This window comes from Stenotrophomonas sp. 78350_Sma (assembly GCF_056482105.1).
Genome location: NZ_CM151182.1, coordinates 3,625,167 through 3,682,837 on the forward strand (window position 1 = coordinate 3,625,167; position 57,671 = coordinate 3,682,837).

The 57,671-nt window shown below is 66.5% G+C and carries 48 protein-coding genes and 1 tRNA gene (2 of these 49 cut by a window edge); 22 read left to right on the forward strand and 27 right to left on the reverse strand.

Annotation, left to right across the window (positions count from 1 at the left end; all coding sequences use genetic code 11):
- Positions 1-98, forward strand: the final stretch of a protein-coding gene (gene ampR, locus ACZK4H_RS16835) for a LysR family transcriptional regulator AmpR (RefSeq protein WP_099552816.1). 769 nt of this gene lie to the left of the window's left edge; only the last 98 of its 867 coding nucleotides appear in the window; the start codon falls outside the window, past its left edge; its stop codon occupies positions 96-98.
- 78 nt (positions 99-176) lie between these two features.
- Here the strand turns inward: ampR and ACZK4H_RS16840 are convergent, their stop codons facing one another.
- Positions 177-2,042 (reverse strand): ABC-F family ATP-binding cassette domain-containing protein, encoded by a 1,866-nt coding sequence (locus tag ACZK4H_RS16840; RefSeq protein ID WP_099552817.1) that lies wholly within the window; start codon positions 2,040-2,042, stop codon positions 177-179.
- Positions 2,043-2,377: 335 nt separating this feature from the next.
- On the opposite strand from ACZK4H_RS16840, the gene ACZK4H_RS16845 reads away from it, so the two are divergent.
- Together ACZK4H_RS16845 and ybaL are read left to right on the forward strand one after the other, a co-directional pair.
- Positions 2,378-4,765 carry a TonB-dependent receptor plug domain-containing protein gene (locus ACZK4H_RS16845; protein WP_478472994.1) on the forward strand — a complete coding sequence of 796 codons (2,388 nt, stop codon included), beginning with the start codon at positions 2,378-2,380 and terminating at the stop codon, positions 4,763-4,765.
- A gap of 238 nt (positions 4,766-5,003) precedes the next feature.
- A complete protein-coding gene (ybaL, locus tag ACZK4H_RS16850; RefSeq protein ID WP_099551291.1) occupies positions 5,004-6,701 on the forward strand; it encodes a YbaL family putative K(+) efflux transporter in 1,698 nt (565 codons plus the stop codon).
- Positions 6,702-7,037: 336 nt separating this feature from the next.
- On the opposite strand, the gene ACZK4H_RS16855 is transcribed toward ybaL, so the two are convergent.
- Positions 7,038-8,324 (reverse strand): O-acetylhomoserine aminocarboxypropyltransferase/cysteine synthase family protein, encoded by a 1,287-nt coding sequence (locus ACZK4H_RS16855; protein ID WP_099551290.1) that lies wholly within the window; start codon positions 8,322-8,324, stop codon positions 7,038-7,040.
- 182 nt (positions 8,325-8,506) lie between these two features.
- Here ACZK4H_RS16855 and ACZK4H_RS16860 point away from each other — a divergent pair, with 182 nt between their 5' ends.
- The 3 genes from ACZK4H_RS16860 (at position 8,507) to ACZK4H_RS16870 (ending at position 11,471) form a co-directional block, all read left to right on the forward strand.
- Positions 8,507-9,244, forward strand: coding sequence for a winged helix-turn-helix domain-containing protein (locus ACZK4H_RS16860; protein WP_099551289.1), 738 nt, complete (start codon positions 8,507-8,509; stop codon positions 9,242-9,244).
- Positions 9,241-10,530, forward strand: coding sequence for an ATP-binding protein (locus ACZK4H_RS16865; RefSeq protein ID WP_099551288.1), 1,290 nt, complete (start codon positions 9,241-9,243; stop codon positions 10,528-10,530). The genes ACZK4H_RS16860 and ACZK4H_RS16865 overlap by 4 nt, the downstream gene beginning before the upstream one ends.
- 140 nt (positions 10,531-10,670) lie before the next feature.
- Positions 10,671-11,471, forward strand: coding sequence for a MipA/OmpV family protein (locus ACZK4H_RS16870; protein ID WP_099551287.1), 801 nt, complete (start codon positions 10,671-10,673; stop codon positions 11,469-11,471).
- 71 nt (positions 11,472-11,542) lie between these two features.
- Here the strand turns inward: ACZK4H_RS16870 and clpB are convergent, their stop codons facing one another.
- On the reverse strand, positions 11,543-14,128 hold the full coding sequence (gene clpB, locus ACZK4H_RS16875; protein WP_099551286.1) for an ATP-dependent chaperone ClpB: 2,586 nt from the start codon (positions 14,126-14,128) through the stop codon (positions 11,543-11,545).
- Positions 14,129-14,309: 181 nt separating this feature from the next.
- Positions 14,310-15,131, reverse strand: coding sequence for a DUF3014 domain-containing protein (locus ACZK4H_RS16880; RefSeq protein ID WP_099551285.1), 822 nt, complete (start codon positions 15,129-15,131; stop codon positions 14,310-14,312).
- Between the two features lie 169 nt (positions 15,132-15,300).
- Here ACZK4H_RS16880 and ACZK4H_RS16885 point away from each other — a divergent pair, with 169 nt between their 5' ends.
- On the forward strand, positions 15,301-16,011 hold the full coding sequence (locus ACZK4H_RS16885) for a glutathione S-transferase (protein ID WP_099551284.1): 711 nt from the start codon (positions 15,301-15,303) through the stop codon (positions 16,009-16,011).
- A gap of 79 nt (positions 16,012-16,090) precedes the next feature.
- On the opposite strand, the gene ACZK4H_RS16890 is transcribed toward ACZK4H_RS16885, so the two are convergent.
- The 4 genes from ACZK4H_RS16890 to ACZK4H_RS16905 all read right to left on the reverse strand — a co-directional run bounded on the left by ACZK4H_RS16890 (position 16,091) and on the right by ACZK4H_RS16905 (position 21,617).
- Positions 16,091-17,695 (reverse strand): SulP family inorganic anion transporter, encoded by a 1,605-nt coding sequence (locus tag ACZK4H_RS16890; protein WP_099551283.1) that lies wholly within the window; start codon positions 17,693-17,695, stop codon positions 16,091-16,093.
- A 698-nt stretch (positions 17,696-18,393) separates the two neighbouring features.
- Complete coding sequence (locus ACZK4H_RS16895) at positions 18,394-20,112, reverse strand: thiamine pyrophosphate-dependent enzyme (RefSeq protein WP_099553709.1); 1,719 nt, start codon at positions 20,110-20,112, stop codon at positions 18,394-18,396.
- Between the two features lie 128 nt (positions 20,113-20,240).
- Positions 20,241-21,098 carry an SH3 domain-containing protein gene (locus tag ACZK4H_RS16900; protein ID WP_099553803.1) on the reverse strand — a complete coding sequence of 286 codons (858 nt, stop codon included), beginning with the start codon at positions 21,096-21,098 and terminating at the stop codon, positions 20,241-20,243.
- A gap of 36 nt (positions 21,099-21,134) precedes the next feature.
- A complete protein-coding gene (locus ACZK4H_RS16905; protein ID WP_099553711.1) occupies positions 21,135-21,617 on the reverse strand; it encodes a DUF3574 domain-containing protein in 483 nt (160 codons plus the stop codon).
- 214 nt (positions 21,618-21,831) lie between these two features.
- Here ACZK4H_RS16905 and ACZK4H_RS16910 point away from each other — a divergent pair, with 214 nt between their 5' ends.
- The 4 genes from ACZK4H_RS16910 (at position 21,832) to otsA (ending at position 28,384) form a co-directional block, all read left to right on the forward strand.
- Positions 21,832-24,267, forward strand: a complete 2,436-nt coding sequence (locus ACZK4H_RS16910; RefSeq protein ID WP_099553712.1) for a TonB-dependent receptor plug domain-containing protein — start codon at positions 21,832-21,834, stop codon at positions 24,265-24,267.
- Between the two features lie 175 nt (positions 24,268-24,442).
- Positions 24,443-25,201 (forward strand): trehalose-phosphatase, encoded by a 759-nt coding sequence (gene otsB / locus ACZK4H_RS16915; RefSeq protein ID WP_099553714.1) that lies wholly within the window; start codon positions 24,443-24,445, stop codon positions 25,199-25,201.
- 40 nt (positions 25,202-25,241) lie between these two features.
- Positions 25,242-27,023: a glycoside hydrolase family 15 protein gene (locus tag ACZK4H_RS16920; RefSeq protein ID WP_099553805.1), complete on the forward strand. Its 1,782-nt coding sequence runs from the start codon at positions 25,242-25,244 to the stop codon at positions 27,021-27,023.
- Complete coding sequence (gene otsA / locus ACZK4H_RS16925) at positions 27,020-28,384, forward strand: alpha,alpha-trehalose-phosphate synthase (UDP-forming) (protein WP_099553716.1); 1,365 nt, start codon at positions 27,020-27,022, stop codon at positions 28,382-28,384. Before ACZK4H_RS16920 ends, otsA begins: the two co-directional genes overlap by 4 nt.
- A gap of 71 nt (positions 28,385-28,455) precedes the next feature.
- Here the strand turns inward: otsA and ACZK4H_RS16930 are convergent, their stop codons facing one another.
- The 4 genes from ACZK4H_RS16930 to rluD are packed head-to-tail and all read right to left on the reverse strand — an operon-like array spanning position 28,456 to position 31,154.
- Positions 28,456-28,893 carry a thiol-disulfide oxidoreductase DCC family protein gene (locus ACZK4H_RS16930; RefSeq protein WP_099553718.1) on the reverse strand — a complete coding sequence of 146 codons (438 nt, stop codon included), beginning with the start codon at positions 28,891-28,893 and terminating at the stop codon, positions 28,456-28,458.
- Positions 28,868-29,374, reverse strand: coding sequence for a DUF4166 domain-containing protein (locus ACZK4H_RS16935; protein WP_099553720.1), 507 nt, complete (start codon positions 29,372-29,374; stop codon positions 28,868-28,870). Before ACZK4H_RS16935 ends, ACZK4H_RS16930 begins: the two co-directional genes overlap by 26 nt.
- Positions 29,375-29,394: 20 nt before the next feature.
- On the reverse strand, positions 29,395-30,165 hold the full coding sequence (pgeF, locus tag ACZK4H_RS16940; RefSeq protein ID WP_099553722.1) for a peptidoglycan editing factor PgeF: 771 nt from the start codon (positions 30,163-30,165) through the stop codon (positions 29,395-29,397).
- The gene (rluD, locus tag ACZK4H_RS16945; RefSeq protein WP_019660164.1) at positions 30,165-31,154 is read right to left on the reverse strand and encodes a 23S rRNA pseudouridine(1911/1915/1917) synthase RluD; all 990 of its coding nucleotides are present in this window, start codon (positions 31,152-31,154) and stop codon (positions 30,165-30,167) included. Before rluD ends, pgeF begins: the two co-directional genes overlap by 1 nt.
- 113 nt (positions 31,155-31,267) lie before the next feature.
- Here rluD and ACZK4H_RS16950 point away from each other — a divergent pair, with 113 nt between their 5' ends.
- Together ACZK4H_RS16950 and ACZK4H_RS16955 are read left to right on the forward strand one after the other, a co-directional pair.
- On the forward strand, positions 31,268-32,155 hold the full coding sequence (locus ACZK4H_RS16950) for an outer membrane protein assembly factor BamD (RefSeq protein WP_024956778.1): 888 nt from the start codon (positions 31,268-31,270) through the stop codon (positions 32,153-32,155).
- Between the two features lie 195 nt (positions 32,156-32,350).
- A complete protein-coding gene (locus ACZK4H_RS16955) occupies positions 32,351-33,541 on the forward strand; it encodes a lipase family protein (RefSeq protein WP_099553725.1) in 1,191 nt (396 codons plus the stop codon).
- Between the two features lie 73 nt (positions 33,542-33,614).
- On the opposite strand, the gene ACZK4H_RS16960 is transcribed toward ACZK4H_RS16955, so the two are convergent.
- The 3 genes from ACZK4H_RS16960 to sucC form a co-directional block, all read right to left on the reverse strand.
- Positions 33,615-35,249, reverse strand: a complete 1,635-nt coding sequence (locus ACZK4H_RS16960; RefSeq protein WP_099553727.1) for an NAD+ synthase — start codon at positions 35,247-35,249, stop codon at positions 33,615-33,617.
- A 180-nt stretch (positions 35,250-35,429) separates the two neighbouring features.
- Complete coding sequence (sucD, locus tag ACZK4H_RS16965; protein WP_005410793.1) at positions 35,430-36,305, reverse strand: succinate--CoA ligase subunit alpha; 876 nt, start codon at positions 36,303-36,305, stop codon at positions 35,430-35,432.
- Positions 36,306-36,326: 21 nt separating this feature from the next.
- The gene (gene sucC, locus ACZK4H_RS16970) at positions 36,327-37,496 is read right to left on the reverse strand and encodes an ADP-forming succinate--CoA ligase subunit beta (RefSeq protein WP_004154430.1); all 1,170 of its coding nucleotides are present in this window, start codon (positions 37,494-37,496) and stop codon (positions 36,327-36,329) included.
- A 357-nt stretch (positions 37,497-37,853) separates the two neighbouring features.
- On the opposite strand from sucC, the gene ACZK4H_RS16975 reads away from it, so the two are divergent.
- Entirely contained in the window at positions 37,854-39,467 is a 1,614-nt protein-coding gene (locus tag ACZK4H_RS16975; protein ID WP_099553729.1) for a sensor histidine kinase, read from the forward strand.
- A 60-nt stretch (positions 39,468-39,527) separates the two neighbouring features.
- Positions 39,528-40,901, forward strand: a complete 1,374-nt coding sequence (locus ACZK4H_RS16980) for a sigma-54-dependent transcriptional regulator (protein ID WP_005410795.1) — start codon at positions 39,528-39,530, stop codon at positions 40,899-40,901.
- Positions 40,902-41,127: 226 nt separating this feature from the next.
- Here the strand turns inward: ACZK4H_RS16980 and pilB are convergent, their stop codons facing one another.
- The 3 genes from pilB to ACZK4H_RS16995 all read right to left on the reverse strand — a co-directional run bounded on the left by pilB (position 41,128) and on the right by ACZK4H_RS16995 (position 44,073).
- Positions 41,128-42,861: a type IV-A pilus assembly ATPase PilB gene (gene pilB / locus ACZK4H_RS16985; RefSeq protein WP_099553731.1), complete on the reverse strand. Its 1,734-nt coding sequence runs from the start codon at positions 42,859-42,861 to the stop codon at positions 41,128-41,130.
- Between the two features lie 222 nt (positions 42,862-43,083).
- Positions 43,084-43,515 (reverse strand): pilin, encoded by a 432-nt coding sequence (locus ACZK4H_RS16990; RefSeq protein WP_275086457.1) that lies wholly within the window; start codon positions 43,513-43,515, stop codon positions 43,084-43,086.
- Positions 43,516-43,641: 126 nt separating this feature from the next.
- Positions 43,642-44,073, reverse strand: a complete 432-nt coding sequence (locus ACZK4H_RS16995) for a pilin (protein WP_099553735.1) — start codon at positions 44,071-44,073, stop codon at positions 43,642-43,644.
- A 352-nt stretch (positions 44,074-44,425) separates the two neighbouring features.
- Between ACZK4H_RS16995 and ACZK4H_RS17000 the strand changes: the two genes are divergently transcribed.
- Genes ACZK4H_RS17000 through coaE form a run of 3 tightly spaced genes read left to right on the forward strand, consistent with a single transcriptional unit; the run spans position 44,426 to position 47,179 of the window.
- Complete coding sequence (locus ACZK4H_RS17000) at positions 44,426-45,685, forward strand: type II secretion system F family protein (RefSeq protein ID WP_099553737.1); 1,260 nt, start codon at positions 44,426-44,428, stop codon at positions 45,683-45,685.
- Positions 45,686-45,692: 7 nt separating this feature from the next.
- Entirely contained in the window at positions 45,693-46,556 is an 864-nt protein-coding gene (locus tag ACZK4H_RS17005; RefSeq protein WP_005410800.1) for a prepilin peptidase, read from the forward strand.
- A gap of 11 nt (positions 46,557-46,567) precedes the next feature.
- Positions 46,568-47,179, forward strand: a complete 612-nt coding sequence (gene coaE, locus ACZK4H_RS17010) for a dephospho-CoA kinase (RefSeq protein WP_099553739.1) — start codon at positions 46,568-46,570, stop codon at positions 47,177-47,179.
- Positions 47,180-47,272: 93 nt separating this feature from the next.
- Here the strand turns inward: coaE and ACZK4H_RS17015 are convergent, their stop codons facing one another.
- From ACZK4H_RS17015 to rimK, 5 genes are all read right to left on the reverse strand, one after another.
- On the reverse strand, positions 47,273-48,640 hold the full coding sequence (locus ACZK4H_RS17015; protein ID WP_099553741.1) for a sensor histidine kinase: 1,368 nt from the start codon (positions 48,638-48,640) through the stop codon (positions 47,273-47,275).
- Entirely contained in the window at positions 48,603-49,280 is a 678-nt protein-coding gene (locus tag ACZK4H_RS17020; RefSeq protein ID WP_005410804.1) for a response regulator transcription factor, read from the reverse strand. Before ACZK4H_RS17020 ends, ACZK4H_RS17015 begins: the two co-directional genes overlap by 38 nt.
- A gap of 8 nt (positions 49,281-49,288) precedes the next feature.
- Entirely contained in the window at positions 49,289-49,759 is a 471-nt protein-coding gene (locus tag ACZK4H_RS17025) for a hypothetical protein (protein WP_099553743.1), read from the reverse strand.
- Positions 49,760-49,848: 89 nt separating this feature from the next.
- On the reverse strand, positions 49,849-50,325 hold the full coding sequence (locus ACZK4H_RS17030; protein WP_099553745.1) for a hypothetical protein: 477 nt from the start codon (positions 50,323-50,325) through the stop codon (positions 49,849-49,851).
- Positions 50,326-50,571: 246 nt separating this feature from the next.
- Positions 50,572-51,450: a 30S ribosomal protein S6--L-glutamate ligase gene (gene rimK, locus ACZK4H_RS17035; RefSeq protein ID WP_005410807.1), complete on the reverse strand. Its 879-nt coding sequence runs from the start codon at positions 51,448-51,450 to the stop codon at positions 50,572-50,574.
- A 164-nt stretch (positions 51,451-51,614) separates the two neighbouring features.
- On the opposite strand from rimK, the gene ACZK4H_RS17040 reads away from it, so the two are divergent.
- The gene (locus ACZK4H_RS17040) at positions 51,615-51,980 is read left to right on the forward strand and encodes a hypothetical protein (RefSeq protein WP_239503799.1); all 366 of its coding nucleotides are present in this window, start codon (positions 51,615-51,617) and stop codon (positions 51,978-51,980) included.
- 79 nt (positions 51,981-52,059) lie between these two features.
- A complete protein-coding gene (locus tag ACZK4H_RS17045; protein ID WP_099553749.1) occupies positions 52,060-52,497 on the forward strand; it encodes an acyl-CoA thioesterase in 438 nt (145 codons plus the stop codon).
- On the opposite strand, the gene ACZK4H_RS17050 is transcribed toward ACZK4H_RS17045, so the two are convergent.
- From ACZK4H_RS17050 to ACZK4H_RS17065, 4 genes are all read right to left on the reverse strand, one after another.
- Positions 52,498-53,694 (reverse strand): hypothetical protein, encoded by a 1,197-nt coding sequence (locus ACZK4H_RS17050; RefSeq protein ID WP_239503798.1) that lies wholly within the window; start codon positions 53,692-53,694, stop codon positions 52,498-52,500.
- Between the two features lie 32 nt (positions 53,695-53,726).
- Positions 53,727-54,131 carry a DUF805 domain-containing protein gene (locus ACZK4H_RS17055; RefSeq protein ID WP_099553753.1) on the reverse strand — a complete coding sequence of 135 codons (405 nt, stop codon included), beginning with the start codon at positions 54,129-54,131 and terminating at the stop codon, positions 53,727-53,729.
- A 311-nt stretch (positions 54,132-54,442) separates the two neighbouring features.
- A tRNA-Gly gene (locus ACZK4H_RS17060) sits at positions 54,443-54,516 on the reverse strand.
- 114 nt (positions 54,517-54,630) lie between these two features.
- Positions 54,631-56,466 (reverse strand): autotransporter outer membrane beta-barrel domain-containing protein, encoded by a 1,836-nt coding sequence (locus ACZK4H_RS17065; RefSeq protein WP_099553755.1) that lies wholly within the window; start codon positions 56,464-56,466, stop codon positions 54,631-54,633.
- A gap of 207 nt (positions 56,467-56,673) precedes the next feature.
- Here ACZK4H_RS17065 and thiS point away from each other — a divergent pair, with 207 nt between their 5' ends.
- Complete coding sequence (gene thiS / locus ACZK4H_RS17070) at positions 56,674-56,874, forward strand: sulfur carrier protein ThiS (RefSeq protein ID WP_008265079.1); 201 nt, start codon at positions 56,674-56,676, stop codon at positions 56,872-56,874.
- A 116-nt stretch (positions 56,875-56,990) separates the two neighbouring features.
- Positions 56,991-57,671, forward strand: the 5' portion of a protein-coding gene (locus ACZK4H_RS17075; RefSeq protein WP_005410813.1) for a thiazole synthase. Its footprint extends 114 nt past the window's final position; the window shows 681 of its 795 coding nt (coding positions 1-681); it begins with the start codon at positions 56,991-56,993; the stop codon falls past the right edge of the window.

Here is a 57,671-nt window from a genome sequence, read left to right on the forward strand (position 1 = left end):
TGGAGCTGGGGCGCTACTGGCTGACACGGCTACGCTCGCGCGCCGAGCGTGAACCGGCGAAGCGGTTCCGCGAATGGCTGCAGGCGCAGGGCGCGTAACAAAAAAAGGGGACGGAGGGGATTAAGTCGTTTATGGCACAAACGACTTAATCCCCTCCGTCCCCTTTTTTTGCGTGATCAGGACTCCAGCAGTTCCATCCACGCCGCTTCGGCCTTCTCCAGCTGCGCGGCAGCGGTTTCGCGGTCACGGCCGATCACCGCCATGCGGGTGGCGTCGGCGTAGTTGGCCGGGTCGGCCAGCTGGCGGTCCAGTTCGGCCAGTGCGCCTTCCAGCTCGGCCACCTTGGCTTCGGCGGCGGCCAGCTTGTGCGGGTTCACCGGCTTCTTCTGCACCACCTGCGCCACCGGCGCGGTCTTGACCACCACCGGCTCTTCCACCTGTTCCATGCGCGCCTTGGTGCCCTGCGCCTGCGGGCGGGTGCGCAGCCACGCGGCGTAGGCATCCAGGTCGCCGTCGAACGGCTCGACCACGCCATCGGCCACACGCCAGTAGGTATCACAGACCAGGCCGATCAGATGGCGGTCATGCGAGACCATCACGATCGCGCCCTCGAAGGTGGACAGTGCTTCGGCCAGCGCTTCGCGCATTTCCAGGTCAAGGTGGTTGGTCGGTTCGTCCAGCAGCAGCACGTTCGGCTGCTGCCAGGCGATCAGTGCCAGCGCCAGGCGCGCGCGCTCGCCACCGGAGAAGCCATCGACCGGCTCGAACGCGCGGTCACCCGGGAAATTCCACTTGCCGAGGAAGTCGCGGAACGACTGGTTCGGCGCATCCGGGGCGATCTCGCGGAAGTGTTCCATCGGCGACTGGCCTTCGTGAAGCGACTCCACCGTGTGCTGGGCGAAGTAGCCGATCTTCAGGTCCGGGTGCGCCATGCGCTCGCCGGCGATCGGCGCCAGCTCGCCCACCAGGGTCTTCACCAAGGTGGTCTTACCGGCACCGTTCGGGCCGAGCAGGCCGATACGCTGGCCCGCTTCCAGGCCGAAGCCGACGTTGTGCAGGATCACCGCGTCCTTGCCGTAGCCAGCCTCGACGTGATTCAGGCGGATCAGCGAGAACGGCAGCTTGGCCGGCGGCGCGAACTCAACGCGGAACTCGCGCTCGGCGCGCACCGCTTCAGTTCCCGTCAGCTTGGCCAGCCGCTTCATGCGGCTCTGCGCCTGCGCAGCCTTGCTGGCCAGCGCCTTGAAGCGGTCGATGAAGCTCTGCAGGTGGGCGCGCTCGGCCTGCTCCTTCTCGTGCGCGATCTGCTGCTGGCGCAGCTGCTCGGCGCGCTGGCGCTCGAAATCGGTGTAACCGCCCGGATAGAGCTTGGCGCCGCCACCATGCAGGTGCAGGGTGTGGGTGGCCACGTTGTCCAGGAACTCGCGGTCATGCGAGATCAACAGCAGGGTGCCCGGGTACTTCAGCAGCCACTGTTCCAGCCAGTACACGGCGTCCAGATCGAGGTGGTTGGTCGGTTCGTCGAGCAGCAGCAGGTCGCTGGGCATCATCAGCGCACGCGCCAGGTTCAGGCGCACGCGCCAGCCACCGGAGAAGGAGGACACCGCGCGGTGGTGGGTATCGGCGGGGAAGCCGAGGCCGTGCAGCAGCTTGCCGGCGCGCGCTTCGGCGTCGTAGGCATTGAGCTCGGCCATCTTCGTGTGCGCTTCGGCCACCGCCTCCCAGTCTTCGCGGGCGGTCGCGTCGGCCTCGGCGGCCAGCACCGCGGCCACTTCGATGTCACCGCCGAGCACGAAGCTCAGTGCCGGGTCCGGCAGCGACGGGGTTTCCTGGGCAACGCTGGCGATGCGCACCTTGCCGGGCAGATCGACATCGCCCTTGTCCGCCTCCAGCTCGCCCTTCACCGCCGCGAACAGGCTGGACTTGCCAGCACCATTGCGGCCGACCACACCCACCCGGTAACCGGCGTGCAGGGTCAGGTCGACATTGGACAACAGCAGCCGCTCGCCGCGGCGCAAGGCGAAATTACGAAGGGAGATCATCGGGGGAAGGGTCCATATAACCGAATGGAATGTGCTGGTGAGCACTGTTCCTGCGACGCAATTCTAGCGTTAACGAATACTTGACGCGCCCCGGGATGCGCGGCGGCAGGCAAACTCTCTCCCTCGTCGGCCCCGCGCAGCCCCCGGGCCCCACCTCCCGCCGCTGCCCCTGCCGCTAAATGGTTGCTACTGCAACGTTTTTTCCTGTTGCAACCATTTGACAGGCACTGAATATCCCGTTAATTCCTGCTTTGCGCACCGCAACAACCGCCGTCCGCCTCACGTCCGTGATGTCGATTCCGGTGCCGCCCCCCGCCAACCGGAGCCCCATCCCGATGACCCGCAAGACCAGCCTGATCGCCGCCGCCGTCGCTGTCGCACTCGGTGGCTCTCCGTTCGTTGCCGCTGCCCAGCAGGCCGGTACCGCCGCCAACACCCTGGACACGGTGATCGTCACCGGCACCCGCGTGGCCGACCGCACGGTCGCCGAATCGCAGTCGCCGATCGCCATCATCACCCCCGAAGCCCTGCAGTCCACCGGCACCAGCGAACTGGCCACGGCGCTGTCGCGCGCCCTGCCCTCGCTGAACTTCCCGCGCCCGGCCCTGACCGACGGCACCAGCGGCGTGCGCCCGGCACAGCTGCGCGGCCTGTCGCCGGACCAGGTGCTGGTGCTGGTCAACGGCAAGCGCCGCCATACCTCGGCGATGATCAACGTCAACGGCAGCATCGGCCGTGGCTCGTCGGCGGTGGACATCAACGCCATCCCGATCGCCGCCATCGAGCGCGTGGAAGTGCTGCGCGACGGCGCGTCGGCGCAATACGGCTCGGATGCCATCGCCGGCGTCATCAACATCGTGCTCAAGGGCAGCGGCAGTGGTGGCAGCCTGGCGGTGGACTACGGCCAGTACTCGGCCGGTGACGGCAACAAGTACCAGCTTTCCGGCGATACCGGCGTCGAGTTCGGCAACGGCCGCGGCCGCGTGCACGTGGCTGGCCAGATCAGCCAGCAGGATGAGAGCAACCGCGCCGGTCCCTACCGTGGCACCACGCCGAACACCGGCAACTACCCCAGCGTCGGCCAGACCACCTTCATCGTCGGCGACCCGCGTGTGGACGCTACCGCCGCTTCGGTCAACGCCAGCTTCGACTTCAGCGACCACGTGACCGGCTACGCCAGCGCGCTGCTGAGCAACCGCGACATCACCTCGTTCGCGTTCTACCGCTCGCGCAACCATCTGAACCAGACCGCGCTGCTGGCGCAGACCTACCCCGATGGCTTCGTGCCGGAGATCAACCAGTACTCCAAGGACCGCTCGCTGGTGGCCGGGGTCAAGGGCAACACCGACAACGGCTGGACCTGGGACCTGAGCCTGAACCACGGCGAGAACACCCTGGACTTCCACACCCGCAACAGCATCAACTACAGCCTGGGTGCGACCAGCCCGCGCTCGTTCTACGACGGCACACTGAAGTACCAGCAGGACATCTTCAACGCTGACCTGACCAAGTCGCTGGACTGGGGCCTGGCCTACCCGGTCACGCTGTCCTTCGGCGGTGAGTACCGCAAGGAGAAGTGGGACCAGAAGCCGGGCGAGCTGAACTCGTACACCGGCAGCGGCGCACAGGGCTTCGGCGGCTTCACCCCGACCAATGAGGTGCATGCCGACCGCCACAACTACGCCGTCTACGCCGGCCTGGAAGCGGATCTGACCGAGAAATTCTCGGCCGGCATCACCGGCCGCTACGAGGACTACTCGGACTTCGGCGACCGCTTCTCCGGCAAGCTGTCGGCGCGCTATGCGTTCACCGACAAGGTCGCGCTGCGGGCAACCGCCTCCAGCGGCTTCCGTGCGCCGTCGCTGGCGCAGCAGGGCTACCAGGCCGTCACCAGCCAGTTCACCAACGGCGTGTTCGTTGAACGCGGCACCTTCCCGACTACCAGCGCAGCCGCACAGGCGCTGGGCGCTTCGCCGCTGAAGGCCGAGACGTCCACTTCCTACAGCCTGGGCCTGGTGCTGCAGCCGGTGGATCGCCTGTACATCACCGTCGATGCCTACCAGATCGACATCGACAACCGCATCGCGCTGTCGTCCAGCATCACCACCAACGCCGCCAGCGGCGCGCTGCTGTCCAGCCTCGGCCTGCCGCAGGTGACCGCGTTCTCGTACTTCACCAACGGCCTGGATACGCGCACCCGCGGCGTTGACTTCGTGTCCAGCTACACCGTGCCGTTCACGGCCAGCAGCCTGGAACTGACCGCGGCCTACAGCTACAACGACACCGAAGTGCGCCGCGTCGGTGGCACCCCGGCGGTGTTCGGCACGCTGGGCCTGACCCAGTCGCTGATCGGCCGCGACGAGATCGGGCGCATCGAGGACAGCTACCCGCGCGACAAGGCGATCCTGAGCGGCACCTGGCGTTCGGATCATTGGGAACTGGGGCTGGCGGCAACCCGTTACGGCAAGTTCACCGTGCGCAACTCGGCCACCGCGCTGCGTGACCAGACCTACGGCGATGCCTGGGTGGTGGATGCCTCGGCCAGCTACAAGCCGAGCAGCAACTGGACCCTGACCGTGGGCGCCGACAATCTGCTGGACAAGTACCCGGACCGCACCGAAGACCTGCAGAACTCCACGTTCGGCATGCTGCCGTACAGCAACTACTCGCCGTTCGGCTTCAACGGCGCGTATGTGTACGGGCGGGTCAAGTACACCTGGTAAGCGGTATCGGTAGCGCCGGGCCATGCCCGGCGCAGCTCTGGTAGTGCCGGCCGCTGGCCGGCAACCCCTCGCCGCATCTGGAGGAGAGCCCCTTCTTGTTGAAGCGGCGCGCCGAAGGCGGGGGTAGAGGAGAAATGCGTGGGCAAACCCGCCGGCCACGACACGTGGCCGGCGGGTTTGCCGTATCTGGCCTCATCGGTGAAAATCGGGACATCCCCCCGATTGCCTGCGAGTGCCGATGCACCATGACACCGACCTGATCAACATCGTGGCCGTTGGCCTGGGGCTCGCCTTCATCTTCGGCGCGCTGGCCAACAAGCTGCGCTTGTCTCCCCTGGTCGGTTACCTGGTTGCTGGCATCTGCGTCGGCCCGTTCACCCCCGGCTTCGTCGCCGACCAGGCGCTGGCCAACCAGCTGGCCGAGCTGGGCGTGATGCTGCTGATGTTCGGCGTCGGCCTGCACTTCTCATTGAAGGACCTGATGGCGGTCAAGGCCATCGCCATCCCCGGTGCCATCGGCCAGATCGCGGTGGCCACCCTGCTCGGCTGGGGCGTGGCCTCGCTGATGGGCTGGCCCGCCTTGCACGGGGTCATCTTCGGTTTCTCGCTGGCCACGGCCAGTACCGTGGTGCTGCTGCGGGCGATGGAGGAACGCCGCCTGCTGGAGACGATGCGCGGCAAGATCGCGGTTGGCTGGCTGATCGTCGAAGACCTGGCCTGTGTGCTGGCGCTGGTGATGATGCCGGTGATGGCCGGCGTGTTCGGCCCCGACGCGGCCAAGGAATCGCACTCGCTGGGCAGCGTGCTGGCCGACATCGGCTGGACCTTCGTGCAGCTGGGCCTGTTCGTGGCGGTGATGCTGGTGGTCGGCCGCCGGGTCATCCCGTGGATCCTGGAGCGTATCGCCGGCACCGGTTCGCGCGAACTGTTCACCCTCTCGGTGCTGGCGATCGCGCTGGGCGTGGCGTTCGGCTCGGCCATGTTGTTCGGCGTCTCGTTCGCGCTGGGCGCGTTCTTCGCCGGCATGCTGCTCAACGAATCGGAGCTGAGCCACAAGGCCGCGCATGATTCGCTGCCGCTGCGTGATGCGTTCGCAGTGCTGTTCTTCGTCTCGGTCGGCATGCTGTTCGACCCCAACATCCTCGTCCAGCATCCCTGGCAGGTGCTGGCCACCGTGCTGATCATCATGTTCGGCAAGTCGGCCGCTGCGTTCTTCATCGTCCGTGCGTTCGGCCACCCGACCAGCACCGCATTGACCATCTCGGCCAGCCTGGCGCAGATCGGCGAGTTCGCCTTCATCATCGCCGGCCTCGGCGTGGCGCTGCAGATCCTGCCGAAGGAAGGCCAGTCACTGGTGCTGGCCGGTGCGCTGGTGTCGATCATGCTCAACCCACTGGTGTTCGGCCTGCTCGATCGTTGGCAGGCCAAGCAGGAACAGCAGCCGCAACCGGCGGAGCCGGAAGAGGCCATCGGTCCCTCGCGCGACCTGCGTGACCACGCCATCGTGATCGGCTATGGCCGGGTCGGCAGTGAGCTGGCGCAGGTGCTGCGTGATCGCGGCGTGCCGGTGCTGGTGATCGATGACAACAAGGAACACGTCGAACAGGCGCATGCCAAGGGCCTGGCGGCGATCCGCGGCAGCGCCGCCGCCGACCGGGTGCTGGCCGAGGCCCATCCGGAACGCGCCAAGATCGCGGTGCTGGCGATTCCGCAGCCGCTGGAAGCCGGTGAGGCGCTGGCAAAGCTGCGCGCCATCAACCCGGACCTGACCCTGCTGGCACGTGCGCACAGCGATGCGGAAGTGAAGCATCTGCTGGAACACGGCGCCGATGGCACGGTGATGGCCGAACGTGAGCTGGCGTATTCGCTGGCGGAGATGATCATGTCGACGCCGCCGTACCGGGGGTTGGGGCAGAACAGCATTCCGGTGGTGTGAGGGGTGTGCGGGCGGCAGGGCTTGCAGCCCTGCACCTGCAGAATCAACGTCAACGTCAACGTCCGAAGCTGGCTGTCCGTGGGATGGCGAGGTGGCGTCCTGCTCTGGTAGGTGTCGACCTTGGTCGACACAGTAGATCCACGCCATGCGTGGATGATGTTCGATGACGTTCATCCACGCATGGCGTGGATCTACTACAAAAAAATCCCCGGTCGACCCGCATCGACCGGGGATCTGGATCGCCACGTTGCCACGCCTTGGAGAGGCAGTTCCACCGTAGCGCATCGCGGCGCCGGTGGTGATCGCCTGTGGCGATGACGACCAAGCGTGTGGCTATCAGGCGCCGGCCAGGGCCTGTTCCAGGTCCGCGCGCAGGTCGCCGATGTGCTCGATGCCGATCGACAGCCGCACGGTGTCTTCGCTGACGCCGGCCCGGGCCAGTTCAGCTGCGTCCAGCTGGCGATGGGTGGTGGACGCCGGATGGGTGGCCAGCGATTTGGCGTCACCCAGGTTCACCAGCCGGGTGAACAGCTTCAACGCATCGAGGAAGCGTGCGCCGGCTTCGCGGCCGCCTGGCAGGCCGAAGGTCAGCACGCCCGAGCCGTGGCCACCGAGGTAGCGCTGGGCGGCAGCATGCTCCGGGTCGTCGGCCAGTCCGGCGTAGCGCACCCATGCCACCTTGTCGTGCGCCTTCAGGTACTGCGCGACGGCCAGTGCATTGGCGTTGATGCGCTCCATGCGCAGGGCCAGGGTCTCGATGCCCTGCAGGATCAGGAAGGCGTTGAACGGCGACAACGCGGCGCCGGTATTGCGCAGCGGCACCACCCGCGCGCGGCCGATGTAGGCCGCCGGTCCCAGTGCGTCGGTATAGACCACGCCGTGGTAGCTGGGATCGGGCTGGTTGAGGCGCGCGAAACGTTTGGGCTGCGCCGCCCAGTCGAAGCGGCCGGAATCGATGATCGCGCCACCAAGACTGGTGCCGTGGCCGCCCAGGTACTTGGTCAGCGAATGCACCACGATGTCGGCGCCGTGCTCGAACGGGCGCAGCAGGAAGGGTGTGGCCACGGTGTTGTCCACGATCAGCGGCACGCCAGCGGCATGTGCGACCTCGGCAATCGCAGCGATGTCGGTGACGTTGCCGCGCGGGTTGCCGATCGATTCGACGAACACGGCCTTGGTGCGCTCGTCGATCAGGTCGGCGAAGGCGGACGGATCGGCGGGATCGGCGAAGCGCGCCTGGATGCCGTACTGCGGCAGCGTGTGCGCCAGCAGGTTGAGGCTGCCGCCATACAGCGCGCTGGAGGCAACGATGTTGTCGCCAGCCTCGGCGATGGTCTGGATGGCATAGGTGATCGCGGCCTGCCCCGAGGCCAGCGCGAGCGCGCCGATGCCACCTTCCAGGGCGGCCAGGCGCTGCTCCAGCACGTCGGTGGTGGGGTTCATGATGCGCGTGTAGATGTTGCCCGGCACCTTCAGGTCGAACAGATCGGCGCCATGCTGGGTGTCATCGAAGGCGTATGCCACCGTCTGGTAGATCGGCACCGCCACCGCGCGGGTGGTCGGATCGGGACGGTAGCCGCCGTGCACGGCCAGGGTTTCCAGTTGCCACTGCGGGTCGCTCATTGCACCAGGCTCCATCCGGGGAAACCGCCACCATAGGCCAGCCGGGGCCGGCCGCTGAAAGCCGCTGGCGATGACGCCAGTACCGCCGGTTATCAGGTTGGCCGCGATTCAGGCAGCCGTCATGGGCCGTTGCTAGGCTTCGCCGCCGGGCGCTCCTGCCCGGGCACGGAAGCCCAACGCGTATGCAGCCATCCCCTTGGACACCCACCGCCAGCGGCACACCGACCCAGGTCCTGCTGGTGGAAGACGACCGTCGCCTGGCCGAGCTGGTCAGCGATTACCTCCACGAACATGGCTTCGCCGTGCAGCACGTCGCGCGTGGCGACCTCGCCGGTGCGGCCTGCCGCCAGCACGCGCCGGAACTGGTGGTGCTGGACCTGATGCTGCCCGGCCTCGGCGGCATCGACGTGTGCCGGCAGATCCGCAGCTTCTCCGATGTACCGATCCTGATGCTGACCGCCTGCGAGGACGACATCGAACAGGTGCTGGGCCTTGAATCGGGCGCCGACGATTACGTGCACAAGCCGATCGAACCGCGACTGCTGCTGGCCCGCCTGCGCGCCCTGCTGCGGCGCCGGCACGGCAGCAGCAACACCGGCACGCCCTGCCGGCTGATGCATGGTGAACTGCTGATCGACCGCATGCAGCGTGAGGTGCACCTGCACGCGCAGCCGGTGGAACTGGGCACCACCGAATTCGAGATCCTGTGGCTGCTGGCCAGCCAGCCGGGGCAGATCCTGTCGCGCGACCAGATCCTGCAGGCGGTGCGCGGCATCGGCTTCGACGGCCTGGACCGCAGCGTCGATGTCAGCATCGGCAAGCTGCGCCGCAAGCTCGGCGACGATGCGCGCGAACCGCGGCGGATCAAGACCGTGTGGGGCCGTGGCTACCAGTTCAACCCGTCGGCCTGGACGGCATGAAGCGGCTGTTCCTGTGGTTGTGGTTCGTTACCGGTGCCTGCTTCCTGATCTCGGTGTTCTTCTTCAACCGCATCCTGGACGGCATCTACACGCCCATGCAGGATCGCGTCTTCGTCCAGCAGGTGCGCGGACAGGTATACGCCCTGCGCAGTGGCCTGGCCGGCCTGGACACCGGGCAGCAGCGTGAGCGCCTGCAGCACTGGCAGCCCCACTACGGCATCGCCCTGACCCTGCTCGACAGTCCTCCCACGCTCGACCCGCAGGAACAGGCGGCCGTGCAGGCCGATGGCTTCATCACGCGCGACCAGTACCAGCAGGTCCTGCTGCCGATCGAGGGCCTCGACGGCCGTTGGCTGCATCTGCGCCTGCCTGGCGCGGTGCAGATGACGACGTACATGACCATCGCCGTCTATCTCAGCATCCTGTTGCTGGTGGGCGCCAGCCTGTATGCCTGGGTGCGCCTGCTCTGGCGCGACCTCGAAGCATTGCGCCTGCACGCCGACCGCATCGGTGCCGGTGATCTGCAGGCGCGCGCACAGGTCTCGCCACGCTCGCAGATCCGGGTCATCGTCGACCATTCCAACCGCATGGCCGCACGCGTGGCCGAACTGGTGCAGCGCCAACGTGACCTGACCCATGCGATCTCGCATGAACTGCGCACGCCGATCGCGCGCGTGGCCTTCGGCCTGGACCTGATGCAGGACAGCGACGATCGCGAACGCCGTGCACGGCTGGCGCAGGGCCTGCACGGCGACCTGGCCGAACTCAACCGGCTGGTCAGCGAACTGCTGGCCTATGAACGCCTGGAGCATCCCAGCGAAGGCGAGCCGATGCAGCGCATCGAAGCCAACGATTGGCTGCAGGCCTGCCTGGCCGATGTGCGCCGTGATGCCGAACGTGCCGGCGTAGTCCTGCGCGTCCAGCCCAGTGCGTTGCCACGGGTGGATGCCGAGCCGCGCCTGCTGCAACTGGCACTGAGCAATCTGGTGGGCAATGCGCTGCGCCACGCGCGTTCGCAGGTGGAAGTCTCGCTGGTGGGTGTCGGCGGCCGCGCCTGCCTGCGCGTGGATGACGACGGCCCCGGCATCGCCGAAGCCGATCGCGAGAAGGTGATGCGCCCGTTCACCCGCCTGGACGACAGCCGCAGCCGCGACACCGGCGGCTTCGGACTGGGCCTGGCCATCGTCAGCCGCATCGCCGCCCGCCACAATGGCGAACTGCGCATCAGCTGCGCCACGCTGGGCGGCGCGCGCCTGGAAATGCACTGGCCGCTGGCTGCCAGCTGAACGCCCAAGGGCGCCATTACAGTTGATTACAACTCCCGCACAACTGCGGAGGGATCGGTCGCCGGCATATCGCCACGCTGGCAACCCTGCAGCACTCGCCGGATGCGCGTGCTGCTTTCCTCCCATTGTCGAGAGATTCCATGTCCCAGCTTCGCCGTACTCCGTCCCTGCTCTGCCTGGCCCTGCTGCCGCTGTTTGCCGCGCCGATCGCCCACGCCAAGGATGACCACTGGACCTTCGAAGTCGCCGCTGGTGCCGGTGCGACCCCACGCTACAGCGGCAGCAAGGAGTACCAGGCGTCGCCCATGCTGTCCTTCGATGCCATGTCACCCGGTGGCTGGTTCCTGGGCACCAGTGGCATCGGCTGGGGCATGGGCATCGGCCAACATACGCACGTGCGCGCCTACATCGGTGCCAGCGGCAGCCGCCGCGACAAGGACTCGGCCCTCGGTGGCTCGGACTTCCTGCGCGGCATGGGTGATATCCGTACCCGTCCCCTGGTCGGCCTCTCCGTTGGTTATACGCTGGGCGAGGCCGTGCTGAGCGGTTCCTGGCAGTTCACCCGCAAGGACGAGGACAAGGCCGAGAACGGCCTGTCCACCCAGCAGATCCACCTGAACCTGAGCATGCCGCTGTTCGACCTGGCCGGCGGCGTGGTCAGCGGCAGTGTTTCCACCGACTACGGCAACCGCGGTTACATGCAGACCTGGTACGGCGTCAGTCCGGAACAGGCGGCGCGCACCGGCTTTGCCCAGCACAAGCCGAAGGCCGGCCTGGTCAGCGCCGGTCTCGGCCTGAAGTGGAGCCACCGCGTGGGCCGCAACGGCAACTGGTATATCTCGGCCGAAGGCACCCGTCTGCTCGGCGATGCGGCCGACAGCCCGATCGTGCAGAAACCCAACCAGTTCGGGTTGATGAGCGGGTACACGCACCGCTTCTGAGAAGTCGCCGGGCATGGCCCGGCGCTGACGGAGGAAACGGGGCGCTGCGGTCAGGCAGCGCCCGGTGTGACTCACGCCTTGGCGAATACCAGATGGCCGCCGTCGTTGCCGACTTCGATGGTGTCGCCGTTGACGAAGGCGCCGGACAGGATCTTCTGCGCCAGCGGATTTTCCAGCTGTGCCTGGATCGCACGCTTCAACGGACGCGCGCCATACACCGGATCGAAACCGACATTGCCAAGCAGGTCGAACGCTGCATCGGACACCAGCAGCTTCAAGCCACGTTCGGCCAGGCGCTTTTCCAGGCCGCGCATCTGGATGCGCGCGATCTGCTTGATCTGCTGCTTGTCCAGCGGATGGAACACCACGATGTCGTCCAGGCGGTTGATGAACTCCGGGCGGAAGTGCGCCTGCACCACGCCCATCACCGCCGCCTTCATCTGCGTGTAGGCCTCCGGGCTGTCGTCGGCGCTCATGTCCTGGATCTGGTGCGAGCCCAGGTTCGAGGTCATCACGATGACGGTGTTGCGGAAGTCCACGGTACGGCCCTGGCCATCGGTCAGGCGGCCATCGTCCAGCACCTGCAGCAAAATGTTGAACACATCCGGATGCGCCTTCTCTACCTCGTCGAGCAGGATCAGCGAATACGGGCGACGACGCACCGCCTCGGTCAGGTAGCCACCTTCCTCGTAGCCAACGTAGCCCGGGGGCGCACCGATCAGGCGGGCGACGCTGTGCTTCTCCATGAACTCGCTCATGTCGATGCGGATCATCGCGTCGGCACTGTCGAACAGGAATTCGGCCAGCGACTTGCACAGCTCGGTCTTGCCCACGCCGGTCGGGCCGAGGAACAGGAACGAGCCGGCCGGACGGTTCGGATCAGACAGGCCCGCACGCGAACGACGCACGGCATCGGAGACGACCTTGATCGCTTCCTCCTGGCCGACCACGCGGTTGTGCAGCACCTCTTCCATGCGCAGCAGCTTGTCGCGCTCGCCTTCGAGCATCTTGTTGACCGGAATGCCGGTCCAGCGCGAGACGACCTCGGCGATTTCCTCATCGGTCACGCGGTCCTGCACCAGCTTGAAGTCCTTGTGCTCGGCTTCCTGGGCAGCGGCCAGCTGCTTTTCCAGCTGCGGCAGCAGGCCGTACTGGATCTCGCTCATGCGCGCGAAATCCTGGCGGCGCTGCGCGGCTTCCAGTTCCAGCTTGGCCTGCTCGACCTGCTCCTTGATCTTCGTCGCGCCCTGCAGCGCGGCCTTCTCCGACTTCCAGATTTCATTGAGGTCGGAGAACTCGCGCTCCAGCGCATCGATGTCGTTCTCCAGGTCGGCCAGGCGCTGCCGCGAGGCTTCGTCCTTTTCCTTCTTCAGCATCTCGCGCTGGATCTTCAGCTGGATCACCCGACGCTCCAGGCGATCCAGTTCCTCCGGCTTGGAGTCGATCTCCATGCGCAGGCGCGAGGCCGCCTCGTCCATCAGGTCGATGGCCTTGTCCGGCAGCTGGCGGTCGGTGATGTAGCGGTTGGACAGCGTGGCCGCCGCCACGATGGCCGGGTCGGTGATCTCGACCCCGTGGTGCACCGCGTACTTTTCCTTCAGCCCGCGCAGGATCGCGATGGTGTCCTCCACCGACGGTTCGCCCACGAACACCTTCTGGAAGCGGCGCTCCAGCGCAGCATCCTTTTCGATGTACTTGCGGTACTCATCCAGCGTGGTGGCGCCCACGCAATGCAGCTCGCCACGTGCCAGCGCCGGCTTGAGCATGTTGCCGGCGTCCATCGCGCCGTCGGCCTTGCCTGCACCGACCATGGTGTGCAGCTCGTCGATGAACAGGATGATCTGCCCTTCGCTCTTGGCCAGGTCGTTGAGCACGCCCTTCAGGCGCTCCTCGAATTCACCGCGGAACTTGGCGCCGGCAATCAGCGCGCCCATGTCCAGCGACAGCACGCGCTTGCCACGCAGGCCCTCGGGCACTTCGTCGTTGATGATGCGCTGGGCCAACCCTTCCACGATCGCGGTCTTGCCCACGCCGGGTTCGCCGATCAGCACCGGGTTGTTCTTGGTCCGGCGCTGCAGCACCTGGATGGTGCGGCGGATTTCCTCGTCACGTCCGATCACCGGGTCGAGCTTGCCGCTCTCGGCACGCGCGGTCAGGTCGATGGTGTACTTCTCCAGCGCCTGCCGCTGTTCTTCAGCGTTTTCCGACTGCACGTTCTCGCCACCGCGCAGCTTGTCGATGGCGGCCTGCAGGCGGCTCTTGTCGGCACCGGCGGCGCGCAGCGCCATGCCCAGTGTGCCGCTGTCTTCCAGCGCGGCCAGCACGAACCACTCGCTGGCAATGAAGGCATCGCCGTTCTGCTGGGCCAGCTTGTCAGTGTGATTGAGCAGGCGGCCGAGGTCGTTGCCCATCGAAACGTTGCCGGCCTGGCCGGACACCTTCGGCAGTGCATCCAGCGCCTCGGTCAGGCGCTCGCGCAGCACCGGCACGTTCACACCCGCCTGGGCCAGCAGCGGGCGCGTGCTGCCGCCCTGTTGGTCCAGCAGCGCGCTGAACAGGTGAACCGGTTCGATGATGCTGTTGTCGCGGCCCACGGCCAGCGACTGTGCGTCTGCCAGCGCCTGCTGGAAACGCGAGGTGAGCTTGTCCATCCGCATTGCGAATCCTCATCGGTCATCAGGGCCGGCCCGCGCCGGCGATGCTGGAAAGATGCGGTTGCCCCACCCCGTTTCAAGGGTGGCTGCGACTGCTCCCCGAGGCCAGTCAGCCTGCGGCCAGCATGCCGGAGCGGGTGTGGTCGGCGCGTTGATCCGGATCAGTCATGCGCGGTGGGCGGGTTCAGCGGCTGATCGCGGTACGGAAAGCGCGCAGCTGCTGCTTGACCGCCCGCGCCTGGGCTGCGTCCATCCGTAGCAGGACCTTCTGGCCGATGGACCGCGACTGCAGGGTCGAATCGACGAAGCGGTAGCGGCCGCGCTCATCGCGTTCCACCAGCGGCGCCTGGGCCAGTTCCGGGGTCTCCAGCAGGTGATCGATCACCGCGACCAGGCGATCATTGAAATATCCGTCGGGTCGGCCCAGGTCCACATAGGCCTGCTGGATCAGCGGATAGAAGCGCTTGTAGGCAGTGGCCGTCGTCGCCGGGTCCAGCGCGGTGAAGGCCTGCACATAGGGCGCATAGCGCGCGGCGTTGCTGGCGGCGATGCGTTCGCCACCCTCGCCGGGCTCGACCTGCAGGCTGCCCGGCAGTGGCCTCGCGGCCAGTGCGGTGGGTGGCACGCTGGGCTTGTCCAGGTTGTCGACCTGGGTGACCAGGCGCTGGATCAGGTGATCTCGCAGCAGCAGGGTCAGCGGGCCCTCGCCCTGGAACAGCTGGCTCAATGCCCCCCAGACCGCGCTATCGCTGTCGGCCAGTTTCGGCAGCGCGGGATCGGCGGCGGCTTCGGTATCCAGCGGATGCCTGATCGGCGGCGGTGCTGGCGCGGGTTCTGCGGCCGCCTGCGGTTGTGGCGGTGCGCTGGTACTGGCAGGGCTTGATTGCACCGGCACCGAAACACCGTCTGCCAGGCTCTTCAGCTGATCGCGGAACAGCCAACCGCCCGCACCACCGATGACTACCACTCCCAACACCCAGGGCCATACCGCCTTTCCACTCTGCATGATGCAGCACCTCGTTTCACACGCATGGAGAAGGTGTGACCCCACCGATTGCAGCCGGTTCCCCGCCTGTTCCGCTGCCGTTCGGGTTGAGCCCTGCAGCAAGGCCGCGCTCACACTTGCTTTGCATGCCGCGCGCGAGGCTGTGAGCCTTGTTCTGAGGAGCACTGCCATGCAGTACGCGTTGTACTACTGGACCGGCATCCAGGGCCGTGGCGAGTTCGTGCGGCTGGCGCTGGAAGATGCAGGTGCCAACTACATCGACATGGCACGGGTGCACGGCGACGCGGTGATGCAGCCGTTCCTGGACGGTGGCAGCGAAGGCGCACAACCATTCGCGCCACCGTTCCTGAAGGCGGGACGACAGGTGATCGCACAGGTCGCGGCCATTCTCGATTTCCTCGGCCCGACGCTGGATCTGGTACCGCAGGCGGCGTCGCGACGGATGCAGGCGCTGCAACTGCAGCTGACCATCGCCGACCTGGTGGCCGAGGTGCATGACACCCACCACCCCATTGCGGCCTCGAAGTACTACGAGGAGCAGAAGACCGAGGCCAAGGCGCGTGCAGTCTCGCTGCGCAGCGAACGGTTGCCGAAGTACCTCGGCTACTTCGAGCAGGTGCTGGCGGCCAACGGCGGCCGCCATGCACTGCGCGAGCATTCGTATGTGGATCTGTCGCTGTTCCAGCTGCTGAGCGGGCTGGACTACATGTTCCCGCGCCGCATGCAGGCACTGGCACCGACCCTGCCCCTGCTGCGCGCGCTGCAGGAGCGGGTGGCGAAGCGGCCGAACATCGCCGCCTACCTGGCCTCGGAGCGGCGGCTGCCGTTCAACCCCCATGGCATCTTCCGCCACTACCCGGAACTGGATGGAGAGCGGTAGTGCCGGCCGCTGACCGGCAACCACACGATACGTCTACAGCCCACCGCGTTGCCGGCCAGCGGCCGGCACCACCGTGGGGTCAGCTGTTTTCACCCAGCGGCCGCACCGGCTGCTTCTGCAGCGAAAGCAACCCCAGCAGCAACGCCAATGCCACGTAGGCCCCCGCGAACTGCCAGCTGATGGTGCGCGCCAGCCCTTCCAGGTCCCACGGCAGGTAGATGCCGCCGCGCGGGTCCACCGAGTGGATCAGGCCGAACAGGGTCAGCACCGCCGCCACCAGCAGGAAACCGCAGGCGCGGCGCAGGCGCCCATCGACCATTGCCGCCACCGCCGAGATCCACAGCATCGAGGTGATGATGAAGCCATTGCCGAGGGTGAAGATCACCGCCAGCTCCGGCAGGCCATGCCCGTCGAGCTTGGTCAGCAGCTGCGGCAGCTGGTCCGGCGCGATCCAGCCCGGCGCCTTGATCGCCAGCAGATAGGCCACCGACGGCAGGAAGCCGAACACCATCGCACCGGTATGGTGGCGCGGCGTGGCCTGGAAGGCCTGGGTGGTGATGTCGATGGCCACGTACACGATGATCGGTGCCAGCACCGCCAGCGGCAGCCACTGCACCAGCCCCGAGATGATGCCCAGCATGCCGCCGATGCCAACGAACAGGCCGGTCAGCAGCGTATAGCCGCTGCGTGCGCCCATGTGCTTGTACGCGGGCTGGCCGATGTACGGCGTGGTCTGCGCAACACCGCCACAGACACCGGCCACCAGCGTCGCCACCGCTTCCACCAGCAGGATGTCACGGGTACGGTAGTCATCACCGGCCGCACGTGCGCTTTCAGAGACGTTGATGCCACCGACTACCATCAGCAGGCCGAACGGCAGCAGCAGCGGCAGGTAGGTCATCGCCGTGGGCAGGCCATCAAGGAAGCCCAGTGTCGGCAGCGGCAGCACCACCTGCGGCGGCACCCACTCCGGCACGTGGAAGCCCGGCGCGCCCAAGCCGGCCAGGCCGAGGCCGTAATACAGCACGGTGCCGAACACGAACGCCAGCAGCACGCCCGGCCCTCGCACCGGCAGCTTGCCCTTGGCGATCAGCACGTACAGCAGCAGGCCCAGCGTGGTGAAGCCGACCAGCGGCGAACGCAGCGTTTCCAGCAACGGCAACAGGCCCATCAGCACCAGCGCGATGCCGGCAATGGAGCCCAGCAGCGCCGCACGCGGCAGCGCACGGGTGACCGCTTCGCCGAAGAACGACAGCACGAACTTGAGCACGCCCATGATGACCAGCGCGGCCATGCCCAGCTGCCAGGTGGCGATGCCCGCAGCGTGTGGGTCCATGCCCTGCTGCTTGAAGGCGATGAAGGCCGGGCCGAGCACCAGCAGCGCCATGCCGATGCTGGTAGGTGCATCCAGGCCAAGCGGCATGGCGGTGACATCATCGCGGCCGGTGCGCGCGGCCAGCCGGCGCGCCATCAGGGTGTACAGCAGGTTGCCGACCAGCACGCCGAAGGCGGTGCCGGGGAACATGCGGCCGAATACCACGTCGGCGGGGAACTGGAAGATCCCGACCAGCGCCATGGCGATGAAGCCGAGAATGGACAGGTTGTCGACGACCAGGCCGAAGAAACCGTTGAAGTCACCGGCGACGAACCAGCGACGCGGTGCGGCGGAAGCGGGAGCGGACATGGAAGGGGCGGCGGGGGTGGGGACCGCCGATGGTAGGCCCAGCGGGGCCGGCGCGCCAATTCCGTCATGGAATGATGGGTTCCAGCGAACGGCGGGGCCCCTCGTGGCTGGGGGTTGGTCGCCAAAAGCAGCCTTGTCGGAGTGGGCCGTACGGGGTGGGCTGCGCAGGACACGCCGTAAACCCATCCCTGGGGGCTCGATGGCGCCATCCATGGCGCCAACGGTCCTGCGCAACCCACCCCGCCCGACCCCTGACAGTTTCCTGCGCGTGCCAGCCACGGAAGAGAATCAAAAGATCAAAAGCAAAGGCAGGCTCTCGTTGTAGCGCCGAGCCCACGCTCGGCCGCTGTACGCGAAGCCTCTTAGCCGAGCATGGCTCGGCTCTACAGAAGATCATTCCGATCATTCTTTCGTTCATCCACGCATGGCGTGGATCCACCGTGTCGACCAAGGTCGACACCCACCAGTGCAATATGCCGTTCCGGCAGATTGCAGGAAACTGTCGAAGGCGGGGTGGGTCCGGATGCGGGGGCGTGAGCGCCATGGATGGCGCGACCGAGCCTACAGGGACGTATTTACGGCGTCCCCCGCAACCGGACCCACCCCGCCTACCCACGGCAAACCTGCTCTTGACCTTGCTTCGGCGGTTGCCGTGGTTTCGGCGGGTGCAGGGCGCAGCCCTGCATCGACCACACCCCTCACTTCTTCAGGAAATTGTCCACCAGCAGATGCTTCACATCATCGAAGCGGCCGTTCAATACCGCCTTGGCGGCATACAGCGCCGTACCGGCCACCTGCTTGGCTTCGATCTGCGGCGGCATCACCAGCTCGGCGCGGCTGGTATGCACGTCCAGCAACGCCGGGCCGCGCTGCGCCAGGAAATCCTGTACCGCTTCCTCCAGATCCTCGCTGCGGGTCACGGTGCGGCCGTGGAAGCCGATCACTTCGGCAAGGCGGCCAAAATCCGGGTTCTTCAGGTCGGTGTAGTTGTCCAACAAGCCTTCCACCTTCTGCTCCAGCTCGACGAAGTTCAGCGAGCCGTTGTTGAACACCACCACCTTGATCGGCAGGTTCTCCTGTACCGCGGTCAGCAGGTCGCCCAGCAGCATCGCCAGGCCACCATCGCCGGACAGCGAGATCACCTGCCGGCCCGGGAATGCTTTCTGCAGGCCCAGTGCCTGCGGCATCGCGTTGGCCATCGTGCCGTGCAGCAGGCTGGTCAGCGCGCGGCGGCGGCCGTTGACGCGGATATGCCGCAGCACCCACACCATCGGCGAGCCGCCGTCGGCGGTGAACAGTGCATCGTCGGTCGCATACTTCGACAGCAATGCGGTCAGGTGCTGCGGATGGATCAGCTCGCCCTCACCGGGCTGCTCTTCCTGCTCGCGCTTCTTCAGCGCCTTGTCGCGACGTTCGATGCACTCGTCCAGGAAACTGCTGTCCTCGCGTGGCGGCAGCATCGGCAGCAGCGCATCCAGCGTCGGTGCGATGTCACCGACCACGCCGAGGTTCACCGGGTGGCGGCGGCCGAGGTGGCTGCCATCGCGGTCGACCTGGATGATCGTCGCCTTGTCCGGGTAGAACTGGCCCCAGGCGAAGTCGGCGCCGAGCAGCAACAGCGTGTCGCATTCCATCAGCGTGTGGAAGCCGGACTCGATGCCGAAGATGCCGGTCATGCCCATGTTGTACGGGTTGTCCGGCTCGACGAAATCCTTGGCACGCGAGGTGTGCGCGACCGGCGCCTGCAGACGCCGGGCCAGTTCCAGCAGCTGCGCGTGCGCGCCCTGGCAGCCGGCGCCGGCGTAGATGCCGATGCGCTTGCCCTGCCCCAGCAGTTCAGCGATACGCTGCAACTCGGCATCCGACGGGCGCAGCACCGGCTGGGTATAGTGCACCGAGAACGGCACATCGTGCTTCACCTCGGCCTGGCTGATGTCGGCCGGCAGGATCACCACCGCCACGCCACGGCGGCTGATCGCCGCCTGGCAGGCCAGGGTCACCACGCGTCGCGCCTGCTCGGCGCTGTGCACCTGCTCGCAGAACACCGAGCAACTGGCGTACACCGCCTTGAAATCCACTTCCTGCGGGAATTCCATGCCCAGCTCGCTGGTCACCACCTGGCTGGCGATCAGCACCATCGGCGCGCGGTTGCGGTTGCTCTCGAACACGCCGTTGATGAAGTGCAGGCTGCCCGGCCCGCAGGAGCCGGCGCAGGCGGTCAGCTCACCACTCACCAGCGAATCGGCGCCGGCGGCAAACGCCGCCACTTCTTCATGGCGCACGTGCACCCAGGCGATGTCACTGCCATGCATCGCATCAGTCACATGGTTGAGCGTATCGCCCACGATGCCGTAGCAACGTCGAACGCCAGCCTGCTGCAGGGCGTCCACCACGATTTCGGCCACGCGCTTGCTCATCGGATACATCCTCGAACGGGGGACGTCCGAGGCTAGACCTTGGCAAGTGACGCCCCCGCAAAAAAAAGGGACGGAGGGAATCAAGTCGTTTGTGGCATATACGACTTGATTCCCTCCGTCCCCTTTTTTCAATCGTTGACGTTGATCCACCCCAGCACGTCGCCGCGCTTCGGGTTGCGGTAGCGCAGTTTCACCCAGCCGTCCTGTTCATCCAGCATTTCCACGCGGTCGCCCCGCACCAGATAGCGCTTGGTGCTGGTCGCGCCGGGTCGGTCGAACAGGAACAGGCGTGCTGGCACCACGGTGGCCTGCTGCCCCCGCAATGGCCCATCCGGCGGTGCGCCCAGGCCATCGGCAATCGCGCTCTCCAGCACACGACCGGCAGGATCGTAGGTGCGCCAGACCGCCAGCGGGCCCTGTTCATCGGCCTGTTCCCACTGCAGCACGGCGTTCACCGTATCGCCCAGCATCAGCACATTCTCGCTGCGGTAAAGGTAGAGCTTTGCGCCTGCGAACCGGTACTGGTCGGCGTACCACATCGGGCCGCTGCGGCAACTGCTGGTGAGGGTGCGGGTGGCAACGTCCACGCTCAACCCCATCAGGTCACCGCAGCTGTCCTTGCCGTGGGTTTCGGCCTGCAGCGCGCGGAACTCCGCGCTGGCCGGATCGAAGCGGTATACCGTCACCGCTTCATTGACCATCCCCACCGAGGCGCGCGCGACCAGTTCCGGATAGCCATCGAAATCGACGTCCTCCAGACCCCACCGCGAATTGCCGTCGGTATCCGCAGCGCCCGCCAGCACCTGGCGCTTGCCCGACGGCGACAGCTGCACCGCCATGCTTCCGTCCTGCTGGGGATCGGCGTGCGCCTGCACGTGAGCGGCCACCTGGAACCGCAGTGTTTCTCCGTCGTCGCCACTTGCCTGCGCCGACGGTGCCAGCAATCCCGCCAGCATCAGGCCCAGCACGCATTCCCTGTGTTTCATCATCGCTCCCTGCGGCACCGCGGCGGCGCCTTCAACTCAGAACGATACCTCCACCGGCTGCCGCGACCACAGCACCGATTGATGCTTGGTCTGCTGCTTCCACGCCACGCGGATCGCTTCGATATCGGCGCGGCGCTGCGGGGTGTCCTCGTGCAGCACCACCAGCACCTTGGTGCGCAGGCGGTTGGGCGCGGCATCGCCGCGGAACAGCCATTGGCCATAGGCATCGAACACGGTCAGGCCATCCGGGAGGCGCGGAGTCACTTCCTTGTCCAGGAACGTGCGCCATTGCGCCTCGCTGATGGTGTCGGCCTGCGGACGGTTGCCGGCGCCCTGCTCTTCGCCCACGCCGAAATACAGCTCGCTGCGCACCCAGCCGTGGCCGGCGGACGGGCGTGCGGCATCGCCCTTCAGTTCGGCAGTAGTGGCCGTGGCATAGGCGCTGGGCGCCTGCGAGGACAGGCTGGCACAGCCGCTGGTGGCCAGCAGCACGGCAAAGACGAGGCCAAGGTGTTTCATCGGTACAGCTCCGGGGAAGGGGGACAGGGCGAGCCGGCAGCGTACAGCGCCACCGGCCCGGCGTGCTGATGCCAGCAGGGCATCAGCTCATGCCGGACCGGCAGGGGCTTGCATCTGCACCGGCCATCACGCGAAGATAATATATCGCTTCATCCGGATGGATGTAAGTGAAACTATCTCCCCCTTCCCCGTCGTCGTTGTTGCTGGAGCCCCCATGTCCGCCCGCCTGCCCGCGTCGCCGCTCGGCCTCGCCATCGCCCTCGCGCTTTCCTCCGCCGCCGTCCCGGCCCTGGCCCAGGACGCCACCAACCTGGACACCGTGATCGTCACCGGCACCCGTGCCGCCGACCGCACCGTGCTTGAATCCACCTCGCCGGTGGATGTGCTCACCGCCGAGGACATCCGCAAGGCTGGCGTGGTCAACGGTGAACTGGGCAGCGCGCTGCAGGCGCTGCTGCCGTCGTTCAACTTCCCGCGCCAGTCCAACTCCGGCGGTGCCGACCATGTGCGCGCGGCACAGCTGCGTGGCCTGTCACCGGACCAGGTGCTGGTGCTGGTCAATGGCAAGCGCCGCCACCACACCGCGCTGGTCAACACCGACAGCAAGATCGGCAAGGGCACCACACCGGTCGATTTCAATTCGATCCCGGTCAGCGCGATCAAGCGCATCGAAGTGCTGCGCGACGGCGCCGGCGCGCTGTACGGATCGGACGCCGTGGCCGGCGTGATCAACGTGATCCTCGACAACGGCGGCGACGGTGGCGAGATCGAGGCCAGCTACGGCGCCAACCACACCGACCTCAAGCCGATCGGCCGCACCCTCACCGACGGCCAGACCGGCAACATCAGCGCCAAGGTCGGCACCTCGCTGGGCGAGGACGGCGGCTTCCTGCGCGTCGGCCTGGAATACAAGCACCGCAACGGCACCAACCGCGCCGGCTTCGACCAGATTCCGCCGTGGGACCAGACCCCAGGCAACCTGGCACTGCAGGGCAAGCGCAACTACGTGCTGGGCGATGGCAAGAGCAAGGACATCAACCTGTGGCTGAACACCGAGATCCCGGTCGGCCAGACCTCGACGTTCTACGCGTTCGGTACCTTCAACCAGCGTGACACCGAGGGTGCGAACTACTTCCGCTACCCCGACGGCGACGCCAACTGGAAGCAGGTCTATCCGAACGGTTACCGGCCGATCTCCGAAGGCGAGAACCGCGACGTGCAGGCCGTGGCCGGCGTGCGCGGCCAGTGGGGCGAATGGAGCTACGACGGCAGCCTGGATTACGGCCAGAACGACTTCACCTACCGCCTGCGTGATTCGCTCAACGCGTCGCTGGGCCCGACCAGCCCGACCCGTTTCAAGACCGCCGATTACGAGTATGCACAGACCGTGGGCAACCTCGACCTGAGCCGCGTGTTCACCCAGAGCGAGAGCATCAGCCACACTCTGGGCCTGGGCGTGGAAGCGCGCCACGAGCGCTACCAGACCCGTCCCGGTGACCCGGCCAGCTACGCCGCCGGCCCGTTCACCGACCGCCCGACCGGTTCGCAGGCCGGTGGCGGCCTGACCCCACAGGATGCAGCCACCCTGTCACGCGATGTGGCCAGCGCCTATGCCAGCCTGTCCAGCCAATTCGGCGAAAAGTTCTCCACCGATCTGGCCGCGCGCTACGAGCACAACGACGATTTCGGCGGTGAACTGACCGGCAAGCTCGGCCTGCGCTACGAATTCACCCCGGCGTTCGCGTTGCGCGGCGCCATCTCCAACAATTTCCGTGCGCCGTCGCTGGCACAGATCGGTTACGAATCCACCTCCACCGGCTACAACGCCGGCGGCCAGCTGGTGCAGGGCCGCCTGCTCTCGGTCAACAATCCGATCGCGCGTGGGCTCGGCGCCCGTGACCTGAAGCCGGAGAAGTCGCTCAACACCTCGCTGGGCTTCACCAGCCGCATCGGCGAGCATTTCGACCTGTCGCTGGACTTCTTCCAGATCGACATCGACGATCGCATCGCGCTGTCCGAGAGCATCACCGGTGATGCGCTGACCGACTACGTGGCCGCCAACTACGGCGTCACCGGCCTGCAGAGCGCCAGCTTCTTCGTCAACGCCGCCGACACTCGCACCCGCGGCGCCGAACTGGTGAGCAACTGGCGCCAGTCGCTTGGCGATGGCCAGCTGCTGCTGACCGGCACCTACGCCTACACCAAGACCACGCTGAAGAACGTGCTGGCCACACCGGCGCAGCTGCGCGCACTGAACCCGGACTACGTGCTGTTCGGCATCGAAGAGACCAACACGCTCACCGATGCCACGCCGCGCACGCGTGGCAGCTTCTCCGCCGCATGGAGCAACGATCACTGGTCGCTGAGCACCCGCGTGAACCGCTACGGCAGTGCCACCCGCGTGTTCAACTTCGGTGACGGCTACATTCCACGCCAGACCTACCAGGCCGAGTGGCAGCTGGATGCGGAAGTGGAGTACCGCATCACCCCGCAGTGGAGCGTGGCCATCGGCGGCCAGAACCTGACCGACAACTACCCGGATCGATCCAACAGCGATATCCACTACTTCGGCAACCTGCCGTATGACGTGCTGTCGCCGATCGGCAGCAACGGCGCGTACTACTACGGTCGCGTCCGCTATACGTTCTGATCGCTCCGGGTAGGTACGGACCGTTGGTCCGCACGACCCGGTAGTGCCGGCCGCTGGCCGGCAACCTCAGGGTGCATCCATGGACCATGAAGTTGCCGGCCAGCGGCCGGCACTGCCCTGATTCGTAGCCTGCCCTCGACCCCACGTACACGCCCACGCTGGCAAGCTGGGCGTCATGGCTGAACCGCTCCCCCTGCGTCCGCCACCGCCCTTGCTGGACGACGCCTGTGCGTTGTTCCTCGATGTCGATGGCACCCTGATCGAATTTGCTGCACGCCCGGATGCCGTGCAGCTGCTGCCGGATGTGCGTGAAGCCATCGGCCGCATCAGCGACCGCCTGGAAGGTGCCGTGGCACTGGTCAGTGGTCGCCCGCTTGAGCAGCTGGACAAGCTGTTCGCCCCCCTGCAACTGCCTGCCGCCGGCCTTCACGGCCACGAACTGCGTGGCCAGGATGGTCGCGTACTGCGCGACGAGCACGGCGACGACACCGCCGAATGGCTGCACGCGCTGCACCAGCAGGCAATGCGCTTCGCCCATGGCCATCCGGGCGTGCTGGTGGAGGACAAGGGCGTCGGTCTGGCCCTGCATTGGCGCGGTGCCCCGCACGCCGCCAGCGATGTCCGCGCGTTCGCTGACCGGCACGTGCGCGGGCGTACCAGCTATCGCCTGCAACCCGGCGACCATGTCGTCGAGTTCGTCCCCGTAGGCACCGACAAGGGCCGCGCAGTGCGGAGGATGATGCAGTACCTGCCCTTCCGCGGCCGCCTGCCGGTATTCATCGGCGATGACCTCACCGATGAATTCGGCTTCGATGCTGCCAACGGCCAGCATGGCTGGAGCGTACTGGTGGGCGAGCGGGAACCCAGCGCGGCGGTGTTCGCACTGCCCGACATACGCAGCGTGCACGCCTGGCTGCGTGAGAATGCCTATTGACCCGGCCACCCCCACGGCCGCAACCGAGATGTACCGCGTGATGACCCAACCCGATCTTGATCTGGGCGTGGTCGGCAACGGCAGCTTCGGCGCCCTGGTCGACAAACATGCCCGCGTTGTCTGGAGCTGCCTGCCCACCTTCGACGGCGACCCCACCTTCTGCGCCCTGCTCGGCCCCAACCAGCAGACCGGCGGCGACTTCGCCATCGAGCTGGAGGACTTTGCCGACAGCGAGCAGGAGTACCTCACCAACACCGCGATCCTGCGCACCGTGCTGCGTGACACGCATGGCGGCGCACTGGAAATCCTCGATTTCGCCCCCCGCTGGCGCCAGAACGATCGCTTCTACCGCCCGGTCAGCCTGATCCGCCAGGTCCGCCCACTGGCCGGCAGCCCACGCATCACCGTGCGTGCGCGACCGCTGGCCGACTGGGGCGCGCGCGTGCCGGAATCCACCTGGGGCAGCAACCACGTGCGCTGGATCCTGCCCGAGCACGTGCTGCGGCTGACCACCGACGTACCGGTGCGCTTCGTGCGCGATGGTCTGCCGTTCGTGCTCAACCATCCCATCCACCTGATCCTTGGCGTGGACGAATCGCTCAACCGCTCCATCAGCGGCTACGTGCAGGAAGCCTTCCAGCGCACCCGCGATTACTGGCGTGAGTGGGTGCGCTACCTGTCCATTCCGCTGGAATGGCAGGACGCGGTGATCCGCAGTGCGATCACCCTGAAGTTGTGCCAGTACGAGGACAGCGGCGCGATCATCGCGGCAATGACCACCTCCATTCCGGAAGCCCCCGGCAGCGTGCGCAACTGGGACTACCGTTACTGTTGGCTGCGTGATGCGGCGTTCGTGGTGCGTGCGCTGAACCGCCTCGGCGCAACACGCACGATGGAGCAGTTCCTCGGCTACATTTTCAACCTGGCCACTACCGACGGCACGTTGCAGCCGCTGTATGGCATCGGCTTCGAAGCCAAGCTGGACGAAGACGAAGTACCCAGCCTGTCCGGCTATCGCGGCATGGGCCCGGTACGGCGCGGCAACCTGGCCTGGGTGCAGCGCCAGCACGATGTCTACGGCAGCGTGGTGCTGGCGTCCACGCAGCTGTTCTTCGACCGGCGCCTGCAGGACCCGGGCGACGCACACACCTTCGCCCGTCTGGAACCCTTGGGCGAACAGGCGTTCGCCCTGCACGACGTACCCGATGCCGGCCTGTGGGAATTCCGCGGCCGCACCGAAGTGCACACCTACACCAGCGCGATGTGCTGGGCCGCCTGCGACCGCCTGTGCAAGATTGCCGTGCGCCTGAAGCGCGACGACCGCGCACATTACTGGCGCGAACGCGCCGACACCATCCACGCGCGCATCATGGCCGAATCCTGGAGCGAAGAGCTGGGCCACTTCACCGACACCTTCGGCGGCCATCGGCTGGATGCCTCGTTGCTGCTGCTGGCCGACATCGGCTTCATCGACGCGCTGGACGCGCGCTTTGTCGCCACCGTGGATGCCATCGGCCGCGACCTCAAGCATGGCAATTCGCTGTACCGCTACGTTGCACCGGATGACTTCGGCGAACCGGAAACCAGCTTCACCATCTGCACCTTCTGGTACATCGACGCGCTGGCAGCGATCGGGCGCATGGACGAAGCACGCGGGATGTTCGAGCTGCTGCTGAAGCAGCGCAACCACCTGGGCCTGCTGTCGGAGGATCTGGCCTTCGACAGCGGCGAGGCCTGGGGCAATTTCCCGCAGACCTATTCGCACGTCGGCCTGATCACCGCCGCGATGCGCCTGTCGCGGTCCTGGCAGGAGGCATCGTGAGTCGTCTGGTCGTGGTTTCAAACCGCGTGGCCGTGCCGGGCGAGAACCGCGCCGGTGGCCTGGCGGTGGGCCTGCTGGCCGCGTTGAAGGAACGTGGCGGCATGTGGTTCGGCTGGAGCGGCAAGAGCGTGCGCGACGGCAGCGGCACGCTGCACACACAGAAGGACGGCGACATCGAATTCGTCACCCTCGATCTGAGCAAGCGCGAAGTCGATGGTTACTACAACGGCTTCGCCAACCGCACTCTGTGGCCGCTGCTGCACTTCCGCCTGGACCTGGTCGACTACGACCGCGGCACCCGCGAGACCTACCACAAGGTCAACGCGCTGTTCGCCGACAAGCTCGCGCCGCTGCTGCGCGAGGACGACATCGTCTGGATCCACGACTACCACCTGATTCCACTCGGTGCGCTGCTGCGCGAACGGGGCATCGGCTGCCGCATCGGCTTCTTCCTGCACATCCCGATGCCATCGGCCGACCTGCTGCAGGCGATGCCCGACCACCTGCGGCTGTTCTCGGCGCTGTATGCCTATGACCTGGTCGGCTTCCAGACCCAGCGCGACGCCGATCGCTTCCAGACCTACCTGCGCCTGTTTGGCGGTGGCCGCGTGCTCGACAATGGTGAACTGGAAGCGCCAGGTGGACGCCGCTTCCGCGCGGCGGCCTTCCCGATCGGCATCGACACCGAGCTGATCGCACGCCAGGCCGGCACCGCCGCCACCAAGGCCGCCGTAAAGAACCTGCGCAACAGCCTGCGGGACCGCCAGCTGGCGATCGGCGTGGACCGCCTGGACTATTCCAAGGGCCTGCCCGAACGCTTCCTTGGCTTCGAGCGCTATCTGGAGCGCCATCCCGACCAGCGGGGTTCGCTGACCTACCTGCAGATCGCCCCGGTCTCGCGCGGTGATGTGACCGAGTACCGGCAACTGCGCAGCCAACTGGAACAGATCGCCGGCCACATCAACGGTGGCCACGCCGAGCCGGACTGGACACCGCTGCGCTACGTCAACCAGAACTTCACCCACGCCACCCTCACCGGCTTCTACCGGGCGGCGGCAGTGGGACTGGTGACCCCGCTGCGTGATGGCATGAACCTGGTGGCCAAGGAATACGTGGCCTCGCAGGACCCGGAAGATCCCGGCGTCTTGGTGTTGTCGCTGCTGGCCGGCGCCGCCGACGAACTGAAGCAGGCGCTGCTGGTGAACCCGCACGATCTGGACGGCGTGGCCGATGCCATCGCCACGGCCGCGACGATGTCGCTGCGCAGGCGCAAGGAACGCTGGCACGCGATGATGGAGCACCTGCGCACCTACGACATCAACCACTGGCGGCGCAGCTATCTGGCCGCTTTGGAAGGCTGAGGAAAAAGGGGACGGAGGGGATTAAGTCGTTTGTGCACAAGCGACTTAATCCCCTCCGTCCCCTTTTTTCTTCAATCCAGGAACCGCGCGGCCTGCTCCGGTGCGGGCAGGTAACAGGCATCATGCCGCCCGAACCAGCGGTAGCGGTTACGCGCCAGCACGCGATACGCCGCGTCCCGCCAGCTGCGCGGCAGCACGCGCAGCACGCCGCTCAGGCGCCAGGCACCGCCCAGCCCCGCCAGTACGCGCAGGATCGCATCGGTATCGGTCCACGCGCCCTGTGCGTCCAGCAGCAGGAACGACGCCGGGTCCTGCGGATCCAGCCCGTGCGCGCGCAGCAGCGCGCCGCCCTGTGTGCCCTGCATCGCGGCGAAGCGGTAGCGCCCCTTGCGGTCGAAACGCAGCAGGAAGCGCACCCATCGATTGCACAGCGCGCACACGCCATCGAACACGATCACTGCGCGGCCGGTCTCGGTGACAACCTCACTGCGGTTCGAGCCAGCCTTCATAGCGGATCAGGGCTCCGGCCCAGGGCAAGGTCACATCGACCAGGAAAGTGTAACGCTGTCCCTGCCAGGCTTCGCGGCAACGCACACCGCCAAACCAGCGCGTCGGCAGCGGCAGCAACCCGAACGCCCAGACCCGCCGCACCGACCAGTCGATGCCGCCGTCGCGGGCCTGCAGGTCGAACGCGAAACGCACCGCACCCAGCTGCTCGTGCAGATGCCCTTCGTGCTCCCACAACCGCGACGCCATCGGCCAGCGTCCGAAGCGTCGCGCCCATTGTTCGCCCTGCCCGTGCGCGCTGAACGCTACCTCGGTCGGCAGCGCGTCGCCGCTCTTCGGCAACCGTGCCACTGCGGCCAGCAGCGGCACCAGCCAATGCCGTCCCCGCACAATCCGCGCCTGCCCTGCATAACGGCAGGGCAACGGCGCGGCATGCAGCGCCTGCACCGGGGCGGCCAGGGTGGCGAAGGCCGGCCCCAGCACCCGTGCGAACAGGGGCGTCCTCAGGGTGCGATCCAGGCCAGCGTCGCCATGCGCCCGGTGCGACGATCGCGCCGGTGCGAGTACATGTCCGGATCGGCCATGGTCGAGACCGTGCCGCCGTATACCTGCGCCGGGTCCATGCCCGCGGCCTGCAGGCGCTGCCGCGCCAGCGCGAACAGATCCACCTTCCAGTGCCCGGCGCGGGTCGCCACGAAGGCCACCCCGGCAGCCGGATCGTGTCCGACGAAGGCGTGGTAGACCTCTTCACCGATCTCGTAATCGGCCGGCCCGGCAGCCGGCCCCAGCCATGCGCGCAACTGCCCGGGCGGCGTCTGCATGGCGGCCACGGTGGCCTCCAGCATGCCGTCGGCCAGGCCACGCCAGCCGGCATGCGCCGCGCCCACTTCGCTGCCATCGGCGGCGGCGAACACCACCGGCAGGCAGTCGGCGGTCAGGATCGCCAGCACCACGCCGGGCACCGAGGTCACCGCGGCGTCGGCCACCGGCTCGGCGGCACCCGGCACCGGCGGCGCGTTGAAGCGCAGCACGGTGCTGCTGTGTACCTGGCGCAGCCAGTGCGGTGCCGAGGGCAACGCCAGCCCCTGCTGCAGCAGCTGGCGGTTGTGCTCGACGTTGGCCGGGGCATCACCATCGGCCGCGTGCCGGTTGCCCAGGTTGAACTGCGCGAACGGCGCCGGCGAGATGCCCGCGCCATGCCGGCGCGTAATCAGCGCATGGACGCCGGCAGGCGCCGGCCAATCGGCCCACAGCAGCGGCAGCGCGGCGTCCATTACCAGCGGTCCCGCTCGCGCGCAGCGAAGGCTTCGCTGTCTTCGCGCAGCACCTTCATCAGGTGCAGCATGTCCTCCGGCACCGGCGCGGTGTTGCGCACCGGCTCACCGGTGATCGGGTGCGTGAACTCCAGGGTCTCGGCATGCAGGGCCTGGCGCTTGAAGCCACGCAGCGCGGCCACCAGCTCATCGCTGGCACCCTTGGGAAGCTTCAGCGCACCGCCGTACAGCGGGTCACCGATGATCGGATGGCGCACATGCGCCATGTGCACGCGGATCTGGTGGGTACGCCCGGTTTCCAGGCGGCACTCCAGCGCGGTGTGCGCACGGAAGCGCTCGCGCAGTCGGTAATGGGTGATCGCCTCCTTGCCGTCCTCGCGCACCGCCATCTTCAGGCGGTCGCGCGGATGGCGGTCGATCGGGGCATCGGCGGTACCGCCGGCCACCAGCGCGCCCATCACGATGGCAAGGTACTGGCGGTGCACGTCGCGCGCGGCCAGCTGCTCGACCAGCGCGGTCTGCGCTTCCAGGGTCTTGGCCACCACCATCACGCCGCTGGTGTCCTTGTCCAGGCGGTGCACGATGCCCGCGCGCGGCAGCACCGCCACCGACGGATCGCGGAACAGCAGGGCATTGACCAGGGTGCCGCTGTGATTGCCCGCGCCCGGGTGCACCACCAGGCCGACCGGCTTGTTGATCACCAGCAGGTGCTCGTCCTCGAACAGCACGTCCAGCGGGATGTCCTCCGGCTGGGCATCGGTCTGGGTTTCCAGCACCACGTTGAGGGTCACCACCTCGCCGCCGCGCAGCGGATCGCGCGGGCGCACCTGGGCGCCGTCCAGCAGGACCTCACCGGCCTTGATCCACTCGGTCAGGCGCGACCGCGAGTATTCGGGGAACAGTTCGGCCACCACGGCGTCGAAACGGCGGCCGGCAGCGGTGTCGGGGACGATGGCCTGGCGGGCCGATTCAGAGGGTTGTTCAGACATGGCAGGGGGCATTCTTTGAAATTTTGGGGTCCCGGCGGCCGGTTTCAGTCGCTGGACAGGACACTAGGCTATCATCGACCCTTCGTATTCCAGCCGCGTCCCGCCTCGACCTCATGATCCGACGCTCCTCCATGCTCTCCGCGCCCGTCCGCCTCACCGCCCTGCTGCTGGTGCTGGTCATCGCCGCCACCGGCTGCCACCGTGGCGCCAAGAAGGGCGATCGCCCCGATGAAGGGACGCCGGTCGAACAGTTGTACGAGAAGAGCCACAAGCTGATGCAGGGTGGCAACTGGAGCGGGGCTGAAACCAGCTTCCGCCGCCTCGTGGCCCAGTATCCGTACGGCCCGTATACCGAACAGGCGATGATCGAAACCGCCTACGCGCAGTACAAGGCCGGCAAGCACGACGATGCGGTGTCCAGCATCGACCGCTTCATCCGTACCTACCCGACCCACCGCAACATCGCGTACCTGTACTACCTGCGCGGCCTGGCCAACTCCAACCGCAGTACGGTTTTCCTGCGCCGCGTATGGTCGTTGGACGCCAGCCGCCGCGACCTGTCCACGCCGCACCAGGCGTATTCGGACTTCAACATCGTGGTCGACCGCTACCCGAACAGCCGCTACGCCGCAGATGCGCGCCAGCGCATGCTGGAGCTGCGTGACGTGTTCGCCCAGCATGAGCTGGACAACGCCCTGTACTACATGCGCCGCGGCGCCTGGGTCTCGGCCGCCGGCCGCGCCAACTACCTGCTGGAAACCTATCCGCAGAGCGCGTTCCAGTACGACGCCGTCGCCGTCCTGGCCGATTCCTACACCCACCTGGGCAACAAGACCCTGGCCGACGACGCCCGCCGCGTCCTGCAGCTGAACCAGCCGGACCACCCGTGGCTGGAAGGCAAGTGGCCGAAGTACCCGTGGATGATCCGCAAGCTGAACCCGTTCGCTGGTGAAAAGTCCGCCAGCACCGGCCAGCGCAACGCGCGACTGGAAAAGAAATAAGAGAGGGCCCCGAAAGGGGCCCTTTCCTTGTTGGCAGATCCACGCCATGCGTGGATGGTTCGCGCGCCCAAGGCAGCCGCGCACTGGCGCTAGGAATACTACGAATTCCCTGCCGTTGCGATGCCGTTCCCAGACCGCACGGGCAACGCCCTCCACACTCCGGCGCACGGCCATTTCCGCCTGTCTGGAGTCCACATGTCCCCATCCGTTTCCCGCGCCCGCCCGTTGCTGGCCGCCTTCGCCAGTGCCCTGCTGGGCCTGTCCACCGCCGCCCAGGCCGCAGAGCCGGGGGAGCTGATCACCGCAGCGCCCTATCGTGCCGCCTGGGTGCCGTCAAAGGCCTCCCAGGCGTATCTGCTCAGCTACCGCACTCCCGATCATCACGGCCGACTGGCGCAGGGCACCGGCCTGCTGTACCTGCCTGCAGGCACGGCACCGACGGGCGGCTGGCCGGTCGTTTCCTGGGCGCATGGCACCCAGGGCATCGCCGATCACTGCGCCCCTTCCCATTCTGGCCCGACCCACGCCGAACGCGATGGGCGCTTCCTGGACACCTTCCTCGCCCAGGGCTATGCCGTCGCCGCGGCCGACTACCAGGGCCTGGGCAGCCCAGGCAGCCACGCCTACCTTCATGTGCGCACCGCCGCACGCAACAGCATCGACATGGTCAAGGCCAGCCACCAGTTCCTGGGCGGTCGTCTTTCACCTCGCTGGGTCTCGGTAGGCTACTCGCAGGGTGGTGCCGCGGCGCTCAGCGCCGGCCACCAGGCTGCCACCTATTCCGGCCCCGGCCTGCAGTACAAGGGCAGCTTCACTGCAGGCACGCCCACGGCCGTGGAGATGACCGCACTGGTGATGCGCCCCGACAGCCGCACCGCCAACCCGGGCGCGGTCAATGCCTACCATGCCTATCTGCTTGATGGATTGCTGCAGGTGGCACCGCAGATCGACCGCGTGCTGAGCGCACAGGGGCGTGCGCGCATCGCCCTGGCCCGACAGCACTGCCTGACCGACCTGGCGGCGCAGCTGGAGGGTGCGGTCACCGGCGAGATGTTCAGCGCGCCGTTGACCTCGGTACCGGGCATCTGGGCGCTGTTGCACGACTACCTTGGCGTGCCACGCCAGGGGTTCACCCAACCGCTGATGCTGGCCCACGGCACCCGCGACCAGGATGTGCCCTATCTGACCACCCTGCTGTACGCCGCCGGCCTCGCACTGCGCGGCGAACCGGTAGCGTTCCGCCAGTACCCGGTTGACCACCGTGGCACGCTGGATGCGGCGGCGGCCGATGGCCTGGCGTTTGTGCGAGCCCGGCTGGGGGACAGCCAGTTCGACGAAGCCACCGAAACCGCCACACTCGAACAGCTGATGGGCGACGTCCCGTAGAACCACGCCATGCGGGGATGCACGCTACGTCGGGTTGCCGGCCAGCGGCCGGCACTACCCGCCAACCGCTGCCTCAGCCCTTGTAGCCGTTGCTGATCGGGTAGCGACGTTCGCGGCCGAATGCCCGGCGCGACACCTTCGGGCCGGGCGCGGCCTGGTGCCGCTTCCATTCGCTGATGCGCACCAGGCGCAGCACGCGGTCAACCACGGCCGCGTCGTAACCGGCGGCAACGATCTCCGTGCGCGACTGCTCCTGGTCGATGTAGCGGTACAGGATGCCGTCAAGCACGTCGTAGGCCGGCAGCGAGTCCTGGTCCAGCTGGTTCTCGCGCAGTTCGGCCGACGGCGGGCGGCTGATCACCGCCGGCGGGATCACCGGCGCCCCGCCCACGGTGTTGCGCCACTTGGACAGCCCGAACACCTCGGTCTTGTACAGGTCCTTCAACGGCGCATAGCCACCACACATGTCGCCGTAGATGGTGGCGTAGCCCACCGCGTACTCGCTCTTGTTGCCGGTGGTCAGCAACAGGCCGCCGAACTTGTTGGCCAGTGCCATCAGGATCACGCCACGGCTGCGCGACTGCAGGTTCTCCTCGGTCACGTCCGGGGTGGTGCCCTCGAATATCGGTGCCAGCGATTCCATCAGGCCCTTGAACGCCGGCTCGATCGAGACCGCCTCCAGCTTCACGCCCAGTGCCTGGCATTGCTCGGCGGCCAGGTCGTTGGACAGGCCTGCGGTGTAGCGCGACGGCAGGCGCACCGCGGTGACGTTCTCGGCGCCCATCGCGTCCACCGCCATGGCCAGTACCAGCGCCGAATCGATGCCACCGGAGAGGCCCAGCCACACCTTCCTGAAGCCGTTCTTGCGGCAGTAGTCCTGGATGCCACGGGTGACAGCGCGCCATGCCAGCGCGTCCATGCTCTCGTCGCCATCGTCCATCCACACGTGCGGCATGAAGCGGCGGGTTTCACCGTCGTACTCCACCACCAGCCACTGGTCGACGAAGGCGGCAGCAGCCGGGTGCACGGTACCGTCACCATCGGCCACCACCGAGGCGCCATCGAACACCAGCGCATCCTGGCCACCGACCACGTTGAGGTAGGCGATCGCCGCCCCACTCTCACGGGTGCGTGCAGCCAGCACCGCATCGCGCTGGGCATGCTTGCCCCGCTCGTACGGCGACGCATTCGGCACCACCACCAGCTGCGCGCCGGCGCGCACCGTGTCGGCCAGCGGCTCGGCGAACCACAGGTCCTCGCAGATCAGCAGGCCAACCGGCACGCCATTGACCTCGAACACGCAGCTGCCGCCATCCGGATCGACATCGAAGTAGCGACGCTCATCGAACACCGCGTAGTTGGGCAGCTCGCGCTTGCGGTAGGTCTGCTCCACCAGGCCATCGCGCAGCACGCTGGCGGCGTTGTAGACCACCGCGCCGGCCGCCTGCGGCCAGCCGACCACCGCGGTGATGCCGCGGCAGGCTGCGGCGATGCGCGTCATTGCATGCTCGCACTCGTACAGGAAGCCCGGGCGCAGCAGCAGGTCTTCCGGCGGATAGCCGCTCACCGCCAGCTCGGGGAACATCACCAGCTCGGCGCCGTACTCATCGCGCGCCTGGCCGATCATCTCGATGATGCGCTCGGTGTTGCCGGCGACATCGCCGACCGGGAAGTCGAACTGCGCCATCGCGATGCGGATCGAAGCCATGGGGGTCCAGCCTGTGGTTGCAATGCGCCCATTGTAACGCCCGGGTCAGATCCCTTTTGCGAAGCAAAAGGGATCTGACCCCATCCCACACGCAGAAAGGCCGCCCGGAGGCGGCCTTTCTGTTTCAAGCAGCCGGCCAGCGGCCGGCTCTACAGCATCGTCTGCCGGAGGCAGTCGATCTTATTTCACCAGCTTGGCGATGGCAGCGCCCAGGTCGCCCGGCGAACGCACGGTCACAACGCCAGCGGCTTCCATTGCAGCGAACTTGCCTTCTGCAGTGCCCTTGCCGCCCGAGGCGATCGCACCGGCGTGGCCCATGCGCTTGCCGGCCGGAGCCGACGCACCGGCGATGAAGCCGACGACCGGCTTCTTCACGTGGTTCTTGATGTACTCGGCGCCGGCTTCTTCCGCGTCACCGCCGATTTCGCCAACCATGATGATGCCTTCGGTCTGCGGGTCTTCGTTGAACAGCTTCAGGCAGTCGACGAAGTTCAGGCCGTTGATCGGGTCACCACCGATGCCGATGCAGGTGGACTGGCCCAGACCGACTTCGGTGGTCTGCTTGACCGCTTCATAGGTCAGGGTGCCCGAACGCGACACGATGCCGATCTTGCCCGGCTGGTGGATGTGGCCCGGCATGATGCCGATCTTGCACTCACCCGGGGTGATGACGCCCGGGCAGTTCGGCCCGATCAGCACGGTGTCCGGATGCGAGCGGGTCAGCACGTTCTTGACGCGCAGCATGTCCAGCACCGGGATGCCTTCGGTGATGCAGACGATGACCTTGATGCCGGCAGCAGCGGCTTCCAGGATCGCGTCAGCCGCGTACGGCGGCGGCACGTAGATGACCGAAGCGTTGGCGCCGGTGCTCTGCACGGCGTCGGCAACGGTGTTGAAGACCGGCAGGTCGATATGGGTGGTGCCACCCTTGCCCGGGGTCACGCCGCCGACAACCTGGGTGCCGTACTCGATCATCTGAGTGGCGTGGAAGGTGCCCTGCTGGCCGGTGAAGCCCTGCACGATCACCTTGGTGTTCTTGTTGATCAAAACAGACATTGGAATTCCTTGGTGTCGGTATCAGGCGGCGTTCTTGACAGCTTCAACGATCTTCTTGGCGCCATCGTTGATGTTGTCAGCCGGGATGATGGCCATGCCGCTGTCACGCAGCAGCTGCTTGCCTTCTTCCACGTTGGTGCCTTCCAGGCGCACCACGACCGGAACCTTGACGCCCACTTCCTTCACGGCGGCGATGATGCCTTCGGCAATCATGTCGCAGCGGACGATGCCGCCGAAGATGTTGACGAAGATGCCTTCGACCTTGTCCGAGGACAGGATCAGCTTGAAGGCTTCGATGACGCGCTGCTTGTTCGCACCGCCGCCCACGTCCAGGAAGTTCGCCGGCTCGCCGCCGTTGAGCTTGATGACGTCCATGGTGGCCATGGCCAGGCCGGCGCCGTTCACCATGCAGCCGATGTTGCCGTCCATGGTGACGTAGTTGATGTCCAGCTCCGAAGCGATCACTTCGGTCGGATCTTCCTGGGTCTTGTCGCGCATGGCGACCAGGGCCTTCTGGCGGAACGCGGCGTTGTCGTCGCTGTCGAACTTGCCGTCCAGCGCGTACAGGTTGCCGTCGTCCAGGATGGCCAGCGGGTTGATTTCAACCAGCGCCAGGTCCTTTTCGTTGAACAGGCGGTACAGGTTCACCATGATGCTGGCGAACTGGCCGGCCTGCTTGGCGGTCAGGCCCAGCTTGAAGCCGAAATCACGGCCGTGGTAACCCTGCACGCCTTCGACGAAGTCGACGTTCAGCGAGTGGATCAGCTCCGGGGTTTCAGCAGCGACCTGCTCGATCTCCACGCCGCCTTCCGAAGAGGCGATGTAGGTGATGGTCTTGGTGCCACGGTCGACCAGCACCGACAGGTACAGTTCCTTGACGATCTCGCCGGCGGTGGTCACCAGCACCAGGTTGACCGGCAGTTCAACGCCTGCGGTCTGGTAGGTGGCCATCTTGGTGCCGAGCATCTTGGCCGCAGCGGCCTTCACGTCGTCGGTGGTCTTGCAGAACTTGACGCCGCCAGCCTTGCCGCGGCCGCCAGCGTGGATCTGCGCCTTGACCATCCAGGGGCCCTGGCCCAGGGAGTTGGCAGCGGCAACCGCTTCGTCCGGGGTCGCAGCGACCTTGCCGGCCGGGACCGGGATGCCGTACTCGGCAAGCAGTTGTTTTGACTGGTATTCGTGGAAATTCATGCGTCACCGTGGGAATAGGAACGACCGCACGCAATTCCTCAGGGCCCCGGCGGGGCGCCGGCATGGACCGCGGCGGGCCCACTATTGTGGCCGAGCCAGCGCCGGGGCGCAAAGAAGTCTGTACAAAACGCCAGGCGCGGGCAGATTTCCACCGCCATTCAGGCAGTTGCGCCCGGGCCGGGGCTGGCCACCGGTGTCCGCACCGGGCCAAATGCGCGATCCGGGTCACTTCGGCGGCACCCGGCCGGGGGCCCTATACTGCCCTTCGCAAACGCGACGTGCCGGCCCGGCTTCAGGGGGCGCCGGCCAGGCCCGCCGCAGAATCCAGACCCAGGCAGCCAGAAGGGGAGTTCCGGCGTGTCACCCAGTGCTTCATTGATCGACCGCATCGAATCGATTCCGCGGCGTGAACTGTATTTCTTCGCGCTGTACCGGGTGCTGATCGCTACGGTCATTGCCGCCCTGCTCTACAGCCCCTTGTCGGCCATGGTCGGCGAAGCCCATCACCCGCGGCTGGCCGACGTCGTTGCGGTCATCTACCTGGCCCTGTCGCTGCTGGCCCTGGCACTCGGCCGCAACGAACGCTGGCTGCGTCCGATCGTGGTCAGCGGCGTGCTGGTGGATATCGTGGCCGCCACCCTGCTGTCGCACGCCCTGCCCGGCGCCAGTGCCGGCATCTCGATGTCGCTGCTGTTCAACATCGCCGCCGCCGCCACCCTGCTGCCGCTCAGCCTGGGGCTGGGCCTGGCGCTGGCCGCCAGCCTGGCCACCGGCGTCGAGTACACCTGGAAGCTGCTGGAAGGCGGCGACCCTACCCGCACCCTGGCCGAACTGGCGATGTTCGCCACCAGCTACCTGGCACTGGCCTTCATCAGCTACCAGGTAGGCAACCGCGCCCGCCGCAACCAGCAACTGGCCAACCAGCGCGGCGACGAAGTGGCCAACCTGTTCCAGATCAACGAACTGATCATCCGCCGCATGCGCACCGGCGTGCTGGTGGTGGACGCCGACAACCGCATCACCCTGGCCAACGAAGCCGCCTCGATGCTGCTGGGCGACAACGACGGCAACGGCGAAAGTGGACGCCTGGACCTGGCCAGCGCCGCACCGGAACTGGCGCGCCGGCTGCAGCGCTGGCGCAATGGCTGGGCACAGGACGAACTGCCGCTGCAGCTCAACCCCGACCAGCCGGAAGTGCAGCCGCGCTTCGCCCGCCTGCTGGCCGGCAGCGAGCTGGCCCTGGTGTTCCTGGACGATTCCAGCGTGGTCTCGCGCCGCGCCGAATCGCTCACCCTTTCTGCCATGGGCCGCTTCTCGGCCAGCCTCGCCCACGAGATCCGCAACCCGCTGGCGGCGATCAACTATGCGGTGCAGCTGCTCGAGGAAGGTACCGGCTTCAACGAGAGCGACCGCCGCCTGCTGCAGATCATCCGCCAGCAGTGCCAGCGCACCAACGGCATCGTCGAAAGCGTGCTGGGCCTGGCCCGGCGCGAGCGTGCCACGCCCGAGAACGTGGACCTGGTCGCCTTCGTGCGCCGCTTCGTGCTGGAGTACAAGCAGGGCCAGACCCTGGAGACCGACAGCATCGAACCGATCATCAGCGACACTTCGGTGATGGCCCAGGTCGACACCAAGCATCTCTACCAGGTGCTGACCGTGCTGGTGCACAACGCGCTGAAGTACGGCCGCATCGGCCAGCAACCGGCACGGGTGCGGCTGCGCGTGGCCCAGCACGAACGCAGCGCGGTGATCGATGTGATGGACCGCGGCCCGGGTATCCCCGAGAGCGTGGCCGCGCAGCTGTTCCGGCCCTTCTTCACCACGTCCGAGCATGGCACCGGACTGGGCCTGTACATCGCGCGCGAGCTGTGCAGGGCCAACCAGGCCCGCCTGGACTACATCGCGGTACCCGCCGGTGGCTCCTGCTTCCGCCTGGTGCTGCCCGGTCCACATACGCTGCTGCCCAGCTGATTCCCATTCTGTGCGTCAAACATTTGTCGCTTCCAGCCCCCTCGTTTATCTTTCACGCCCATGAATGAAACCCGCAGCGCCCTCGTCGTCGACGACGAACGCGACATCCGCGAACTGCTGGTGCTGACCCTCGGCCGCATGGGGCTGCGCATCAGTACCGCCGCCAACCTGGCCGAGGCACGTGAGCTGCTGGCCAGCAATCCGTACGACCTGTGCATCACCGACATGCGCCTGCCGGATGGCAACGGTATCGAGCTGGTCAGCGAGATCGCCCAGCACTACCCGCGCACGCCGGTCGCGATGATCACCGCATTCGGCAGCATGGATCTGGCCGTGGAGGCGCTGAAGGCCGGCGCGTTCGATTTCGTCAGCAAGCCGGTGGACATCTCGGTGCTGCGCGGACTGGTCAAGCACGCGCTGGAACTCAACAACGCCGAGCGCCCGGCACCGGGCCCCAACGCCGAACAGGGCGGGCGCCTGCTTGGCCACTCACAGGCCATGGATGTGCTGCGCACCACCATCGGCAAGGTCGCGCGCAGCCAGGCGCCGGTCTACATCCTCGGCGAGTCGGGCGTCGGCAAGGAGCTGGTCGCACGCACCATCCATGCCCAGGGCGCGCGCGCGGCCGGCCCGTTCGTGCCGGTCAACTGCGGCGCCATTCCCGGCGAGCTGATGGAGAGCGAATTCTTCGGCCATCGCAAGGGCAGTTTCAGCGGCGCGCACGCCGACAAGCCCGGCCTGTTCCAGGCTGCGCATGGCGGCACCCTGTTCCTGGACGAAGTGGCTGAACTGCCACTGCAGATGCAGGTGAAGCTGCTGCGCGCGATCCAGGAAAAGTCGGTGCGCGCGGTGGGCGCGGCCAACGAGGAGCCGGTGGATGTCCGCATTCTCTCGGCCACCCACAAGGATCTGGCCGAGCTGGTCGAGGACGGGCGCTTCCGCCACGACCTGTACTACCGCATCAACGTGATCGAACTGAAGGTGCCGCCGCTGCGCGAGCGCCGCCAGGACCTGCCCGAACTGGCCGCGGCCGTGCTGGCCCGATTGGCCCGCAGCCACGGCCGCGCCACCCCGCTGCTGGCGCCGTCGGCGCTGGAAGCACTGGCGCAGTACGCGTTCCCGGGCAATGTGCGCGAGCTGGAAAACATCCTGGAGCGTGCGCTGGCCCTGGCCGAGGAAGACTGCATCGGCGCCGATGACCTGCGCCTGCCGCAGCACGCGCCGCGTGCACCCGGCAGTGCCGCGCCCGCCGAAGCGGTGGCCGACCTGCAGCCGGGCAGCGCTGCCCTGCCCTCCTACATCGAGCAGCTCGAGCGCAGCGCCATCCAGCGTGCGCTGGAAGAGAACCGCTGGAACAAGACCCGTACCGCCGCGCAGCTGGGCATCACCTTCCGTGCGCTGCGCTACAAGCTGAAGAAGCTGGGGATGGAGTAAGGGCCGAACGGCCCTGGTAGGCGCCAACCCTGGTTGGCGTTGCGCCGCCGCGCCATCCACGCATGGCGTGGATCTACCCACCACCGTGGTAGTGCCGGCCGCTGGCCGGCAACCTCATGCATCGCGCCATCCACGCATGGCGTGGATCTACCCACCAACGTGGAAGTGCCGGCCGCTGGCCGGCAACCTCATGCATCGCGGCATCCATGCATGGCGTGGATCTACCTCAATCCTTGGTGACGCGGTTGATCTCGGCCAGGCTGGTGATGCCCGCCGCGGCCTTCTTCAATGCCGACTGGCGCAGATCATTCACCCCGATCTGCTGCGCCGCCTCGGCAATCTGCAGCGCATTGCCACCGGCCAGCACGATGGTGGCGATCTCATCGGTCATCGGCATGACCTGGTAGACGCCGGTCCGGCCCTTGTAGCCCTCGGTGCATTCATCGCAGCCCACGGCCTCGTACAACTCGATGCCCGCATCCAGCTGCGCCTGGGTGAAGCCTTCGGCCAGCAGCGCATGTTCGGGCAGGCTGGACGGACGCTTGCAGTTGCCGCACAGGCGGCGTGCCAGGCGCTGGGCGATCACCAGCGTCACCGAGCTGGTGATGTTGTAAGGCGCAATGCCCATGTTCATCAGGCGCGCGATCGTCTGCGGGGCGTCGTTGGTATGCAGCGTGGACAGCACCATGTGGCCGGTCTGCGCGGCCTTGATCGCGATCTCCGCCGTTTCCAGGTCGCGGATCTCGCCGACCATGATGATGTCCGGGTCCTGTCGCAGGAACGAGCGCAGCGCCGCGGCGAAGGTCATGCCGCGCTTGTTGTTCTGCTGTACCTGGTTGACGCCGGGCAGGCGGATTTCCACCGGGTCTTCGGCGGTGGAGATGTTGCGCGTCTCGTCGTTGAGGATGCCCAGCGCGGTATACAGCGACACGGTCTTGCCCGATCCGGTCGGGCCGGTCACCAGCACCATGCCGTAGGGCTTGTGGATGGCATCCAGGAACAGCTTCTGCTGGTCCGGCTCGTAGCCCAGCTTGTCGATGCCCAGCTTGGCCGCGCTGCCATCGAGGATACGCAGCACCACCTTCTCGCCGAACAGGGTCGGCAGCGTGCTGACGCGGAAGTCGATCTGCTTGGTCTTGGACAGGTTGAGCTTGATGCGGCCGTCCTGCGGCACGCGCTTCTCGGCGATGTCCAGCTGTGCCATCACCTTCAGGCGGGCGGCGATGCGCTGGTTCAACTTCACCGGTGCGCGCGCGACCATCTTCAGCAGGCCGTCGATGCGCAGGCGCACGCGGTAATCGTCTTCGTAGGGCTCGAAGTGGATGTCCGAGGCGCCCTTGCGGATCGCGTCGACCAGCACCTTGTTGACGAACTTCACCACCGGGGTGTCGTCACCCTTGGCATCGATGCCGGAATCGCTGCCGGTGGCGCCGAGATCCTCGTCGCCGGCCGCCACGTCCAGGTTGCCCATGCCATCGTCATCGCCGCCCAGGGCGTCGCCGAGGGTGTCATGGCTGGCGTGCCACTGTTCCAGCGTACGGCGGATCTGGTCCTCGTCGACCAGGATCGGCTCGACCACCAGGTTGGTGTGGAACTTGATCTCGTCCAGCGAGTGGGTCGGGTTGCTGGTGCCGACGAACAGCTTGCCACCGCGCTTGAACAGCGGCAGCACGTTGTGCTTGCGCAGCAGCTCCTCGCTGACCAGGCTCATCGCGTTCTGGCCGGCATCGAAGGTGGACACGTCGAACAGCGGCATGCCGAACTCGACCGCGTTGGCGGCGGCCAGCTGCGAGGCATTGACCAGCTTGTTCTGCGCGAACCACGTGGGCAGTGGCTGGCGGGCGGCCGCGGCCTTGGCCATGGCGTCGCGGGCGGTGGCCTCGTCCAGGGCCCCGTCCTGCACCAGGCGACGGGCCAGGCCGGTGATGCCGACAAGATTGGCGGTGGTGACAGCGTTCATATGAATCCTTGGCTCATGGGGTCATGCCATGCCGTACACCTTGCACGGACACCGCACGGGGCAGCAGAACCCGCCGCGACCCAACGGCCACCGGCATCGCCAATCCATGAGCAACACTGCCTTGCCCGGCACTCCCGGCCCGGCAGGCACGATCCTGACTCCCCCGGGGATGATAGCCCCGTCAAGGGGCGGCCAGCATCCCATCGGAGCGCTGAAGTGTGATCAGCAGCCGGTCGGGCGATAGCGCGCTTCGAACGCGCTGCCATCGCAGCTCCAGATGCCCTCGGCCGAGCGGCGCAGGATCAGGTCCTTGCCTTCCAGCGCGCTGTGGCCCTTCAACGTGCAGCTGATGTGGCCGACACCGGAGTCGCTGAGTTCGGCCTCGACGGTTGAGCAGTGGGCGTTCTGGGCGCCGCCGATGAATTCGGGGGTGATCAGACTGGCCGAACGGCCCTCATAGATGACCGTTTCAAACAGCATCTTGCCCGGACTGATGTCTGCCAGTGCAGCAGTGAGCTGCGCTCGGACCATGTATGGCTGAAATACGACTATCCCGATTGCTGCCAGGATGGCGATGATGGCCACCACGATCATCAGTTCGATGAGCGTGAAGCCCTTCTGTGTGTTCATGACTCCCCCTGTTTGATCCAGCAATCCCCATTGCTGCGTGCTGACCGACTTTCATGTCCCGGTCAGCACAAGGCCCGCTGAAGCGGGCCTTGTGTCTACTATCAAGAAGTACGAAGGCTTCGACCTTCGCAGCTCTTCTAAGCAGATGAATTACTCAGTGCAACCGGCCGGACGATACTTTTCCTTCACGTCCGTGACCTTGCAGCTGAAACCACCGGCCTTGGTGATTGCGCCCTTGTCATCCACAGCAGCTTCAGCGTATGCCAGCTTGAGGCTGGAAGCATCACCAATGCGGCCCGGATCACGAATGGTGCAGGTCATGCCATCCTTGTCGACAGCGATTTCCTTGCAGCTACCGGTTTCCTTGCTCTGGAAGCCAGCGGTTTCCAGCTTGGGAACGTTGCCGTTGCTGACTTCCATCTCGAACTGGGTTTTGTGCGAGGCCAGGTCGGCCAGCGCAGCGGTGACCTTCGACTTCGAGGTGTAGTCCTGGTAGGCCGGCAGCGCGATGGCGGCCAGGATGGCGATGATCGCGACGACGATCATCAGTTCGATAAGGGTGAAGCCCTTCTGGTTCTTCATTGGTACATCCCCAAGATAGTGGTGGTTGAGTTCAGTGCACGGGATCGGACCGGCCAGCGCCGGTTGAGCGGGCCCCGCGCCCTGCGGGTGGATCAACGCAGGTTGCGTGCCAACCCCGGCACGCCTCCCCCTGGATTTCCCCGCGCCCATGATGGCAGCAATTTCGCGGATGGGAACCCCCTGCATCCGAATCTGCGATGGACGCGGCAATGTGACGCAGTGCGTCACCTTTGGTCGGCACCTGGCACGAAATCGCACGCTGGGCCGCCTGCCAACTGCCCATCCGGCCTTGAACCCGCTACCATCAATGGCTAGTTACCCGCCTGGGGATGGCGGGTCTTGGGGAGCCAACATGTCTGTCAGTCGCAGTGCGATCAAGAAAGAGCCGGTGGCGCGCGCCACCATGGAACTGCAGCCGTTTGTCTGGGAGGGGACCGACAAGCGGGGCGTGAAGATGAAAGGCGAGCAGCTGGCCAAGAACGCCAACCTGCTGCGCGCCGAGCTGCGCCGCCAGGGCATCAACCCGGGCCAGGTCAAGCCCAAGTCGAAGCCGCTGTTCGGCGCCGCCGGCAGCCCGATCAAGCCCAAGGACATCGCCTTCTTCAGCCGGCAGATGGCCACGATGATGAAATCCGGCGTGCCGATCGTGTCGTCGCTGGACATCATCGCCAGCGGGCACAAGAACCCGCGGATGAAGAAGCTGGTGGACACCATCCGCACCGACATCGAAGGCGGCTCTTCGATGCATGAGGCCATCAGCAAGCACCCGGTGCAGTTCGACGAGCTGTACCGCAACCTGGTACGGGCCGGTGAAGGCGCCGGCGTGCTGGAAACCGTGCTGGACACGGTGGCCACCTACAAGGAAAACATCGAAGCGCTGAAGGGCAAGATCAAGAAGGCGCTGTTCTACCCGATCATGGTGGTGGTGGTGGCCATGCTGGTCAGCGGCATCATGCTGGTGTTCGTGGTGCCGCAGTTCGAGGACGTGTTCAAGAGCTTCGGTGCCGAGCTGCCCGCCTTCACCCAGATGGTGGTGAACCTCTCGAGATTCATGGTGTCGTGGTGGTGGCTGATGCTGCTGGTCGCGATCGGTACGGCGGTCGGCCTGGTTATGTCCTACAAGCGCTCGCCGAAGATGCAGCACGCGATGGACCGGTTCGTGCTGAAGGTGCCGGTGATCGGGCAGATCATGCACAACAGCGCCATCGCCCGCTTCTCGCGCACCACCGCGGTGACCTTCAAGGCCGGCGTGCCGCTGGTGGAGGCGCTGGGCATCGTGGCCGGTGCCACCGGCAATACCGTGTACGAAGAAGCGGTGCTGCGCATGCGCGACGACGTCTCGGTGGGTTACCCGGTGAACATGTCGATGAAGCAGACCAACCTGTTCCCGCACATGGTCATCCAGATGACCGGCATCGGCGAAGAGGCCGGCGCGCTGGATGCCATGCTGTTCAAGGTGGCCGAGTACTATGAGCAGGAGGTCAACAATTCGGTGGATGCCCTGAGCAGCCTGCTGGAACCGATGATCATGGTGTTCATTGGTACCATTGTGGGCGGCATGGTGATTGCCATGTACCTTCCCATCTTCAAACTCGGCGCCGTCGTCGGATAACACATACATGGCTTTTCTCGACCAGCATCCTGGCCTCGGCTACCCCGCCGCGGCCGCCTTCGGACTGCTGCTGGGCAGTTTCCTGAACGTCGTCATCCTGCGCCTGCCCAAGCGGCTGGAATGGCAGTGGAAGCGCGATGCGCGCGAAGTCCTGGAGGAACCGGACTTCTATGAGCCGCCCCCACCGGGGATCGTGGTCGAGCCGTCGCACTGCCCGCACTGCAAGCACAAGCTGAGCTGGTACGAGAACATCCCGCTGTTCAGCTGGATCATCCAGGGCGGCAAGTGCCGCCACTGCAAGGCGCCGATCTCGCTGCAGTACCCGCTGGTGGAGGCGCTGACCTCGCTGCTGGTGGTGGCCTGCGTCTGGCAGTTCGGCTTCGGCTGGCAGGGTTTCGGCGCCATCGTGCTGACCTGCTTCCTGATCGCGCTGTCCGGCATCGACCTGCGCACCCAGCTGCTGCCCGACCAGCTCACCCTGCCACTGATGTGGCTGGGGCTGATAGGCAGCATCGACAACCTCTACATGCCGGCCAAGCCCGCCCTGGTGGGCGCAGCGGTGGGCTACCTGTCGCTGTGGACGGTCTGGTGGCTGTTCAAGCAGCTGACCGGCAAGGAAGGCATGGGCCACGGCGATTTCAAGCTGCTGGCGGCACTGGGCGCCTGGTGTGGCCTGAAGGGCATCCTGCCGATCATCCTGCTGTCCTCGGTGCTGGGCGCCATCATCGGCTCGATCTGGCTGTACAGCCGGGGCCGTGACCGCGCCACGCCGATTCCGTTCGGCCCCTACCTGGCCATTGCCGGCTGGCTGTACTTCATGTGGGGTGCGCCGCTGGTGGAGCAGTACATGGTGATGAGCGGGCTGCGCTGAGGGGAGTCCCCATGAGCCGCTACGTGGTTGGCCTGACCGGCGGCATCGCCGCCGGCAAGAGTGAGGTGACCCGGCGCTTCGAGGCGCTGGGCATCGTGGTGGCCGACGCCGACCTGGCCGCCCGGGCCGTGGTCGCCGCCGGCAGCCCGGCCCTGGCCCGCATCGCCGAGCGCTTCGGCGCCGGCATGCTGCTGGCCGATGGCAGCCTGGACCGGGGTCGCCTGCGCGCCCACGTCTTTGCCGACCCGGCCGAGCGGACGGCGCTGGAAGCCATCACCCACCCGGCCATCCGTCTGCTGATGCAACAGCAGTGCGAGCAGGCTGAAAGCCCTTATGCGATTGCCGCCATTCCGCTGCTGACCGAGGTCGGTGGCCGAAAGGCATACCCCTGGCTGGACCGGGTACTGCTGGTGGATGCGCCGGAAGCCGTGCAGCACGCCCGGCTGATGCAGCGCGATGGCATCGACGCCGCGCTGGCCGACCAGATGATTGCTGCGCAGGCCAGTCGTGCGCAGCGGCTGGCACTGGCCGATGACGTGGTGGTCAATGATGGGCAGCCGGAGGACCTGCAGGTGCAGGTGGAACAGCTGCATGCGCGGTATCTGGGGTTGGCCCGGGGTTGAGGCCTGGTTGCCGGCTCGCGGCCGGCGCCACCGAAACGCATCCACGCATGGCGTGGATCTACTGTAGCCGGGCCATGCTCGGCTCGGCTTCGCTTACAGGGGTTTCGGCGAGAACGTCAGGGTGGCGATCACGCCGCGCTCGCCACCGGGGCGCACGCTCACCTGCCAGCCGTACAGGTCGCACAGACGGCTGACGATCGACAGGCCGATGCCGCCACCCTGCGAATGGCCGGCGTGCGTGCCGCGGTAGCCGCGCTGGAACAGCTTGGCCGCATCTTCCTCGCTCAGGCCCGGGCCGCTGTCGGTTACCGACACCGAATTGGTGCCCACGAAGACGCGCACTTCGCCATCCTGCGAGTACTTCACCGCGTTGCCGATCAGGTTGCCCAACGCCACCGACAGCGCCGCCTCGGGCGCATCGATCACCAGGTTGCGCTCGCCTTCCAGCAGCAGCTCCAGCGGCTTGCCGCCCAGCTGCGCGCGGTGCGCATCCAGCAGCTGCTCGGCCACGCGGGCCACGTTGCTGGTGCCCTGCCCTCGCTCGTTGCGCGACAGCAGCAGCAGCGCACCGATCAGGTCGCTGCACTGCTGCTCGGCACGCTGGATGCGCTGCAGGCGCTGCAGCACCTTCTCGTCCAGGCCGGGCCGGGTCAGCAGCAGCTCGGTGGCACCGCGGATCACCGCCAGCGGCGTGCGCAGTTCATGGCTGACGTCTGCATTGAACTCTCGGTCGCGCTGCACCACTTCGGTCAGCCGCGAGGAATAGTCGTCCAGCGCCTGTGCCAGCTGCCCCACCTCGTCATCGGGAAAGCGCGGCGCCAAGGGCTCGGGATCACTGGTACCGCCACGGTACGCACGCAGCCGCGCGGCCAGGTCCGACACTGGCTTCATCACCTTCGATGCCGACCACCAGCCCAGCACCAGCGACAGCACGCTGAACACCAGCACCGACAACACCAGCGCGCGGTTGAGCTGCTTGCCACCGCGCACGCTGTCGGTCATGTCATAGGCGAGGAAGAACCAGGCGTCGGGCGTCTTCCGCACGGCCAGCTTGTAGGAATAGGGTTCGCCGTGTTCGTCGCCGCTGACGCTGTGGATGCCATCGGAGAAGCCCGCCCACTGCGCGCGTTCTTCGCGCACCCGGTCGAACTTGTCCTTGGAATAGGCATACGCACGGATCTGCAGCACCGGCGCGTCCGGGTTGTGGCCCGGGTGTTCGTAGTAGCGCCGCGCGTACTCGTCGATGTTGCGGTTCATCAGCTCTTCCACCAGCTGGTTTTCCACGCGCAGGCGGGCCCAGTTGGTGGCGAACGCGAACAGTGTTGTCAGGCAGAAGCCCAACAACACGAACGAGACGATGATGCGGCTGCGCAGGCGCCGCCTGTATGGCGTGCGCCGGCGCTCCCCCTTGGCTGCCACGGAATCAGGCTTCCGGGGTGGCGATGCGGTATCCGATGCCATGGCGGGTCTGGATCAGCGGCACTTCAAACGGCTTGTCGACCACCGCACGCAGGCCATGGATATGCACGCGCAGCGAATCCGAGTCGGGCAGTTCCTCGCCCCACACGCGGGTTTCCAGTTCCTGGCGGGTCACCACCGCCGGCGCCGCTTCCATCAGCGCCTGCAGGATCTTCAGTGCGGTCGGGTTGAGCTGCAGCAGCTTGCCCTGGCGGCGCACTTCCAGCGTGTCCAGGTTGTACTCCAGATCCCCTGTTTCCAGCACGCGGGTCTGCACGCCCTTGCCGCGGCGCGACAGGGCGTTCAGACGCACTTCCACTTCCTGCAGCGCGAACGGCTTGATCAGGTAGTCATCGGCACCGGAATCGAAGCCGGCCAGCTTGTTGTCCAGCGAATCGCGGGCCGTCAGCATCAGCACCGGGGTCTGCTTGCGCGCTTCATTGCGCAGCTTGCGGCAGACTTCGATGCCGTCCATGCCTGGCAGGTTGAGATCCAGCACGATCGCGTCGAACTCGTGCACCACGGCCAGATGCAGGCCGGTGACCCCGTCAGCCGCGAAGTCCACCGTATGCCCCCGGTCCTCCAGATAGTCGCCCAGGTTGGCCGCAATGTCGCTGTTGTCTTCGATTACCAGGATTCTCACTGTCACCTCTAATTGACTGTACTGCCGGCGCGCATGACCTGCCTCATGTCCTGCTGTGCCCGTTCCTTCTGCCGAGCACGCTCGGCAACGGTCATGCACTGCGTCGTGGTCCGATTGGAACCGATGGGCTTTTCACGTTGGCATATTAGACGACTATCTTCACGCGCCTGTGTCAAAACCGTGTTCACGACCTGCTGATCGTTGAAGACCTGGGTTTGCACCGGTTCAGGCATGGAATCGCGCGCCGGGTACTGCTCCACCGCTGCCCGCATGCGTGCCAGGGCGTCGTTGACGCGGGTGCGCTCGTCCTGCTTGAGTTCCGAATAGGTTTCGCCGTCCTTGAGCTCCACCTCGATACGCGCGATCTGCTGCTGCAGCGGCTGACCGGGCACGAACACCTCCTTGCCCCGGGATGCCGATGCGGTACTGACCAGGGCGAGTCCTGACAACAGGACGGCCGACATCAAAGCCTGTTTCATGGCAAACAAATCCTTGTCTGTGGCGAATCCCGACTCTATTCGCACCACCTTCACGCCAGCAAGTGCCAATGGTCGGGGCCGCGGAAGCTCTACCGCGAGCTGGCAGGGTTGAAGTTGTTGAAGGTGCGCTGGTCGTTCAACAGCGCCTTGCCCTTTTCCTCGATCCGGCGGCGCTCGGCCACCGTCAGGCAGCGGCTTTTGGGCATGTTGCTGCCGGTGCTGCGCGTGTGCTGGCAGATCTGCCGGCTGTCCTCGTGGGCGCGGGTGAGCAGGGTATTGATGCGCTCCTGGTCGTTGAAGACCTCCCCCTGCACCTGCGGTGGCAGTTCCTGCAGGCTCTGGTGGGCGCCCATCCGCGCGGTGATCCGGGCCAGTGCCTGGCGTACCTCGCTGCGGTCATCAGCGGAAATCTCGCTGTAATCGCCATCATCCAGGGCCTTTTCGACCTGGCGCACCTGCTCGGCCACCGGCGACTGCCGGTCCATCTGCACAACGGATGTCTCCGGCTTGGCCGCAGCAGATCCGGCCAGGCCCAGCAACAACGCGATCATCGTGATGCGGTGCATCGCCAGCCTCCGATCCATCCAGGAACGATGGGGGCCACTCTACGGCCGTCACGCTGCCTCCACAAGGGACACCGGGCAGGCATAAAAAAGACCCAGGCGGTGCCCCCGCCTGGGTCTGAAGTTGTATCCCGATACCGATCCTGCTGAGAGGCAGAGCTGCGGTTCGCTGAAGCCTACGCGCGGGCCGATTAAAGGCTTGTTAAAGCCCGCCTCATCCGTCCATGAGAATTTCAAATCATTGAATACTCAGGGCTTTTTAAGCTTCTCGACGTGTTCGATGATGCGCGTGGCCACGTCCACCCCGCAGGCGGCCTCGATCCCTTCCAGCCCCGGCGTGGAGTTGACCTCCAGCACCAGCGGGCCACGTGCGGAGCGGATCAGGTCCACCCCGCACACCGAAAGGCCCAGCGCCTTGGCCGAACGCACAGCGACCTGCTGCTCGGCGCGGCTGGCCTTGGCGGCCACGGCGGTGCCACCGGCATGCAGGTTGGAGCGGAAGTCCCCTTCCGGCGCCTGTCGCTGCATCGAGGCCACCACCTGATCACCGACCACGAAGCAGCGCAGATCGGCTCCCTTGGCTTCGCCGATGAACTCCTGCATCAGGAAGTTGGCGTACAACCCGCGCAGGGCCTCGACAATGCCGCGCGAGGCGCTGGCCTTCTCGGTGAGGATCACGCCGCGGCCCTGGGTGCCTTCGTTGAGCTTCACCACGTGCGGGGGCGGACCGAGCATGGACAGCAGGTCGACGGTGTCGTCGGGGTTGTCGCCGAACACGGTGACCGGCATGTCGATGCCCTTGGCCGCCAGCAGCTGGTGCGCGCGCAGCTTGTCGCGCGAACGCAGGATCGCGTCGGAGGGATTGGGCGTGCGCGCGCCCATCAGCTCGAACTGCCGCAGCACGGCGGTGCCGTAGCGGGTGATCGAGGCACCGATGCGCGGGATGACCATGTCCACGCCGGTCATCGGCCGGCCCTTGTAGTGCATCGAGAAGCCATCGGCGGCGATGCGCATGTAGCAGCGCAGCGGGTCGAGGATGCGCACAGTATGGCCGCGCGCGCGTGCCGCCTCGACCAGCCGACGGGTGGAATACAGGGAGCTGTTGCGGGACAGGATGGCGAGCTTCATCGCGGCAGGATCGGGCGGCAGGCGCGCAGCATAGCGCGGGCGTGTGGCGGGTGGATGATGCCGCGCGGGCAGGCGATTCTGCGTGCCTGGCAGGGCTGTGCGAGGATGCCCTGCCGGCTACAGGACAGACACTGCCGGCCCATGCAAACCAAGGAGAACCACAGATGCGAATGGGAATTCCGCTGTTGTTGCTGTTTGGCCTGATGGGAGGCGCCGCAGATGTGCAGGCTGCGCCGACCCATGCAGTCTCCCGGCTCTACTTCGATGCCAACAACACCCTGATCGGCCAGGGCCTGCGCTACTGCACCGGCAGGACCCAGCACCAGGGCGTTGCCTCTCATGCCAATACCCGCTGGATCGATGTCTCTTACGCGTGCCAGGGCGACTCGACCGACGTTTCCTACGGCAGCTGGGTGCCTGCGCAACTGCGGCAGGATTTCTGCACGCTGTATGACGCCTGCACATCGCTGATGCCATGGCCGGAACCCGGCCTGCCCGGCACCCTCGGCAACGGCTTCTACTCTGACTGACAGCCGCTGGCCGCCGTACCGTCTCCGGCGATGGCAGCGCCGTCGCCGGAGACTCCACCCGCCATGCCCCGGAGACTCCATGCCACTGACGATCCTTCCGCGCTTCTCCGAAGTGGATGTACTCGGCCACGTCACCAACACCGCCCTGCCCGTCTGGTTCGAGGAAGGTCGCCAGGAGATCTTCCGGCATTTCAGCCGCGAGGCCAGCATGCGCGATCTGGCGCTGATCCTGCGCCGCTACGAGATCGACTTCCTGCGGCAGATACAGGCGGGGCACGAAGTGCGCATCGAGACCCGGATCGAGAGCATCGGCCGCTCGTCGCTGTCGATCGTGCAGCAGGCGTTCCAGTTCGAGGCCCTGGTGGCCAGCGGGCACTGCGTGATGGTGCATTTCGACTACACGACCAACGCCTCGCGCGAGATCGATGCGGAGCAGCGCCAGGCGTTGTCGGGGCTGTTCACCGAGGAATATGCGCTGTCGCTGCGGGAAACGAGCGCGCGCACCGCCGAGGCCTGATCAGCGCGAGGGAAGGCGCAGCCTGAAACGCCCATCACGGGCGCGCAGCGCCAACCCGGTTTCACGCCATTCCACGGGCAACTCCAAGGCTGTGTGGGGCGTGGGGTACCGATGCACGGCATCGAACTCCCAGCGGTCCTCGTAGGCTTCGCACTGGAGTGTGCCGTCATCGTCAACGTCGATCACATTGATCCAGGCCACGCTCCGGGCCTTGCCGAAGCCTCCCATGGCATGACGGGCAAAGGCCTGCCAGCGCCCCTGCCAGCAGGCAAGCCACACGCCCTCGATGGGTCGCAGGTTTTCATCAAGCACACTGCCGGCCACCACCACGCAGCGTCCCGACGGACTCGCGATCACCGTCTCCAGATCACAGACGTGGCGACCACTGCAGGCCTCGTCAAGGTAAAGGGAGTACGGGCAGATGCACGCGAACAGGGCCGGATGCGCGGTCACGCGCAGATCATCGGGAAGCAGTGGGACCGCGCGCAGGACCCGGGCATCAGGCAGGAGGTACCTCAGCTCCTGCGGCACTCCGGCGGCCAGCGCCGGATGTCCATGCTCCAGCCATAGGCCGCGGCAGGGATGCAGCTGGGTCACGCCGCCGGACTGGCTGCGCAGCCACGACTCCGCCCCGGCGTCCCCCTCGGACTGCCGGCGCTCGCTCAGCTGCTGCCGGAACAGGCTGGGAGCAGCCGCAAGCACGTGCACCGCCTTGCGGCGCTCGTCGTAGACGAGCACCGCTTCGCATCGATCAACGTATCCGCTGGCCAGGCGCAGCGCGCCTCCCGGAAGGTCCTCCCATTCACCGCTGGCATCACGGCTGCCGCCGGTGGATACGCCTTCGACGATGGCGCCATCGCGCAGCATCTGCGTGCTGTACGCCGGCCCGCCCATGCCCAGCTCGCCCCAATCCAACAGCACATCATGTGCGGGCGGCCGGTCGGCAAAGGGCGTCATCGATCGCGAGCGCAGGCGTGAACCGCCCACGGCATCGCCGACCAGATCGATTCGCTGCAGCGCGCCCCCCAGCGCAAGGCACACGGCAAGGCCGACAATCACGCCCAAAGGTGACCACCAGGCCACGCAGACGGCGATCAAGGCCAGGAACGGCACCCACTGGGTGTAGCGCCGGACGGCGCTTCGATCAACCGGCATGCGGATGAGAGGGGCGCAGCTGCGAACCGTCCACGTCTGCATGGCCGCTCTGATCGATTGCGGCCGATGCCGGTTCAATCATCCTGCATCCCCGGAACTGCACCGAATCGATTCTCTTCCTCGCTCCCGGGAAGCAGCATGACCGGAAAGAGGACGAACACCCCCAACGGAATGAACGCGATCACGGTGTACCAGCCTGACTCGTCGATATCGTGCAATCTCCGCACGGTCAGGGCCAGCATCGGAGGCAGGAAGACGATGACAGCGCAGACGGTCATGACCCATCCCAGCTTCCACAGGATCTCGGACGTTTCCCAATCGAACGACAGGTAGCCGACCAGCCAGTAACCGCGATCCATCACGCTGTAGCTCACCGCCATCACGAACCCGGCAAGCAGCGAATACGACCAGAACTCCCTCCGGTCGGATCGTCCGGAAAAATCAAAGCATCGCCTGATGGGCACAAGTGCAGCGATCATTCACGCTCCGGGCAATGGATGATGGGCGTCAACAGCTAACGATCTTTTAGCATTCCGAAGCCAAGCATCAACTGAACCCTGCGACCCGACCAAGCCGAGGAGGCCACAGCAGCTGCGGCTGCAGCAGGGGAATTCCTGTCATGCAGGCCCCGCGCCAGCGCGCGTTAGGACACGGCCGATCCGGCCAAGGGGTGTTTGCGAAGCGAACGTCCAGCCCTGGCATTCACCGACCATCTCGACCGGGATCCATGCGCGGAAAAGCGGGGTTCGGATATCGCGGAGCGTCTGCCTGGCGCAGACCGCTGGAAACATGGAGCGGGCGATGGGAATCGAACCCACGTCAGTAGCTTGGGAAGCTACAGCTCTACCATTGAGCTACGCCCGCATTGGAGGTGAAAGTCTATGCGGTGGGACCGGTGCAGCGCAATGGTGACCGCCGCATCCGCGCGGCGCCGGAGCCCTTTCCTTGCCGAAAGGGCTCCGGCCCGGCGGTTGCTGCTTAGAAGGTGCCGCTGAAGTTGGCGAACAGCGTCGCGTCCTGGGCACGCTTCTGCCCGGCTGAAGCGCTCAGGCCGAAGTTGCTCTGCAGCCCGAACAGTTCGGTGCGGGCACCCAGCACGACGGTCGCGTAGTCCTTGTCGAACTTCAGGCCCGGCACACGGTAGCTGCCCAGTTCCGGCAGGGTCTGCAGCCATGCGCTGGCCTGCTTGGTGTCTTCGAACTCATGGTCGTAGGTCAGCTGCGCGTACGGCTTGAGGGTGCCGCCATCGAAGCGGGCCTGCCAGCCGATGCGGCCAACGGTCGAATCAACGTTCTGGCGGTCGTAACCCAGCGCGGTGGCCAGGGTGCCGGCCGCAGCGCTTTCGGTGTAGCCATCGATCTTCACCTTCTGCCAGATCACCGAAGCGATCGGGCCGTGGCGGAAGCCGCCTTCGGTGCCGAACTCGTAACCGGCGTTCAGGGCGGCGGTCAGGTTGCTGCCGTCCGGCGAACCACCGTGCTCGCGGGTGGCCGGGCCAAGCTGGACCTTGCGGTTCACGTCATACGACAGCCAGGTGTAGCTGACCTGGCCATTCACCCAGATGCGATCGCCGTACCAACCGGCGAACAGACCGGCGGTGGTGTCCTTCTGGGTGAAGTCGCCACGGCTGTTGCCGAAGTCGGCGTTGAGGCGGCCGAAGCCGGCGAAGCCGCCGAACACCATGCCGTCGCGCGCCCAGTCAATGCCGAACAGGCCGGCCGGCGCCAGGCCGTCGTACAGATCCGCGTGGTCGTAGCGCTGCAGGTCACCGCGCACGCCCCCCCACCAGGACAGGCCGTCGGCCGGACGACCACCCAGGTGCATGCTGACCTGATCGGCACGCGAACGACCGATGGTCTGCGCCGAGTGGCTCAGCACCTGCTGCAGGCGCGGGGCCTCCAGCACCGAGACCGCGTACTGGCCCAGCAGCTGGTGGCCCGCCGTGGTCGGGTGCACGCCATCGGCGAACAGATAGGTGTTGGCCGCATCCGGGCTGACATAGCTGGTCGGATTGCAGCCGATGATGCTTGCAGTGGAGTTGTTCGGATCGATCCTGCAGGCGGTGCTGGTGACGTTGGTGAAGCCGTACATCGCCGGGTTGGCTGCCACTTCGCCCAGCACGGTGAAGGTATCGAGCGGGATGAACTCGATGCCGGCCTGCTTCAGGCCACCGTACAGGGCCTTGTTGTAGCCGGCCGAAAGCGCGGTAGCGGTGGCCGCGTTCGGGCCGCGGAAGGCCGGGGTCAGGCCGACGTTCGGCAGGTTCGGCACCAGCACGTACTGTGCACCAGCCTGCTTCAGCGCGCCGACCAGAGCGATCTGGTCGGTGACGGCCGCGCCAATGATGGCCTGTGCCTGCGCCGGATTACCCGCGGCGGCGAACAGGTCGTTGGCACCGCCCCAGACGGTATACAGGGCGTTTGCGTCAGCCTTGCCGCCATTTGCGGCAAGGTAACGAGCAGCCTGCGACTTCAGCGACGGAATGGCACCCAGGCCACCCGCTTCGTCGACCGATACGCGGGCGCCACCGACAGCATAGTTGTCACCCTTCTGGCCGTTGCCGTTGGCACCGCCGTTGAGGCCGTAGTAATTGGCGACCTGCTGCGACCACACCCAGCCCGGGTTGGTGGTGAACTGGCCGGTGACCGGCTGCACGCCCGGATCGAGCAACGGGCGGAAATAACCGGCATCGGTGAGGCTGTCACCGAAGAACACGGCCTTGGAATACGGGGATTCGCCTGCCATGGCCGGAAGCGCGGCCAGCGCGATCGCGGCCGCCATCAGGGAGCGGATCGGGCGTTTGCTGAGCAGCATGTAAAAAACTCCTGTGGGGATATCGTTGAGGACCCGGCGGACGTACGCCGGCGCACGGTGAATGGTTTCACTGCGCTGCGTTTTGCTCACGCTGCGCCGCCGCATGGATTGTCGCCTGAGGGCGCTGGACCATGCTGTGCCGGGGCTGGCGATCAATGAAATTTGCAAGGGTTCCGATCCGCGCAGGCCATCGGCGACAATGCGGCGATGAACATCCAGCTCAATGGCGAACCCCGCACCCTGCCCGCTTCGGCGACCCTCCACGACCTGCTCGAGGCCGAGCAGTTGCTGCAGCGCCGGGTGGCAGTGGAGGTCAACGGCGAGATCGTCAGCCGCAGCCGCCACGGCGAACATGTACTGGCCGAGGGTGATGTGGTCGAGATCGTGCACGCGCTGGGCGGGGGCTGAAGCTGTCCGTGTACCCAGGGGGTCAGATCCCTTTGCCGATGGCAAAGGGATCTGACCCCACTCTTCCCCACCCTCTGCGTGATCCCATCTTCAGGCGGATAGGCGATAATCGCGCCATGAACGTTCATGTCTCCCCCGATTCGCTGGTGATCGCCGGCAAGACCTATGGCTCGCGGCTGCTGACCGGCACCGGCAAGTTCAAGGATCTGGAAGAAACCCGCCTGGCCACCGAGGCTGCAGGCGCCCAGATCGTCACCGTGGCGATCCGCCGCACCAACATCGGGCAGAACCCGGGCGAGCCGAACCTGCTCGACGTGCTGCCGCCGGAGCGCTACACCATCCTGCCCAACACCGCCGGCTGCTACACCGCCGAAGACGCCGTGCGCACCTGCCGCCTGGCCCGTGAGCTGCTGGACGGCCACAACCTGACCAAGCTGGAAGTGCTGGGCGACCAGAAGTCGCTGTACCCGGACGTGGTGCAGACCCTCAAGGCCGCCGAGCAGCTGGTCAAGGACGGTTTCGAGGTGATGGTCTACACCTCCGACGACCCGATCCTGGCCAAGCGCCTGGAAGAGATCGGCTGCGCCGCGGTGATGCCGCTGGCCGCGCCGATCGGCTCGGGCCTGGGCATCCAGAACAAGTACAACCTGCTGCAGATCATCGAAGACGCCAAGGTGCCGATCATCGTCGACGCCGGCGTGGGCACCGCGTCGGATGCGGCGATTGCGATGGAGCTGGGCTGCGACGGCGTGCTGATGAACACCGCCATTGCCGGTGCGCGCCACCCGGTGCTGATG

Coding starts and splice junctions, on each gene's coding strand:
- clpB (WP_099551286.1), bottom strand. CDS start 14,128: ATGCGGATGGACAAGCTCACCTCGCGTTTCCAGCAGGCGCTGGCAGAC.
- ACZK4H_RS16860 (WP_099551289.1), top strand. CDS start 8,507: ATGCAGCCATCCCCTTGGACACCCACCGCCAGCGGCACACCGACCCAG.
- ACZK4H_RS16950 (WP_024956778.1), top strand. CDS start 31,268: ATGATCCGACGCTCCTCCATGCTCTCCGCGCCCGTCCGCCTCACCGCC.
- ACZK4H_RS16880 (WP_099551285.1), bottom strand. CDS start 15,131: ATGCAGAGTGGAAAGGCGGTATGGCCCTGGGTGTTGGGAGTGGTAGTC.
- ACZK4H_RS16890 (WP_099551283.1), bottom strand. CDS start 17,695: ATGTCCGCTCCCGCTTCCGCCGCACCGCGTCGCTGGTTCGTCGCCGGT.
- ACZK4H_RS16870 (WP_099551287.1), top strand. CDS start 10,671: ATGTCCCAGCTTCGCCGTACTCCGTCCCTGCTCTGCCTGGCCCTGCTG.
- thiS (WP_008265079.1), top strand. CDS start 56,674: ATGAACATCCAGCTCAATGGCGAACCCCGCACCCTGCCCGCTTCGGCG.
- ACZK4H_RS17055 (WP_099553753.1), bottom strand. CDS start 54,131: ATGATCGCTGCACTTGTGCCCATCAGGCGATGCTTTGATTTTTCCGGA.
- ACZK4H_RS16855 (WP_099551290.1), bottom strand. CDS start 8,324: ATGAGCGACCCGCAGTGGCAACTGGAAACCCTGGCCGTGCACGGCGGC.
- ACZK4H_RS16995 (WP_099553735.1), bottom strand. CDS start 44,073: ATGAAGAACCAGAAGGGCTTCACCCTTATCGAACTGATGATCGTCGTC.
- ACZK4H_RS17030 (WP_099553745.1), bottom strand. CDS start 50,325: ATGCACCGCATCACGATGATCGCGTTGTTGCTGGGCCTGGCCGGATCT.
- rimK (WP_005410807.1), bottom strand. CDS start 51,450: ATGAAGCTCGCCATCCTGTCCCGCAACAGCTCCCTGTATTCCACCCGT.
- ACZK4H_RS16900 (WP_099553803.1), bottom strand. CDS start 21,098: ATGAAACACAGGGAATGCGTGCTGGGCCTGATGCTGGCGGGATTGCTG.
- ACZK4H_RS16905 (WP_099553711.1), bottom strand. CDS start 21,617: ATGAAACACCTTGGCCTCGTCTTTGCCGTGCTGCTGGCCACCAGCGGC.
- ybaL (WP_099551291.1), top strand. CDS start 5,004: ATGCACCATGACACCGACCTGATCAACATCGTGGCCGTTGGCCTGGGG.
- coaE (WP_099553739.1), top strand. CDS start 46,568: ATGAGCCGCTACGTGGTTGGCCTGACCGGCGGCATCGCCGCCGGCAAG.
- ACZK4H_RS16960 (WP_099553727.1), bottom strand. CDS start 35,249: ATGGCTTCGATCCGCATCGCGATGGCGCAGTTCGACTTCCCGGTCGGC.
- ACZK4H_RS17000 (WP_099553737.1), top strand. CDS start 44,426: ATGTCTGTCAGTCGCAGTGCGATCAAGAAAGAGCCGGTGGCGCGCGCC.
- ACZK4H_RS17025 (WP_099553743.1), bottom strand. CDS start 49,759: ATGAAACAGGCTTTGATGTCGGCCGTCCTGTTGTCAGGACTCGCCCTG.
- pilB (WP_099553731.1), bottom strand. CDS start 42,861: ATGAACGCTGTCACCACCGCCAATCTTGTCGGCATCACCGGCCTGGCC.
- ACZK4H_RS16910 (WP_099553712.1), top strand. CDS start 21,832: ATGTCCGCCCGCCTGCCCGCGTCGCCGCTCGGCCTCGCCATCGCCCTC.
- ACZK4H_RS16955 (WP_099553725.1), top strand. CDS start 32,351: ATGTCCCCATCCGTTTCCCGCGCCCGCCCGTTGCTGGCCGCCTTCGCC.
- ACZK4H_RS16920 (WP_099553805.1), top strand. CDS start 25,242: ATGACCCAACCCGATCTTGATCTGGGCGTGGTCGGCAACGGCAGCTTC.
- ACZK4H_RS16845 (WP_478472994.1), top strand. CDS start 2,378: ATGACCCGCAAGACCAGCCTGATCGCCGCCGCCGTCGCTGTCGCACTC.
- sucC (WP_004154430.1), bottom strand. CDS start 37,496: ATGAATTTCCACGAATACCAGTCAAAACAACTGCTTGCCGAGTACGGC.
- ACZK4H_RS17005 (WP_005410800.1), top strand. CDS start 45,693: ATGGCTTTTCTCGACCAGCATCCTGGCCTCGGCTACCCCGCCGCGGCC.
- sucD (WP_005410793.1), bottom strand. CDS start 36,305: ATGTCTGTTTTGATCAACAAGAACACCAAGGTGATCGTGCAGGGCTTC.
- rluD (WP_019660164.1), bottom strand. CDS start 31,154: ATGTCTGAACAACCCTCTGAATCGGCCCGCCAGGCCATCGTCCCCGAC.
- ACZK4H_RS16865 (WP_099551288.1), top strand. CDS start 9,241: ATGAAGCGGCTGTTCCTGTGGTTGTGGTTCGTTACCGGTGCCTGCTTC.
- ACZK4H_RS17045 (WP_099553749.1), top strand. CDS start 52,060: ATGCCACTGACGATCCTTCCGCGCTTCTCCGAAGTGGATGTACTCGGC.
- ACZK4H_RS17015 (WP_099553741.1), bottom strand. CDS start 48,640: ATGGCATCGGATACCGCATCGCCACCCCGGAAGCCTGATTCCGTGGCA.
- ACZK4H_RS17040 (WP_239503799.1), top strand. CDS start 51,615: ATGCGAATGGGAATTCCGCTGTTGTTGCTGTTTGGCCTGATGGGAGGC.
- ACZK4H_RS17065 (WP_099553755.1), bottom strand. CDS start 56,466: ATGCTGCTCAGCAAACGCCCGATCCGCTCCCTGATGGCGGCCGCGATC.
- ACZK4H_RS16930 (WP_099553718.1), bottom strand. CDS start 28,893: ATGAAGGCTGGCTCGAACCGCAGTGAGGTTGTCACCGAGACCGGCCGC.
- pgeF (WP_099553722.1), bottom strand. CDS start 30,165: ATGGACGCCGCGCTGCCGCTGCTGTGGGCCGATTGGCCGGCGCCTGCC.
- ACZK4H_RS16895 (WP_099553709.1), bottom strand. CDS start 20,112: ATGAGCAAGCGCGTGGCCGAAATCGTGGTGGACGCCCTGCAGCAGGCT.
- ACZK4H_RS16885 (WP_099551284.1), top strand. CDS start 15,301: ATGCAGTACGCGTTGTACTACTGGACCGGCATCCAGGGCCGTGGCGAG.
- ACZK4H_RS16980 (WP_005410795.1), top strand. CDS start 39,528: ATGAATGAAACCCGCAGCGCCCTCGTCGTCGACGACGAACGCGACATC.
- otsB (WP_099553714.1), top strand. CDS start 24,443: ATGGCTGAACCGCTCCCCCTGCGTCCGCCACCGCCCTTGCTGGACGAC.
- ACZK4H_RS16840 (WP_099552817.1), bottom strand. CDS start 2,042: ATGATCTCCCTTCGTAATTTCGCCTTGCGCCGCGGCGAGCGGCTGCTG.
- ACZK4H_RS17050 (WP_239503798.1), bottom strand. CDS start 53,694: ATGCAGACGTGGACGGTTCGCAGCTGCGCCCCTCTCATCCGCATGCCG.